57 protein-coding genes and 1 tRNA gene (2 of these 58 cut by a window edge) are annotated in these 56354 nt (G+C 65.4%); 11 read left to right on the top strand and 47 right to left on the bottom strand.

Annotated elements, in window-relative coordinates; genetic code table 11:
* The 37 genes from urtE to AC3WLE_RS13365 all read right to left on the bottom strand — a co-directional run.
* Positions 1-45, bottom strand: the start of a protein-coding gene (urtE, locus tag AC3WLE_RS13545; RefSeq protein WP_013956039.1) for an urea ABC transporter ATP-binding subunit UrtE. It extends 648 nt beyond the left edge of the window; only the first 45 of its 693 coding nucleotides appear in the window; the start codon lies at positions 43-45; the stop codon falls past the left edge of the window.
* Positions 46-47: 2 nt separating this feature from the next.
* Entirely contained in the window at positions 48-896 is an 849-nt protein-coding gene (gene urtD, locus AC3WLE_RS13540; protein WP_010809104.1) for an urea ABC transporter ATP-binding protein UrtD, read from the bottom strand.
* On the bottom strand, positions 893-2098 hold the full coding sequence (gene urtC, locus AC3WLE_RS13535) for an urea ABC transporter permease subunit UrtC (RefSeq protein WP_492352054.1): 1206 nt from the start codon (positions 2096-2098) through the stop codon (positions 893-895). The genes urtD and urtC overlap by 4 nt, the downstream gene beginning before the upstream one ends.
* Positions 2098-3741, bottom strand: coding sequence for an urea ABC transporter permease subunit UrtB (urtB, locus tag AC3WLE_RS13530; RefSeq protein ID WP_492321681.1), 1644 nt, complete (start codon positions 3739-3741; stop codon positions 2098-2100). Before urtB ends, urtC begins: the two co-directional genes overlap by 1 nt.
* 155 nt (positions 3742-3896) lie before the next feature.
* Positions 3897-5153 carry an urea ABC transporter substrate-binding protein gene (gene urtA, locus AC3WLE_RS13525; protein WP_010809107.1) on the bottom strand — a complete coding sequence of 419 codons (1257 nt, stop codon included), beginning with the start codon at positions 5151-5153 and terminating at the stop codon, positions 3897-3899.
* A 357-nt stretch (positions 5154-5510) separates the two neighbouring features.
* Positions 5511-5879 (bottom strand): cytochrome o ubiquinol oxidase subunit IV, encoded by a 369-nt coding sequence (gene cyoD, locus AC3WLE_RS13520; protein WP_492320904.1) that lies wholly within the window; start codon positions 5877-5879, stop codon positions 5511-5513.
* Positions 5879-6523, bottom strand: a complete 645-nt coding sequence (gene cyoC, locus AC3WLE_RS13515; RefSeq protein WP_058698665.1) for a cytochrome o ubiquinol oxidase subunit III — start codon at positions 6521-6523, stop codon at positions 5879-5881. Before cyoC ends, cyoD begins: the two co-directional genes overlap by 1 nt.
* Positions 6524-6528: 5 nt before the next feature.
* Positions 6529-8502 carry a cytochrome o ubiquinol oxidase subunit I gene (cyoB, locus tag AC3WLE_RS13510; RefSeq protein ID WP_010809110.1) on the bottom strand — a complete coding sequence of 658 codons (1974 nt, stop codon included), beginning with the start codon at positions 8500-8502 and terminating at the stop codon, positions 6529-6531.
* Between the two features lie 14 nt (positions 8503-8516).
* Positions 8517-9476: a ubiquinol oxidase subunit II gene (gene cyoA, locus AC3WLE_RS13505; RefSeq protein ID WP_492357022.1), complete on the bottom strand. Its 960-nt coding sequence runs from the start codon at positions 9474-9476 to the stop codon at positions 8517-8519.
* A gap of 601 nt (positions 9477-10077) precedes the next feature.
* Positions 10078-10554 carry a MaoC family dehydratase gene (locus AC3WLE_RS13500; protein WP_492320906.1) on the bottom strand — a complete coding sequence of 159 codons (477 nt, stop codon included), beginning with the start codon at positions 10552-10554 and terminating at the stop codon, positions 10078-10080.
* 32 nt (positions 10555-10586) lie between these two features.
* Complete coding sequence (locus AC3WLE_RS13495; protein WP_035819974.1) at positions 10587-11030, bottom strand: MaoC family dehydratase; 444 nt, start codon at positions 11028-11030, stop codon at positions 10587-10589.
* A gap of 169 nt (positions 11031-11199) precedes the next feature.
* The gene (locus AC3WLE_RS13490; protein WP_492357023.1) at positions 11200-12318 is read right to left on the bottom strand and encodes an acyl-CoA dehydrogenase family protein; all 1119 of its coding nucleotides are present in this window, start codon (positions 12316-12318) and stop codon (positions 11200-11202) included.
* Positions 12319-12331: 13 nt separating this feature from the next.
* Positions 12332-13534, bottom strand: a complete 1203-nt coding sequence (locus AC3WLE_RS13485; RefSeq protein ID WP_492320909.1) for an acyl-CoA dehydrogenase family protein — start codon at positions 13532-13534, stop codon at positions 12332-12334.
* A gap of 95 nt (positions 13535-13629) precedes the next feature.
* Positions 13630-14076: a DUF1178 family protein gene (locus AC3WLE_RS13480; RefSeq protein WP_492320910.1), complete on the bottom strand. Its 447-nt coding sequence runs from the start codon at positions 14074-14076 to the stop codon at positions 13630-13632.
* A gap of 128 nt (positions 14077-14204) precedes the next feature.
* Positions 14205-14840 (bottom strand): NUDIX domain-containing protein, encoded by a 636-nt coding sequence (locus AC3WLE_RS13475; protein WP_492320911.1) that lies wholly within the window; start codon positions 14838-14840, stop codon positions 14205-14207.
* A 44-nt stretch (positions 14841-14884) separates the two neighbouring features.
* Complete coding sequence (locus tag AC3WLE_RS13470) at positions 14885-15193, bottom strand: DUF2818 family protein (protein WP_010809118.1); 309 nt, start codon at positions 15191-15193, stop codon at positions 14885-14887.
* A gap of 13 nt (positions 15194-15206) precedes the next feature.
* Entirely contained in the window at positions 15207-16682 is a 1476-nt protein-coding gene (gene nuoN / locus AC3WLE_RS13465) for an NADH-quinone oxidoreductase subunit NuoN (RefSeq protein WP_492320912.1), read from the bottom strand.
* A gap of 18 nt (positions 16683-16700) precedes the next feature.
* Positions 16701-18167 (bottom strand): NADH-quinone oxidoreductase subunit M, encoded by a 1467-nt coding sequence (locus AC3WLE_RS13460; protein ID WP_492320913.1) that lies wholly within the window; start codon positions 18165-18167, stop codon positions 16701-16703.
* Positions 18168-18194: 27 nt separating this feature from the next.
* Entirely contained in the window at positions 18195-20282 is a 2088-nt protein-coding gene (gene nuoL / locus AC3WLE_RS13455; protein ID WP_492320914.1) for an NADH-quinone oxidoreductase subunit L, read from the bottom strand.
* A 58-nt stretch (positions 20283-20340) separates the two neighbouring features.
* Positions 20341-20646, bottom strand: coding sequence for an NADH-quinone oxidoreductase subunit NuoK (nuoK, locus tag AC3WLE_RS13450; protein WP_492357024.1), 306 nt, complete (start codon positions 20644-20646; stop codon positions 20341-20343).
* A gap of 17 nt (positions 20647-20663) precedes the next feature.
* Positions 20664-21308: an NADH-quinone oxidoreductase subunit J gene (locus AC3WLE_RS13445; protein ID WP_492357025.1), complete on the bottom strand. Its 645-nt coding sequence runs from the start codon at positions 21306-21308 to the stop codon at positions 20664-20666.
* A 184-nt stretch (positions 21309-21492) separates the two neighbouring features.
* Entirely contained in the window at positions 21493-21984 is a 492-nt protein-coding gene (gene nuoI, locus AC3WLE_RS13440; protein ID WP_010809124.1) for an NADH-quinone oxidoreductase subunit NuoI, read from the bottom strand.
* A gap of 58 nt (positions 21985-22042) precedes the next feature.
* Positions 22043-23107, bottom strand: a complete 1065-nt coding sequence (gene nuoH, locus AC3WLE_RS13435; RefSeq protein WP_340528739.1) for an NADH-quinone oxidoreductase subunit NuoH — start codon at positions 23105-23107, stop codon at positions 22043-22045.
* Positions 23108-23128: 21 nt separating this feature from the next.
* The gene (gene nuoG, locus AC3WLE_RS13430; RefSeq protein WP_492357026.1) at positions 23129-25495 is read right to left on the bottom strand and encodes an NADH-quinone oxidoreductase subunit NuoG; all 2367 of its coding nucleotides are present in this window, start codon (positions 25493-25495) and stop codon (positions 23129-23131) included.
* 12 nt (positions 25496-25507) lie between these two features.
* Positions 25508-26803 (bottom strand): NADH-quinone oxidoreductase subunit NuoF, encoded by a 1296-nt coding sequence (gene nuoF / locus AC3WLE_RS13425; protein WP_340528743.1) that lies wholly within the window; start codon positions 26801-26803, stop codon positions 25508-25510.
* 1 nt (position 26804) lies between these two features.
* Positions 26805-27302, bottom strand: a complete 498-nt coding sequence (gene nuoE / locus AC3WLE_RS13420) for an NADH-quinone oxidoreductase subunit NuoE (RefSeq protein WP_029044768.1) — start codon at positions 27300-27302, stop codon at positions 26805-26807.
* A 187-nt stretch (positions 27303-27489) separates the two neighbouring features.
* Entirely contained in the window at positions 27490-28743 is a 1254-nt protein-coding gene (locus AC3WLE_RS13415) for an NADH-quinone oxidoreductase subunit D (RefSeq protein ID WP_492320917.1), read from the bottom strand.
* Between the two features lie 9 nt (positions 28744-28752).
* Positions 28753-29349, bottom strand: coding sequence for an NADH-quinone oxidoreductase subunit C (locus AC3WLE_RS13410; RefSeq protein ID WP_010809130.1), 597 nt, complete (start codon positions 29347-29349; stop codon positions 28753-28755).
* A 1-nt stretch (position 29350) separates the two neighbouring features.
* A complete protein-coding gene (locus AC3WLE_RS13405; RefSeq protein ID WP_008643342.1) occupies positions 29351-29833 on the bottom strand; it encodes a NuoB/complex I 20 kDa subunit family protein in 483 nt (160 codons plus the stop codon).
* Between the two features lie 6 nt (positions 29834-29839).
* On the bottom strand, positions 29840-30199 hold the full coding sequence (locus tag AC3WLE_RS13400) for an NADH-quinone oxidoreductase subunit A (protein WP_010809131.1): 360 nt from the start codon (positions 30197-30199) through the stop codon (positions 29840-29842).
* Between the two features lie 166 nt (positions 30200-30365).
* Positions 30366-30450 (bottom strand) — tRNA-Leu (locus tag AC3WLE_RS13395).
* A gap of 187 nt (positions 30451-30637) precedes the next feature.
* The gene (gene secG / locus AC3WLE_RS13390) at positions 30638-31012 is read right to left on the bottom strand and encodes a preprotein translocase subunit SecG (RefSeq protein WP_010809132.1); all 375 of its coding nucleotides are present in this window, start codon (positions 31010-31012) and stop codon (positions 30638-30640) included.
* 63 nt (positions 31013-31075) lie between these two features.
* Positions 31076-31813 carry a triose-phosphate isomerase gene (gene tpiA / locus AC3WLE_RS13385; RefSeq protein WP_492320918.1) on the bottom strand — a complete coding sequence of 246 codons (738 nt, stop codon included), beginning with the start codon at positions 31811-31813 and terminating at the stop codon, positions 31076-31078.
* A 114-nt stretch (positions 31814-31927) separates the two neighbouring features.
* Positions 31928-32932, bottom strand: coding sequence for an NAD(P)H-quinone oxidoreductase (locus AC3WLE_RS13380; protein WP_492352033.1), 1005 nt, complete (start codon positions 32930-32932; stop codon positions 31928-31930).
* Between the two features lie 184 nt (positions 32933-33116).
* Positions 33117-35288 (bottom strand): polyribonucleotide nucleotidyltransferase, encoded by a 2172-nt coding sequence (gene pnp, locus AC3WLE_RS13375; RefSeq protein WP_492320920.1) that lies wholly within the window; start codon positions 35286-35288, stop codon positions 33117-33119.
* 451 nt (positions 35289-35739) lie between these two features.
* The gene (rpsO, locus tag AC3WLE_RS13370; RefSeq protein WP_010809136.1) at positions 35740-36009 is read right to left on the bottom strand and encodes a 30S ribosomal protein S15; all 270 of its coding nucleotides are present in this window, start codon (positions 36007-36009) and stop codon (positions 35740-35742) included.
* Between the two features lie 173 nt (positions 36010-36182).
* Entirely contained in the window at positions 36183-37439 is a 1257-nt protein-coding gene (locus tag AC3WLE_RS13365) for a branched-chain amino acid ABC transporter substrate-binding protein (protein ID WP_492357027.1), read from the bottom strand.
* 202 nt (positions 37440-37641) lie between these two features.
* On the opposite strand from AC3WLE_RS13365, the gene AC3WLE_RS13360 reads away from it, so the two are divergent.
* A complete protein-coding gene (locus tag AC3WLE_RS13360) occupies positions 37642-38169 on the top strand; it encodes a hypothetical protein (protein ID WP_492357028.1) in 528 nt (175 codons plus the stop codon).
* 98 nt (positions 38170-38267) lie between these two features.
* Here the strand turns inward: AC3WLE_RS13360 and AC3WLE_RS13355 are convergent, their stop codons facing one another.
* The 7 genes from AC3WLE_RS13355 to AC3WLE_RS13325 all read right to left on the bottom strand — a co-directional run bounded on the left by AC3WLE_RS13355 (position 38268) and on the right by AC3WLE_RS13325 (position 45989).
* Entirely contained in the window at positions 38268-39809 is a 1542-nt protein-coding gene (locus tag AC3WLE_RS13355) for a 2-isopropylmalate synthase (RefSeq protein WP_010809139.1), read from the bottom strand.
* 335 nt (positions 39810-40144) lie between these two features.
* Positions 40145-40648 (bottom strand): peptidoglycan-binding protein LysM, encoded by a 504-nt coding sequence (gene lysM / locus AC3WLE_RS13350; RefSeq protein WP_010809140.1) that lies wholly within the window; start codon positions 40646-40648, stop codon positions 40145-40147.
* A gap of 124 nt (positions 40649-40772) precedes the next feature.
* Positions 40773-41672, bottom strand: a complete 900-nt coding sequence (pssA, locus tag AC3WLE_RS13345; protein WP_492320924.1) for a CDP-diacylglycerol--serine O-phosphatidyltransferase — start codon at positions 41670-41672, stop codon at positions 40773-40775.
* A 25-nt stretch (positions 41673-41697) separates the two neighbouring features.
* Positions 41698-42348 carry a phosphatidylserine decarboxylase gene (locus AC3WLE_RS13340; protein ID WP_492320925.1) on the bottom strand — a complete coding sequence of 217 codons (651 nt, stop codon included), beginning with the start codon at positions 42346-42348 and terminating at the stop codon, positions 41698-41700.
* A gap of 246 nt (positions 42349-42594) precedes the next feature.
* Positions 42595-43611 carry a ketol-acid reductoisomerase gene (gene ilvC, locus AC3WLE_RS13335; RefSeq protein ID WP_010809143.1) on the bottom strand — a complete coding sequence of 339 codons (1017 nt, stop codon included), beginning with the start codon at positions 43609-43611 and terminating at the stop codon, positions 42595-42597.
* 123 nt (positions 43612-43734) lie between these two features.
* A complete protein-coding gene (gene ilvN, locus AC3WLE_RS13330) occupies positions 43735-44226 on the bottom strand; it encodes an acetolactate synthase small subunit (RefSeq protein WP_010809144.1) in 492 nt (163 codons plus the stop codon).
* Positions 44226-45989: an acetolactate synthase 3 catalytic subunit gene (locus tag AC3WLE_RS13325; protein WP_492357029.1), complete on the bottom strand. Its 1764-nt coding sequence runs from the start codon at positions 45987-45989 to the stop codon at positions 44226-44228. The genes ilvN and AC3WLE_RS13325 overlap by 1 nt, the downstream gene beginning before the upstream one ends.
* A gap of 378 nt (positions 45990-46367) precedes the next feature.
* Here AC3WLE_RS13325 and AC3WLE_RS13320 point away from each other — a divergent pair, with 378 nt between their 5' ends.
* The 10 genes from AC3WLE_RS13320 to AC3WLE_RS13275 all read left to right on the top strand — a co-directional run bounded on the left by AC3WLE_RS13320 (position 46368) and on the right by AC3WLE_RS13275 (position 53839).
* The gene (locus tag AC3WLE_RS13320; RefSeq protein WP_492320927.1) at positions 46368-46934 is read left to right on the top strand and encodes an RNA polymerase sigma factor; all 567 of its coding nucleotides are present in this window, start codon (positions 46368-46370) and stop codon (positions 46932-46934) included.
* A complete protein-coding gene (locus AC3WLE_RS13315) occupies positions 46931-47362 on the top strand; it encodes a DUF3619 family protein (protein ID WP_492320928.1) in 432 nt (143 codons plus the stop codon). Before AC3WLE_RS13320 ends, AC3WLE_RS13315 begins: the two co-directional genes overlap by 4 nt.
* A gap of 1 nt (position 47363) precedes the next feature.
* Positions 47364-48143, top strand: a complete 780-nt coding sequence (locus AC3WLE_RS13310) for a DUF3106 domain-containing protein (protein WP_492320929.1) — start codon at positions 47364-47366, stop codon at positions 48141-48143.
* A 120-nt stretch (positions 48144-48263) separates the two neighbouring features.
* Positions 48264-48800, top strand: coding sequence for an RDD family protein (locus AC3WLE_RS13305; RefSeq protein ID WP_492320930.1), 537 nt, complete (start codon positions 48264-48266; stop codon positions 48798-48800).
* A complete protein-coding gene (locus AC3WLE_RS13300; protein WP_492320931.1) occupies positions 48797-49777 on the top strand; it encodes an esterase/lipase family protein in 981 nt (326 codons plus the stop codon). The genes AC3WLE_RS13305 and AC3WLE_RS13300 overlap by 4 nt, the downstream gene beginning before the upstream one ends.
* Positions 49778-49896: 119 nt before the next feature.
* Positions 49897-50871, top strand: a complete 975-nt coding sequence (locus AC3WLE_RS13295; RefSeq protein WP_492320932.1) for a UDP-2,3-diacylglucosamine diphosphatase — start codon at positions 49897-49899, stop codon at positions 50869-50871.
* Between the two features lie 61 nt (positions 50872-50932).
* Complete coding sequence (locus AC3WLE_RS13290) at positions 50933-52042, top strand: glycosyltransferase family 4 protein (protein ID WP_492357431.1); 1110 nt, start codon at positions 50933-50935, stop codon at positions 52040-52042.
* On the top strand, positions 51969-52454 hold the full coding sequence (locus tag AC3WLE_RS13285) for a diacylglycerol kinase (RefSeq protein ID WP_492320934.1): 486 nt from the start codon (positions 51969-51971) through the stop codon (positions 52452-52454). The genes AC3WLE_RS13290 and AC3WLE_RS13285 overlap by 74 nt, the downstream gene beginning before the upstream one ends.
* A gap of 102 nt (positions 52455-52556) precedes the next feature.
* Positions 52557-53258, top strand: coding sequence for a TetR/AcrR family transcriptional regulator (locus tag AC3WLE_RS13280; RefSeq protein WP_492320935.1), 702 nt, complete (start codon positions 52557-52559; stop codon positions 53256-53258).
* Complete coding sequence (locus AC3WLE_RS13275) at positions 53255-53839, top strand: LOG family protein (protein WP_492320936.1); 585 nt, start codon at positions 53255-53257, stop codon at positions 53837-53839. Before AC3WLE_RS13280 ends, AC3WLE_RS13275 begins: the two co-directional genes overlap by 4 nt.
* Before the next feature lie 24 nt (positions 53840-53863).
* Here AC3WLE_RS13275 and AC3WLE_RS13270 read toward each other — a convergent pair whose 3' ends face one another.
* The 3 genes in view from AC3WLE_RS13270 to AC3WLE_RS13260 are tightly spaced (at most 43 nt apart) and all read right to left on the bottom strand, a layout consistent with a single transcriptional unit that may run on beyond the window.
* Entirely contained in the window at positions 53864-54460 is a 597-nt protein-coding gene (locus tag AC3WLE_RS13270; RefSeq protein WP_492320937.1) for a DUF924 family protein, read from the bottom strand.
* A 43-nt stretch (positions 54461-54503) separates the two neighbouring features.
* A complete protein-coding gene (locus AC3WLE_RS13265) occupies positions 54504-54920 on the bottom strand; it encodes a group II truncated hemoglobin (RefSeq protein ID WP_492357430.1) in 417 nt (138 codons plus the stop codon).
* Between the two features lie 26 nt (positions 54921-54946).
* Positions 54947-56354, bottom strand: the 3' portion of a protein-coding gene (locus tag AC3WLE_RS13260; RefSeq protein ID WP_492353089.1) for an ABC transporter permease. Its footprint extends 1199 nt past the window's final position; 1408 of the gene's 2607 nt are visible here — the last part of the coding sequence; the start codon falls outside the window, past its right edge; the stop codon is at positions 54947-54949.

Raw genomic sequence — 56354 nt, 5'->3', positions numbered from 1 at the left:
ATGGCTACCGCCGTAGAACTGGTTCAGTGCATTGACCTGCAGCATGCTTATCTTCCCAGGTAGGATTCGATCACGCGCTCATCGCGCTTGACGCTGTCGAGCGTGCCTTCGGCCAGCACGCTGCCCTCGGCCAGCACCGTGACCTGGCCGGCATCGCCCGCGAGCGCTGCGACGAACTCCATGTCGTGCTCGACCACCATCATCGAGCAGCTGCCGCGCAGGCCATTGAGCAGCGCCGCCAGCTGCATGGTCTCTTCATCGGTCATGCCGGCCACCGGCTCGTCCAGCAACAGCAGCTGCGGCTGCTGCATCAGCAGCATGCCGATCTCCAGGCGCTGCTTCTGCCCGTGCGACAGCAGCCCGGCGGGCCGGTAGGCCTCGGCCTCCAGTCCGGTCAGCGCCAGCGTTTCCTCGATGCGGCGATGCCCCTCGGCCGTCAGCCGCGCGCGCAGCGACGACCACCAGCGCTTGTCGGCCTTCATCGCCAGTTCCAGGTTCTCCCACACCGCGTGCTGCTCGAACACCGTCGGCTTCTGGAACTTGCGGCCGATGCCGACCTGCGCGATGCGCGGCTCGGTCATCCGCATCAGGTCGATGGTCTGGCCCAGGAACACGCGCCCGCTGACATTGGCATTGCGCGGCCCGGTCTTGCCGGTGATGACATCCATCATCGTGGTCTTGCCGGCCCCGTTGGGGCCGATCACGCAGCGCAGCTCGCCATGGTCGATCGACAAGGTCAGCTTGTTCAGCGCGCGGAAGCCGTCGAACTGCACCGTCAGGTCTTCCAGGTACAGGATCGGCCCGTGCGAGACGTCGATGGTGCCGGGTTCGACGATGCGGCCCAGGCCGGTGGCGTCGCCGCTTTCGGCCTGGCCGTGCTGGAGTGCGGCATTCATGCTTCACCTCCGGTGCGTCCTGCCACGGCGGGCGCGGAAACAGGGTCTGCAGCGGCTGGTGGTATGGCCGCGCGCCGCTCGCGCAGCCGGTTCCACAGCCCGGTCACGCCATCGGGCAGGTACAAGGTCACCAGCACGAACATCGCGCCCAGCAGGAACAGCCAGTATTCGGCAAAGTGGGCGGTGAACAGGGTCTTGGCACCATTGACCAGGAACGCGCCGATCACCGGCCCGATCAGCGTGCCGCGCCCGCCCACGGCGACCCACACCGCCATCTCGATCGAATTGCCGGGCGACATCTCGCCGGGGTTGATGATGCCCACCTGCGGCACGTACAGCGCCCCCGCGATGCCGCACAGCACCGCCGAGAAGGTCCACACGAAGAGCTTGTAGCCCAGCGGGTTGTAGCCGGAGAACATCACCCGCATCTCGGCATCGCGCACCGCGGTGACCACGCGCCCGAGCTTGGACGTGACGATGTAGCGGCAGGCGATGAAGCCCGCCAGCAGCGCCAGGAAGGTCAGCACGAACAGCGCCGTGCGCGTCTGCGGCGCCGCAATCGCAAAGCCGGCAATGCGCTTGAAGTCCGTGAAGCCGTTGTTGCCGCCGAAGCCGGTCTCGTTGCGGAAGAACAGCAGCATCGCCGCATACGTCATCGCCTGCGTGATGATCGACAGGTACACGCCCTTGATGCGCGAGCGGAACGCGAAGAAGCCGAACAGCCAGGCCAGCACGCCCGGCACCAGCACCACCAGCAGCAGCGCATAGCCGAGGTGCTCGGTGCCGTGCCAGAACCACGGCAGCTCCTTCCAGTCGAGGAACACCATGAAGTCCGGCAGTTCGCTCTTGTACACGCCCTCGCGCCCGATCGATCGCATCAGGTACATGCCCATGGCGTAGCCGCCCAGCGCGAAGAACAGCCCGTGGCCCAGGCTCAGGATGCCGCAGTAGCCCCACACCAGGTCCAGCGCGATCGCCGCCAGCGCAAAGCACATGATCTTGCCGACCAGCGTCAGCGCATAAGCCGACAGGTGCAGCGGATGCCCCTCCGGCAACACCAGCGCACACACCGGCACGCCGATGCCGACGATCACCACCAGCGCCGCAAGCACCAGCCAGCCGCGCGGCGAGAACAGCGCCTGCCGCTCCGGCACCGCTAGCCGGAACGCGGTGGCGGAAGAATTCGATTGGACTCGCTGCATCATGCCTCCGCGCTGCGCCCCTTGAGCGCGAAAAGTCCCTGCGGCCGCTTCTGGATGAACAGCACGATCAGCACCAGGACAAAGATCTTGGCCAGCACCGCGCCGTAGAAGGGCTCGATGAACTTGTTGATGATGCCCAGCCCGAAGGCGCCGACGATGGTGCCGGCCAGCTGCCCGACGCCGCCCAGCACCACCACCATGAACGAATCGATGATGTAGGCCTGGCCCAGGTCGGGGCCGACATTGCCGATCTGCGACAGCGCGCAGCCGCCCAGCCCGGCAATGCCGGCGCCGAAGGCAAAGGCGTAGCTGTCGACCTTCCAGGTGCGCACGCCGACGCAGGCCGCCATGGTGCGGTTCTGCGTGGTGGCGCGCACGAACAGCCCCAGCCGCGTGCGGTTCAGCACCGCCCACGCCACCGCCACCACCGCCAGCGCGAACAGGATGATGACAATGCGGTTGTACGGGATCACCAGGCCCGGCATCCATTCGATGCCGCCGCTCATCCACGCCGGGTTGGCCACTTCCACGTTCTGCGCGCCGAACAGCGTGCGCACCGCCTGCATCAGCAGCAGGCTCACGCCGAAGGTGGCCAGCAGCGTTTCCAGCGGGCGGCCGTACAGGTGGCGCAGCACCAGCCGCTCCAGCACGAAGCCCACCAGCGCGGCGGCCAGGAACGAGGCCGGCAGCGCCGCCGGCAGGTACCAGTCGAACGCACCCGGCGCGTAGGCGCGGAACAGCGACTGCACCACATAGGTGGCATAGGCGCCGATCATCAGGAATTCACCGTGCGCCATGTTGATGACGCCGATCAGGCCATAAGTGATGGCCAGCCCGAGCGCGGCCAGCAGCAGCACGCTGCCCAGGCTCAGGCCGGCGAACAGGTTGCCGATCAGCTCGGCGCGGCGCTGGTCGCTGCGCAGCGTGTCCAGCGCCTGCTGCGCGGCCAGGCGCACGTCGGCATCGGGCTCGCGGTAGTTGCCGGCGCTGTCGCGCTCCACCAGCGGCGCCAGCTTCTGGCGGCTCTGCGGGTTGCTGTCGCTGCCGAGGATGCGGATGGCTTCAAGCCGCGCGTCATGCGCTGCGGGGTCGGCCGGCTCGGCCAGCACCAGGTTGGCCCAGATCACGTCCAGGCTGGTGCGCAGGCCGGCATCGGCCTCGTTCTTGCGCGCGGCTTCGACCGCGGCGCGCGAGGCGCTCTCGGGCTGGTCGCGCAGCGTGGCGATGGCCTGCGCGCGCACCGCGATATCGGGCGACTGCAGCAGCAGGCTGCTGGCGGCGCTGTCGACCAGCGCGCGCAGGCTGTTGTTCAGGGTCAGGGATTCGAGCTCGTCGGCTTTCACCGCGACCGGCTTGCCGGTAATGGCATCGACGGTCTTGCCGCCATCCTGGCGCACCATGCCGACCGACGGCGCATATTGCAGCGCGTCGTCCTGCAAGGCCTTCAGGATCGGACCGGCCTGTTCCGGCGAGGCCTTGGCCAGCGCGGTCAGCGCCGCGGTCTTGGCATCGAAGTCGTCTTCGGCCAGCGGCTTCAGCTCGGCCTGCGTCAGCGCCGCGGCCCACGGCGCAGCCGCCAGCAGCAGCGCCGCCAGCAGGGCGTGCAGCCATGGCAGGATGGAAACGGATAAGGGATTGCGCATAGGTGCTGGCGAGTTGCGGAATGAGTGTTTGGGGAGAAGGCAGGTGTCCATGACGAAGCGAGTGCCATCTGGCTGGCAAGCGCCTGCCCTCTCCCCCAGCCCCTCTCCCGCAAGCGGGAGAGGGGAGCCAACCGGCAGCGGGTGGCCCGGCTTACTTACATCACCTTGTCCGGCTTGCCTTCGTTACCCGCGATGAACGGGCTCCACGGCTGCGCGCGCACCGCCTTCGGCGTCTTCCACACCACCGAGAACTGGCCGTCGCCCTTCACTTCGCCGATCATCACCGGCTTGTACAGGTGGTGGTTCTCGCCCATGGTCAGCGTGAAGCCGTCCGGTGCCTTGAAGGTCTGGCCGTACATGGCGGCGCGCACCTTGTTGGTGTCGGTGGTGCCGGCCTTCTTCACGGCCTGCGCCCACATATGGATGCCCACGTAGGTGGCTTCCATCGGGTCGTTGGTCACACGCTTGTCGCCGCCGGGCAGGTTGTTGGCCTTGACCCATGCCGCCCACTGCTTGCGAAAGGCGTCGTTCTCGGGGTTCTTGACCGACATGAAGTAATTCCATGCGGCCAGGTGGCCCACCAGCGGCTTGGTATCGATGCCGCGCAGTTCCTCCTCACCCACCGAGAACGCCACCACCGGCACGTCCTTGGCCTTCAGCCCGGCGTTGCCAAGCTCCTTGTAGAACGGCACGTTGGAGTCGCCGTTGATGGTGGAGATCACCGCGGTCTTGCCGCCCTGCGAGAACTTCTTGATATTGGCGACGATGGTCTGGTAGTCGCTGTGGCCAAACGGGGTGTAGACCTCTTCGATGTCCTTGTCGGCCACGCCCTTGCTCTTCAGGAAGGCGCGCAGGATCTTGTTGGTGGTGCGCGGGTAGACGTAGTCCGTGCCCAGCAGGAAGAAGCGCTTGGCGCCGCCGCCTTCCTTGCTCATCAGGTATTCCACCGCCGGAATGGCCTGCTGGTTGGGCGCTGCACCGGTGTAGAAGACGTTCTTCGACATCTCTTCGCCTTCATACTGCACCGGGTAGAACAGCAGCGAGTTCAGCTCTTCGTAGACCGGCAGCACGGATTTGCGCGACACCGAGGTCCAGCAGCCGAAGGTCACCGCGACCTTGTCCTTGGTGATCAGCTGGCGCGCCTTTTCCGCGAACAGCGGCCAGTTCGAGGCGGGATCCACCACCACCGGCTCCAGCTTGCGCCCCAGCACGCCGCCGCTCTTGTTGATCTCGTCGATGGTCATCAGGGCCACGTCCTTCAGCGATGTCTCCGAAATGGCCATGGTGCCGGACAGCGAGTGCAGGATACCGACCTTGATCGGTTCCTTGGACTGCGCCATGGCCAGCGGGCTGGTACCGATCATTGCCGCGGCGGCTATCGCCGACAGCTTCAGCATGTCACGTCGTTGCATTTGCAGCTCCCGTTTATGGTGTTAGTCAGGGACTACGCTCCCCGGGTGATGCTTCTGCAACTAGCGTGCCATGGAGGCAGGCCGCCTGATACCCACCGCACCCCCGGCAGATGGCGTGCTGGCGCGGCGCGCAGGCGCTGCCGCCGCCCGCGATCGCGCATCCGCACCAGAGCAGTGCAGGCGGCGCACGCACCACTCCCGTGCATCTGCGCAATTCCGTGCGGGCGGCATGCGCAAGGCACCAGGCGCTGCGCGTCCCCGCACCAAGGCCGGGCGTCATGCCCCAAGGCAGGCGACGGGCAAAAAAAAAACGGGGCCCCTTGCAGGGCCCCGCTCTCGATGCCAGGACGTTGGTCCTTACATCACCATCATGTTGGCATTCAGGTTGTGCATGATCCACAGCGAACCCGCCACCACGATCACCAGGATCAGCGCCGTGAACAGCAGCGCGATCACGTTGCTGCGCTGCTCGGACGACGTGTCCAGGTGCAGGAAGTACTTCAGGTGGACCAGGATCTGGACCGCGGCCATGCCGAGGATGATCCAGAGGATGGTGCCCTTGTCCATGCTGCCGTCCATCACGAGCTTGAACGGGACCACGGTCAGGATCACGGCCAGGATGAAGCCGATTGCGTACGACTTGAAGCTGGCGTGGGTGTCATGACCCGCGTGCGAGTCGTGCGAATCGTGGGCGCCGTGCGCCGCCGGTGCGTTGTGTTGTGCCATCACAGATGTCCCATCAGGTAGACCACGGTAAACACGCCGATCCAGACCACGTCCAGGAAGTGCCAGAACAGCGACAGGCACATCAGGCGCTTGCTCAAGGTCGGGGTGATGCCCTTCTTCGACAGTTGCCACATCAGCACGATCATCCACAGCATGCCGCTGGCGACGTGCAGGCCGTGGGTGCCGACCAGCGTGAAGAACGACGACAGGAACGCGCTGCGGCCCGGGCCGGCGCCTTCGGCGATCAGGTGATGGAATTCGTTGATTTCCATCGCCATGAATGCCGCGCCCAGCAGGAACGTGATGCCGAGCCACACCTGCACGCGGCTCAGGCTGCGGTTCTGCAGCGAGATCATCGCCATGCCGTACGTGATCGAGGAGAACAGCAGGATGAAGGTCTCCACCAGCACGTAGTTGAGCTCGAACAGCTCCTTCGCCGACGGGCCGCCTGCCAGTTCGCCGCGCAGCACGGCGAAGGCCGCGAACAGTCCGGCGAAGATGATGCAGTCGCTCATCAGGTAGATCCAGAAGCCATACACCGTATTGGCACTGGTATCGTGGTGCGCATGGTCATGGCCATGCGCGTCGGCTTTGGCCGGTGCGCCGGCCTGCGCGGGGATGCGGTCTAGGACTTGAGTCGACATGGTTCTCAGGCTTGCGAAGCAATGCGCTGCAGATGGCGCGTTTCGATCTGCTCGACCTCGGTGGCCGGCACGTAGTAGTCGATATGGTCGTCGTTGCTGCGGTGGATGAACGCCCACACCATGCCCACCAGGCCAACGATGGCCATCCACCAGATATGCCAGGTCAGGGCAAAGCCGAACACCAGGCTGAAGGCGCCGATGATGAAGCCCGCGCCCGTGTTCTTGGGCATGTGGATCTTCTCGTAGCCTTCGGTCGGCAGCGTCTCGCCACGGGCCTTCATGTCGGAGAACGCGTCCAGGTCACGCACCACCGGGGTGTGCGCGAAGTTGTAGAACGGCGGCGGCGACGAGGTGGCCCACTCCAGGGTGCGGCCGCCCCACGGGTCGCCGGTCACGTCGGCCAGCTTCTTGCGGTCGCGGATCGACACCACGATCTGCAGCACCTGGAAGAAGATGCCCAGCGCCACGAACACCACGCCGACCACGGCCAGGTACAGCCACGGCGTCCAGGCCGGGTTGTCGGTGTGGTTCAGGCGGCGGGTCATGCCCATCAGGCCCAGCACGTACAGCGGCATGAAGGCGAAGTAGAAGCCGACCAGCCAGCACCAGAAGGCGCACTTGCCCAGCCGCTCGTTCAGCGTGAAGCCGAACGCCTTCGGCCACCAGTAGGTGATGCCGGCCAGGTAGCCGAACAGCACGCCGCCGATGATCACGTTGTGGAAGTGGGCGATCAGGAACAGGCTGTTGTGCAGCACGAAGTCAGCGGCCGGCACGGCCATCAGCACGCCGGTCATGCCGCCGATCACGAAGGTGATCATGAAGCCCAGCGTCCACAGCACCGGCGAGGTCATCTGGACCCGGCCGCGGTACATGGTGAACAGCCAGTTGAAGATCTTCACCCCGGTCGGGATGGAGATGATCATGGTGGTGATGCCGAAGAACGCGTTGACGTTGGCGCCCGAGCCCATCGTGAAGAAGTGGTGCAGCCACACGATGAACGACAGCACCATGATCGCGGCGGTCGCGTACACCATGCCCTTGTAGCCGAACAGCTTCTTGCCCGAGAACGTGGCGATCACTTCAGAGAAGATGCCGAACGCCGGCAGGATCAGGATGTACACCTCGGGGTGGCCCCAGATCCAGATCAGGTTCACGTACATCATGGCGTTGCCGCCACCGTCGTTCGTGAAGAAGTGGGTACCGACGTAGCGGTCCAGGCCCAGCAGCGCCAGGGTCACGGTCAGCACCGGGAAGGCAGCCACGATCAGCACGTTGGTGCACAGCGCGGTCCAGGTGAACACCGGCATGCGCATCAGCGTCATGCCCGGGGCGCGCATGCGCAGGATCGTCACCAGGAAGTTCACGCCGGTCAGCAAGGTGCCCAGGCCCGAGATCTGCAAGCTCCAGAGGTAGTAGTCCACCCCCACGCCCGGGCTGAAGTCCAGGCCCGACAGCGGCGGGTAGGCCAGCCAGCCGGTCTTGGCGAATTCACCGACGCCCAGCGAGACATTGACCAGCATGGCGCCCGACACGAACAGCCAGAACGACAGCGTGTTCAGGAACGGGAAGGCCACGTCGCGCGCGCCGATCTGCAGCGGCACGACCAGGTTCATCAGGCCGGTCATCAGCGGCATGGCCACGAAGAAGATCATGATCACGCCGTGGGCGGTGAAGATCTGGTCGTAGTGCTCGGGCGGCAGCACGCCGGTCGCGCCATTGGTGGCGAGCGCCAGCTGGGTGCGCATCATGACCGCGTCGGCGAAGCCGCGCAGCAGCATGATCAGCGCGACCAGGCAGTACATCACGCCGATCTTCTTGTGGTCGACCGAGGTGAACCACTCGTTCCAGAGGTAGCCCCACTTCTTGAAATAGGTGATCGCGCCTAGCAGCGCGGCACCGCCCAGGGCGACGCCGGCCAGAACGACCATGATGATCGGCTCATGAAACGGAATCGCCGACAAACTCAACTTGCCAAACATCATTGCTCCCAGGATTACGCGCCCGCCGGCTTGGCCGGCGTGTTCATCGACAGCTGCTCTTCGCCGAGGGTGTTGCGCGACGTGCAGATCGGGCCGCCCTTGAACCCGTCGGCGGCGAGCGCCGTGCCGCTGTGGTCCATGTACTTGTGCAGGATGTTGTGGAAGAGCTTGTCTTCCACCTTGCCGTAGTACGTGACCGGCTCCTTCTCGCTGGGTTGTGCCAGCGTCTTGTAGCCTTCAACGCCCAGTTCGGTGGACGAGGCGCGAACCTTGGCGACCCACTGGTCGAACTCATAGTTCGACATGGCGACCGCCTTGAACTTCATGCCCGAGAAGCCGCCGCCGCTGTAGTTGGCGGACACGCCGTCGTAAGAGCCGGCTTCGTTGGCGATCAGGTGGAGCTTGGTCTCCATCCCTGCCATGGCGTATACCTGGCTGCCCAGTTGCGGGATGAAGAACGAATTCATGATCGAATCCGAGGTGATCTTGAAGTTCACCGGGGTGTCGACCGGGAAGGCGATCTGGTTGACCGTGGCGATCTTCAGTTCCGGATAGATGAACAGCCACTTCCAGTTCAGCGCCACCACCTCGACGGTGACCGGCTTCTTGCTGGATTCGAGCGGCTTGTACGGGTCCAGGTCGTGCGAGGACTTCCAGGTGATGATGCCCAGCGCAATGATGATCAGGCAGGGGATCAGCCACACCACCACTTCGATCGCGGTGGAGTGCGACCAGTCCGGCTCATAGCGCGCCGAGGTATTGGACGCGCGGTACTTCCAGGCGAACACCAGCGTGAGCACGATCACCGGCACCACCACCAGCAGCATGAGCCAGGTCGCGATCAGGATGATGTTCTTGATGTCGACGCCGACCTGCCCTTTCGGGTCGAGCAGCGTCATGTTGCAGCCGGCGAGCAGGAGCAGGCCAAGGCAAGGCAGGAACCGCGTCCAACGCGGCAGTATGGGTTTCTTCATGTCACGACTGGTTTGGTTACACCGCGCTTCGGGCAAAAGCGTGGCTAAACCGCCTGATGCTCGCGCAAGAGGCGTGGGGCTGAGGGAAAACCGGAAGGACGTGTCCTTAGCTGGCGTTGCGGTCGGGCGGCGGATCGAACGCCGGGGGACCATGCGGCCTTGCAACGCCATGAACACGGAAGGACAACTGACTGCGTGCGCTGCAGGCCCTGTAGGACCTTGCCGGCGCTGCGGCACCTGGCCGAAACCGCGAACGGTCCCGGCTCAGCACAGCGGCCGGGTAGCGTTGGAATACGAGGTTTTTGCACTTCCCGACGGACTTGCCTTCATGGCAAGCGCGGTTTTCGGCCGGGGAGCGCAACACGTAAAACATCGTGGGCGCGACTGTACCGCAACGCAACATTAGGGGTAAACCCAACGGCACAGAACACACTGTTCAGCAGAACGGACAATCGACGCACAAATCCGCGAAGCAGCATTTGACCGGCATCAACGTCACAAATCGGTTCCTAAAAATGCAGAAAGCCGCGCATTAGGCGGCCTCCGGGGTGCGACATGCCTGTGTGGCATATTGTCGCACCGCGTCAAAACTGCGTATCCGTCACCCGTAGCGGCGCGTGATCGACTCGGCGACGCAGACCGGACGGTCGCTGCCCTCGCGCTCCACCGTCACTTCCCAGGTGGACTGTGCCCCCACCAGTTCGGGCGACTTCGGCAGCGGATCGAGACGCTCGACCTTCAGCAGCTTGATGCGCGCGCGCAGCTTGCTGCCCACCGGCACGGGTGCCGTGAAGCGCACGCGGTTCAGGCCGTAGTTGACGCCGATCTTCGACGGCATATGCAGCGCGTTGTGCATGAACTTTGGCAGCAGCGACAGCGTCAGGAAGCCGTGGGCGATCGGGCCGCCATAGGGCGACTCTTTCTTCGCGCGCTCCACGTCGATGTGGATCCACTGGTGGTCGCCGGTGGCATCGGCAAACTGGTTGACCTGCTGCTGGGTCACCTCGATCCAGTCGCTTACCGCGACTTCCTGGCCCTGCAGGCCTTCCAGTTCTTCCAGCGTTGCGATGGTGCGCATGTCGATAGTCTCCTCGTGACGATAAAGTGTTCTTAAGCGGGGCGGCGGCCGTACATGCCCATGCCCTTGACGGTGCAGACCAGTTCGCCGCGCTGGTTGGTGGCTTCCCACTGGGTGTGGACCACGCCGCGGTCCGGCTTGGACTGCGACGGCCGGGTATCGAGCACATTCAGCACGACGGTGAGCGTGTCGCCGGCGTAGACGGGCTTGAGCCAGCGGATCTCGTCCACGCCGGGAGAGCCCATGCTGGCCGACTTGCCGGTGGTGCTCAGCACCAGCAGCCGCATCATGATCGAGCACGTCATCCAGCCGCTCGAGATCACGCCGCCATAGATGCTCTTGGCCGCGGCTTCCTTGTCGATATGGAACGGCTGCGGATCGTACTGGCGGGCAAAGGCCAGGATCTCTTCCTCGGTGACGAGGTACGAACCCAGTTCGCGGCGGCTGCCGACTTCAAAGTCCTCGAAATACAGCATCGGTTGTCTCTCTGTAGTGATTGGCGCCAGGGCGCTAAGTTTGCTCAGGCGATGATCGCATGGCCGCCGGGGGCCGGCGTCCGTATTTGCCGAACCCGCCCCTAACGGTCCCCAAAGAAAAAAAAAACCGCGCCTGGACTACAGCGCGGTTTTGCTTGGACTGGCAGGATCAGGCAGCTTCCTGGAACCCCGGCTGGGCGGCGAACCTGCCCAGGTGGTGATCCACGTCGCCGAAGGTGGTGTTGATCAGCGTCAGCCGCTTGAACATGTGCGCGGCCGGCAGTTCGTTGGTCACGCCCATGCCGCCGTGGATCTGCACTGCCTCCTGGCCGACCGTGCGCGCTGCCTGCCCCACGCGCGCCTTGGCGGCGGAGACATAGCGGCGGCGCTCTTCCGGCATTACTTCTTCGAAGCGTGCCGCGGCCAGCAGCGTGATCGAACGCGACTGCTCGGCGTGGATGAACATCTCCACCATGCGGTGCTGCAGCGCCTGGAAGCGCGCGATCGGCACGCCGAACTGCTGGCGCGTCTTGGCATATTCCAGCGTGGCGGCATTGAGCGTATCCATCACGCCCACGGCCTCGGCGCACAGCAGCACGGCAGCGTAGTCGGCCGCTTGCTCGATCACCGGGAAGGCCTTGCCGGCTTCGCCCAGCAGTTGCGCGGGGGCATCCTGGAAGGTGATGTCGGCCGCGCGCAGGTTGTCGATGGTGCGGTAGTCCTTGATGCTGACGCCGGCGCCCGTGGCATCCACCAGGAACAGCGAGATGCCGTCCGGGTCGGCTTCGGCACCGCTGCTGCGGGCCGACACGATCAGCTTGTCGGCCTGGCCGCCGTGCAGCACCACGGTCTTGCGGCCGTTGAGCTTGCCGTCGCGGGCGGTGACGCGCACGTCGTTCAGTTCATAGCGCGCCTGCGGCTCGTTGAAGGCCACGGCCAGCTTCAGTTCGCCGCCGGCGACCTGTTCCAGCAGCGCATCCTGGCCACCGGCCAGGCCCAGGGCGTAGGCGCCCACCACCGTGGCCAGGTACGGCTCCACGATCAGGCCGCGGCCCAGCTCCTGCTGCACCACCATCATGTCCAGGGCCTTGCCCGCGAAACCGCCCTGCGCTTCCGGCACCGGCAGCGCGGTCAGGCCAAGCTCGACCAGCGAGCCCCAGGCGGCGTCGCCATAACCGGCGGCGCTTTCGTAGTTCTGCTTGCGGGACTCGAAGCCGTAGTCCTTGTCGATGAAACGGCGGACGGCGTCGGCCAGCTGCTTCTGTTCGTCGCTGAGATTGAAGTTCATGTTGCGTGTCTCCTCACAGCCCCAGAATCATCTGGCTGATGATGTTCTTCTGAATTTCGTTGGACCCGCCATAGATGGAGGTCTTGCGATAGTTGAAGTAGTACGCGGCCAGCGGCGCGGCGTCGTCGTAGCCGGTCACGGCGTGCTCGGTCTCGCACTCCAGGTAGGCGGTGTCGAACGGCTGCGCGTACGGGCCGACGGCCTCGACCATCAGCTCGGTCAGCAGCTGCTGGATCTCGGTGCCCTTGATCTTGAGCATCGAGGCCTCGGGGCCGGGGCCCTTGCCTGCCGCTTCGCTCGAGACCACACGCAGCACGGTGATTTCCAGCGCCATCAGTTCGATTTCCAGCGCGGCCACCTTGGCGCCGAACACCGGGTCTTCCAGCAGCGGCTTGCCGTTCTTCTGCTGCTGGCGCGCCACGCGCTTGAGGAAGCCGAGCTCGCGCTTGGAGTTGCCCACGCGGGCGATGCCGGTGCGCTCGTGGCCCAGCAGGTACTTGGCGTAGGTCCAGCCCTTGTTCTCTTCGCCGACGCGGTTCTCGACCGGCACCTTGACATTGTCGAAGAAGACTTCGTTCACCTCATGCTCTTCGTCGAGCATGATGATCGGGCGCACGGTGATGCCCGGGGTCTTCATGTCGATCAGCAGGAACGAGATGCCCTCCTGCTTCTTGGCCTCGGGGTCGGTGCGCACCAGGCAGAAGATCATGTCGGCGTGCTGGCCGAGCGTGGTCCAGGTCTTCTGGCCGTTGACGATATAGTGCTTGCCGTCCGAAGTCAGCTCGGCACGGGTCTTCAGCGAGGCCAGGTCCGAGCCCGAGCCCGGCTCCGAATAGCCCTGGCACCACCAGTCGGTGCAGTCCAGGATGCGCGGCAGGTAGTACGACTTTTGCTCTTCGCTGCCGTACTTCATGATCACCGGCGCGACCATCGCCACGCCGAACGGCAGCACGCCGGGCGCGCCGACGCGGGCATTCTCTTCATCCCAGATATGGCGCTGGGTGGCGTTCCAGCCGGTGCCGCCGTACTGGACCGGCCAGTGCGGTGCCGACCAGCCCTTACCGGCCAGGGTCTTGTGCCAGCGCACCAGGTCGTCGCGGTTCGGACGGCGGTGGTTGAGAATCTTGCTGCGGATGTCCGCCGGCAAGTTGGCTTCGAGCCAGCTACGCACTTCCTCGCGGAAGGCGTTGTCGGACGCCGAGTAGTTGAGATCCATGCCCGTCTCCAGTGGTGCCGGCTTGGCGTGGGGCCGCCGGCGGTTTGTTCTGCCTGCACGTCAAGCGCCGACAGCAAACGGGCACAAGACGCAATTCAGTGAGCCGTCTGCTTCAGCGCATCCGGCACCACGAGCGGGAAAGTCTCGATGCCCTCTTCGGCCAGCGCCTGCACCTCCTCCGCCGAGGCCGAACCGCGAATGCCGCGTTCCGGCGCCTCGTCATAGTGCATGCGCCTCGCCTCTTCGGCAAAGCGATCGCCAACGTCCTCGGTCTGTGCCAGCACCTGCTTCACTGCATTCATATAGAGCGCTTGCAGTGTCACCGGTGCGGCGGCCGGCTGCGCCGGCCTGGCGCTGCCTTCGCGCGCGGTCGCGCCCGACAGGTTCAGGCGCGGCGCGCTGGGCAGCCGCGTCACGGCGTGGTCGCCACAGACCGGGCATTGGACGAGGTCACGCGAGATTTGCGACTGCGCATCTTCTTCCGAGGCAAACCAGCCCTCGAAACCATGGTCATGCGCGCAGCGCAGGTCGAGCACCTTCATGATCTTTCCAGCCCGTCAAAAGCTATATTATCCGCGAATCGAAATTTTGTGAACGGTCGTGCTAAATTTTTTAGAACGACCGTTCGGGAACAACCGCATGGCGCAGAATCCACGCGGCTCACTACTCACTATACGGCGTAATGCGGCAGCGGCTGTTCGCCCGGTTGCCAGGCACCCGAGATCACTTTTTCCAGCCAGAATGCGCCGATGATGGTCTTTACGTCGGTGATGCGGCCGCTGCGGACCCAATCGATCACCTGCCCCACCGGCGTGATGAAGGTCTCGATGAACTCGCCGTCGTCGAGCTGCGCCTCGCCATGCGTCAGGTCGCGCGCCAGGAAGATGTCGATGAACTCGGTGGAATACGAGATAACCGGGTGGATGCGCGTCAGGTAGTCCCAGCGCGCCGCGCTGTAGCCGGTCTCCTCCAGCAGTTCGCGTTCGCCGCAGCGCTGCGCGCCCTCTTCCGGATCAAGCTTGCCGGCGGGGAATTCCAGCATCACTTCGCCGATCGGATAGCGGAACTGGCGCTCCATCAGCACGGTGCCGTCGCTGAACAGCGGGATCATCATCACCGCGCCCGGATGGACCACGTACTCGCGCCCGGTCTGCTTGCCGTCCGGCAGCCTGACGATATCTTGCTTGAGGGTGAGGAACTTGCCGCGATGGACCGTGGCCGAGGCGACGCACACTTCCTTCAGTGCGTCGTCGTTCCCGGCGGGTTCAGCGGTAGACGGGGTGCCGCGTTGGATCTTGTCGGTCATGGACGCTCCGGATCAGGCAGGGCCCGGCGCCGACAAGACCGGCTTCAGGCCGTGCGGTGTTTGACGAGGTATTGCCAGGTGAAGCCCGGGAAGGCAAACACCAGCATCATGCACGCGGTGATGGCGTAAAACTGCCAGCCCTGCGGGAAGGCGTTTCCAAGGCTGGCCTCCACCGCAAAGCCGGCGGCGCCCGCCACCGCGAACCATACGATCAGTTCCAGCAGGCGCAGCCACAGCGGCTTGCGCGCCCGCCGCAGCGGGATCAGCACGAACAGGCGCTGGTTCACAAACGGCAGGTTCGCACTGATCAGTGCCAGCAGGATGACAAACCAGCCGCTTGCGGATGCGCTCATGGCGTGTGGCGGATCAGGAACCCAGGGTCGAGCGGATGGCCTGGTAGCACAGGTTCATCAGCGCGGCCGGGAAAATACCCAGCAGGATCACCGCGGCGCCGTTCACGCTCAGCATCGAGCGCAGGCCAAAGGTTGCTTCCAGCTCTTCTTCAGCAGCGGGCGCATCGAAGTACATCAGCTTGACGATACGCAGGTAATAGAACGCGCCGATCAGCGAGAACAGCACGGCCACCACGGCCAGCCAGGTCATGCCCGACTTGACCACCGCATCCAGCACGGCCAGCTTGGCATAGAAGCCCACGGTCGGCGGAATGCCGGCCAGCGAGAACATCATCACCAGCATCAGGAACGCGAACCACGGGTTGCGGCGCGACATGCCCCTCAGGTCTTCCAGGGTCTCGGCCTCGAAACCCTTGTTCGTGCGCAGCAGGATGATGCCGAAGGTGCCCAGCGTGGTCAGCAGGTAGGTCACCGAGTAGAACATCGCCGAGCTGTACGCATCGGCGGCGCCGTCAGCCTTGTTGGCGACCACGCCCGACAGCAGGCCCAGCAGCACGAAGCCCATGTGCGAGATGGTCGAGTACGCCAGCATCCGCTTCAGGTTGCTCTGCACGATGGCGGTCAGGTTGCCGATGGCCAGCGAAATGATCGACAGCACCACCAGCATCATCTGCCAGTCGCTGGCCAGGGGCAGCAGGCCTTCCACCAGCACGCGGATGAACAGCGCAAAAGCTGCCACCTTGGGGCCGCCGGCGATCAGCAGCGTCACCGCGGTCGGCGAACCCTGGTAGATGTCCGGGATCCACATGTGGAACGGCGCGGCACCCAGCTTGAACGACAGGCCGGCGACGATAAAGACCACGCCAAAGGCCAGCATGGTGGTGTTGACGCGGCCCGACTCGACCACGCGGAACACTTCGCCCAGGTTCAGCGAACCGGTGGCGCCGTACATCATCGAGATGCCGTACAGCAGGAAGCCCGAAGCCAGCGCGCCCAGCACGAAGTACTTCATCGCCGATTCCGAGGTCACGCGCGATTCGCGGCGCAGTGCCACCAGCGCGTACGACGACAGCGACAGCAGTTCCAGGCCCAGGTACAGGGTCAGGAAGTTGTTGCCGGTGATCATCACGATCTGGCCGCCCAGCGTGAACAGGGCCAGCATGTAGAACTCGCCGGCGAACATGTCGCGCTCAGCCAGGTAGCGGCGCGTGTACACCAGCGTGACAAACAGGCCCGCCGCGCAGAACGCCGACAGCACGTTGGCCATCGGGTCGATCACCACCAGGTTGGAAAACGCGTAGTGGGTCTCGCCGGCGGCGGCGTTCAGGCCGAACCACACCGTCAGCACCAGGGTGGTCAGCAGCGACAGCGGATAGGCAACGCTTTGCTTGCCCTTGCCGCGCGCAAGGTCGATCCAGTTGATCGCGGCGATGGCGATCGCCAGGAAGATGATCGGCGCCACAGGGCCGAGTGTCGAGGACGGTTGCATGTTGATTTCTCTCCCCGATTACAGCTTGGACTGCGCCGCGTGGGACAGCAGGTTCACCACGGACGCGTGCATCACGTCGGTAAAGGGCTTCGGGTGCAGGCCCATGTACAGCGTCATGATGGCCAGCAGGCCGAGCATGACGAACTCACGCTTGTTCAGGTCGACCAGCTCGCGCACGTGCTGGTGGACGATATCGCCGAAGATCACGCGCTTGACCATCCACAGCGAGTAGGCGGCGCCGAAGATCAGTGCGGTGGCGGCCAGCAGGCCGATCCAGAAGTCGAACTTGACCGCGCCCAGGATCACCATGAATTCGCCGACGAAGCCCGAGGTGGCCGGCAGGCCGCAGTTGGCCATCGCGAAGAACACTGCCAGCGCGGCGAACTTGGGCATGGTGTTGACCACGCCGCCGTAGTCGGCGATCTGGCGCGAGTGCACGCGGTCGTACAGCACGCCGATGCAAAGGAACATCGCGCCGGAGATAAAGCCGTGCGAGATCATCTGCACGATGCCGCCTTCAACGCCGATGTCGCTGAAGATGAAGAAGCCCAGCGTGACGAAGCCCATGTGGGCGATCGACGAGTACGCCACCAGCTTCTTCATGTCGGCCTGCACCAGGGCGACCAGGCCGATGTAGATCACCGCGATCAGCGAGATGGTGATGATGAACGGGGCCAGGTAGTGGCTGGCGTCAGGCGCGATCGGCAGCGAGAACCGCAGGAAACCGTAGGCGCCCAGCTTCAGCATGATGGCAGCCAGCACCACCGAACCGCCGGTCGGCGCTTCCACGTGGGCGTCCGGCAGCCAGGTGTGCACCGGCCACATCGGCACCTTGACCGCGAAGGCGACGAAGAAGGCAATGAACAGCGCGATCTGCTCGTTCATCGACAGCTTGGCCTGGTGCCATTGCAGGATTTCGAAGGTACCGGTCTTGTTGTACAGGTACAGCAGCGCGATCAGCGTCAGCAGCGAGCCCGCCAGCGTGTACAGGAAGAACTTGAACGCGGCATAGACGCGGTTCGGGCCGCCCCAGACACCGATGATGATGTACATCGGGATCAGCGTGGCCTCGAAGAACACGTAGAACAGCATGCCGTCCAGCGTGCAGAACACGCCGACCATCAGGCCCGACAGGATCAGGAACGAGGCCATGTACTCGGCCACACGCTCGGTGATCACTTCCCAGGCCGAGATCACCACGATCACCGTGATGAAGGCGGTCAGCACCACGAACCACATCGAGATGCCGTCAACACCCAACAGGTAGTTGATATTGAAGCGTTCGATCCAGCTCGCCTTTTCGACGAACTGCATGGCCGCGCTGGCGCGGTCGAAGTGGAATACCAGCGGCAGCGTGACGACAAAGCTGGCGATCGAGCCGAACAGCGACATCCACCGGACAAAGCCCGGGCTGCGGTCCGAGCCGAAGGCCAGGATCAGCAGGCCGAAAAAGACAGGCAGCCAGATTGAGAAAGACAGAACCATTTCTATGTTTTCCTTACTTGGTGCCTATCACTTGGTGCCGATCACGCCCGTGACCGTTAGCGTCAGCAGCACCAGCATGCCGACGATCATCGCGAACGCGTAGTGGTAGATATAGCCCGACTGCAGGTAGCGGCTTGCCGAAGCAAACGAAGCCACCAGGCGCGCCGCGCCGTTAACGAACAGGCCGTCGATCAGGCTCTGGTCGCCGCCCTTCCACAGGCCGGTACCGAGCAGGCGTGCGCCGCGGGCGAACACGGCCTGGTTGATGGCGTCCATGTAGTACTTGTTGTCCAGCAGCTTGTAGAGACCCGAGAAGCGGTTCGCGATGGCTTCAGGGATATCCGGGCGCTTCATATAGAAGAACCAGGACAGCACCACACCGGCGACGGCCAGCCACAGCACGGGCGTGGTCAGCGAGTGGATCGCCATTGCCACCCAGCCGTGGAATGCTTCCTTGAGCTCGGCCATGGCGTGGTGGTTCTCGCCAACGAAGATCACGTCCTTGAACGCGATGCCGTTCTTGAAGAAATTACCAAACAGCATCGGCTCGATCGCGATCGCACCGACGATCACCGACGGGATCGCCAGCAGCACCAGCGGCAGCGTCACCACCCACGGCGACTCGTGCGGCTTCTCGCCGGCGGCCAGGCCATGGTGGTGGTCGTGCGAGACCTCTTCGTCCTCATGGTCGCCCTCATGATGCTGGTGGGCATGGTTCTGGCCCCAGCGCTCCTTGCCGTGGAAGACCAGGAAGTACATGCGGAACGAGTAGAACGCGGTGACGAACACGCCCGCCAGCACGGCGAAGTAGGCAAAGCCCGAACCCGCGATATGCGACTCGGCCACGGCCTCGATGATCGAGTCCTTGGAGTAGAAGCCCGCGAAGAACGGCGTGCCGATCAGCGCCAGCGAACCCACCAGCGAGGTGATCCAGGTGATCGGCATGTACTTGCGCAGGCCGCCCATGTTGCGGATGTCCTGGTCGTGGTGCATGCCGATGATGACCGAGCCCGCACCCAGGAACAGCAGTGCCTTGAAGAACGCGTGCGTCATCAGGTGGAACACGGCCACCGAGTATGCCGAAGCGCCCAGCGCCACGGTCATGTAGCCCAGCTGCGACAAGGTCGAGTAAGCGACCACGCGCTTGATGTCGTTCTGGATGATGCCCAGGAAGCCCATGAACAGCGCCGTGATGGCACCGATCACCAGCACGAAGGACAGCGCCGTATCCGACAGCTCGAACAGCGGCGACATGCGCGCCACCATGAAGATGCCGGCGGTCACCATCGTTGCCGCGTGGATCAGCGCCGAGATCGGGGTCGGGCCTTCCATCGAGTCAGGCAGCCAGACGTGCAGCGGGAACTGCGCCGACTTGCCCATCGCGCCGATGAACAGGCAGATGCAGGCCACGGTGATCATCAGCCAGTCGGTGCCCGGGAAGATCACGGTCGCCAGCTGGTCGCGCGCGGCGAACACTTCGGTGTAGTTCATGCTGCCGGCGTAGGCCAGCAGCAGGCCGATGCCGAGGATAAAGCCGAAGTCGCCGACGCGGTTGACCAGGAACGCCTTCATGTTGGCGAAGATCGCCGTCGGGCGGGTGTACCAGAAGCCGATCAGCAGGTACGACACCAGGCCCACCGCTTCCCAGCCGAAGAACAGCTGCAGGAAGTTGTTGCTCATCACCAGCATCAGCATCGAGAAGGTGAACAGCGAGATGTAGGCGAAGAAGCGGTTGTAGCCGGGGTCCCCGTCCATGTAGCCGACGGTGTAGATGTGCACCATCAGCGAGACGAAGGTCACCACCACCATCATCATCGCGGTCAGCGAGTCGACCAGGAAGCCGACCTCCATCTTCAGGCTGCCGATGGCCATCCACTCGTAGACGGTGCCGTTGTAGCCGGCGCCGTTCATCACGTCGAGCAGCACCATCACCGACAGCACGCAGGCAATGGCCACGCCCAGAATCGTCGAGGTGTGGGCCACCATCCGGCCGCCGCGCGACTCCGAGGAAAACAGGTCAAAGAACTTGGTACCGAACAGGCCGGCGATCGCGGAGCCGACTAGCGGCGCCAGCGGGATCGCAAGCAGCAGGTTGGGGTTGAGCGTGGTTGCCATAGGACGCTTAGTGGTGTGCGGTCGGTGAGTCTTGGGTATCTGCGTAGTGCGCCACGGATCAGCCCTTGAGGGTATCCATGTCGTCCACGTTGATCGTATCCAGGTTGCGGAACAGCACAACCAGGATGGCGAGACCGATTGCCGACTCGGCGGCGGCCACCGTGAGGATGAAGAAAACGAAAACCTGACCAGCCAGGTCGCTCAGGTAATGCGAGAAGGCGACGAAGTTGATGTTCACCGCAAGCAGCATCAGTTCGATCGCCATCAGCAGCACGATCACGTTCTTGCGGTTCAGGAAGATGCCGACGATGCTGATCGCAAACAGGATCGCACCGAGCACGAGGAAATGAGCGAGAGAGAGCACAGCGATTTCTCCGGGCTTTAGTTCTTATTGGCGGCAGCCGCGGCTTCCGTCTGCTGGGTCTGGCCTTCGGACTGCATCGGCACCAGGCGCACGCGCTCGTCGCGGCGGGTGCGCAGCTGCGCCGACACGTCCTGGGCCTTGACGTCCTTGCGGCGGCGCAGGGTCAGCGCCACGGCGGCGATGATCGCCACCAGCAGGATGATGCCGGCCACTTCGAAGGCGTAGATATAGTCGGTGTAGATCAGCTTGCCGAGCGCGGCGGTGTTCGAGTAGCCCGGCTCCTGCGAACCGTTGGTGGCCACCGGCGTGGTGGTGCCGATAAAGTTGCGCACCAGCACGATCGCCATTTCGGCGATGATCAGCGCGCCCACCACCGAGGCCATCGGCACATAGGTCCAGAAGTCCCGCCGCAGGTGCTCGATGTCGATATCGATCATCATCACCACGAACAGGAACAGCACCATCACCGCGCCGACATAGACCAGCACCAGCAGGATGGCGAGGAATTCCGCCTTGAGCAGCATCCAGATCGCCGCGGCCGTGAAAAACGACAGCACGAGGAACAGTGCGGAATGCACCGGGTTCTTCGCAGTGATGACTTTCAGTGCGGAGAGCACCAGCACCAGCGCAAAGACGTAGAAGATGGTGGTCGTGAGTTCCATGGTCCCTATCGGATCCTCTCTGGGCCGTCCGGCACAAGCCACCCCTCGGGTGGCCCGCTCCTGCGGCATCCTTGCATTGGCCCCTTGCATTGCAGGGGCCGCATTCAAATTCGGTGGCGGCGGCTGCCAGGTCTGCTGCTTGCGGCAGCCGCGAACCGGTCGTTACTACTGTCGCTGCTTCGGCTTAGCGATACTTTGCGTCGGCAGCCTTGGCTGCGGCGATCTGCGGCTCGTAGCGGTCGCCCACTGCCAGCAGCATGTCCTTGGTGAAGTACAGGTCGCCGCGCTTCTCGCCGTGGTACTCCAGGATCTGCGTTTCCACGATGGCGTCGACCGGGCAGGCCTCTTCGCAGAAACCGCAGAAGATGCACTTGGTCAGGTCGATGTCATAGCGGGTCGTGCGGCGCGTGCCGTCGGCGCGCGCGTCGGACTCGATCGTGATGGCCAGCGCCGGGCACACCGCCTCGCACAGCTTGCAGGCGATGCAGCGCTCTTCCCCGTTGGGGTAGCGGCGCAGCGCGTGCAGGCCGCGGAAGCGCGGCGAGATCGGCGTTTTCTCTTCCGGGAACTGGACGGTGATCTTGCGCGCGAAGAGATAGCGGCCGGTCAGGGCCATGCCCTTGAAGAGTTCCTTCAGGAGCAGGCTGTTGAAGAAGTCCTTGATGGCGAGCAGCATGATGCTTCCTAGTATTTCCACACGGTGCGCGCCACGGCGCGCACCGTCGTTTGGCCGTTCAGTGCCAGATGTTCCAGGGCGACTTGATCCAGATCGCCACGATGATCAGCCACGCCACCGTCAGCGGGATGAACACCTTCCAGCCCAGGCGCATGATCTGGTCATAGCGGTAGCGCGGGAACGAGGCACGGATCCAGATGAAGACGGACAGCAGCAGGAATACCTTGATCACCAGCCAGAAGAAGCCCGGGATCGCATTGGTCAGCACGCTATCGACCGGGGGCGCCCAGCCGCCCAGGAACATCAGCGCGGTCATCGTCGAGATGATGATCATGTTGATGTACTCGGCCAGGAAGAACAGCGCGAAGCCCATGCCCGAGTATTCGATCATGTGGCCGGCCACGATTTCCGACTCGCCTTCCACCACGTCGAACGGGTGGCGGTTGGTTTCGGCCACGCCCGAGATAAAGTAGACGCCGAACATCGGCAGCAGCGGCAGCCAGTTCCACGACAGGATGTTGATGCCCATGTCGGCAAAGTAACCGGTGTTCTGGCCGTTGACGATGGCCGACAGGTTCAGGCTGCCGGCAACCATCAGCACCGTCACCAGCGCAAAGCCCATGGCGATTTCATACGACACCATCTGGGCCGCGGCGCGCATGGCGCCGATGAAGGCGTACTTGGAGTTCGAGGCCCAGCCGGCCAGGATCACGCCGTACACGCCCACCGAGCTGATCGCCATCACGTACAGCAGGCCGGCGTTGACGTCCGCCAGCACCACTTCAGCCTGGAACGGAATCACGGCCCAGACCGCCACGGCGGGCATCAGCACCATCAGCGGGGCAATCAGGTACATGCCCCGGCTGACCTGCGTGGGCATCATGACTTCCTTGAGCAGCAGCTTCAGCACGTCGGCGATCGGCTGCAGCAGGCCCAGCGGACCCACGCGGTTCGGACCGATACGGACGTGCATCCAGCCGATCAGCTTGCGCTCCCACAGGATCAGGTAAGCCACGCACAGCAGCAGCGGCACCACGATGATCACGGCGCGAATCAGGATCCACAGCGGTGTCCAGTAGGCACCCAGCAGGCCCTGTCCTTGCGAGGTAATCCAGTCAATCATGTCTTGTTCTCGCTCTTGTTCTTACGCCGTGGCCACGGTGCCGGTGGCCGGCGCCAGGTCAATGGCCTTCTCTACGGTGACCGTGCCGTACATCGCGCCCAGGCTCATGGCCGCCGGCGTTGCCGCCGGCACGCGCACGGTGTTGGCCGGGAGAGTGGCTTCGAGCACGGCCGGCAGCACCACGCTGCCCTGCCCTTGCGTGACCCGCACCGGATCGCCGGACTGGATGCCAAGGCTGGCGAACAGGTCGGCCGGCAGCGAGATCTGCATGGCGCGGCGCGCGGCAGCGCTCAGCTGCAGCGATTCGGCGCGGCGCACGATCGGGTCGGCGTGGTAGATGGGCACATCGGCGATGCGTTCGATGCCGTTGGCCGCAGCGGCGGCAACGCGGATCGGCGCGTCGGTGGCGTTGTCCAGCTGCGCGTCGACCGGGGCCGACAGCACTTCGGCACGCACCGACTCGGCGGTTTCGTAGTCGAAGCCGGCCACGTCCAGCAGGTTGCCCAGCACGCGCAGCACCTTCCAGCCCGGACGCGATTCGCCCAGCGCGCGGACCACGCCGTTGAAGCTCTGCGGCTTGCCTTCGCAGTTGACGAAGGTGCCGGCGGTTTCCGTGAACGGCGTCACCGGCAGGATCACGTCGGCGTACTGCATGGCCGCTTCCGAGCGGAACGGCGACAGCACCACCACCGTGCCGGCCTGGGCCAGCGCGGCCAGCGCCTTGCGCGGGTCGGCGGCGTCGAACTCGGGTTCGGTGTTCAGCAGGATGTAGGCCTTGCGCGGCGTGTCCAGCATCGCCTGCGCATTGGCGCCACCCTGCCTGGGCAGCGCGCCGGCGACATAGCCGCCGACGGTGTTGGCGGCTTCGGTCAGGAAGCCCAGCGTCGCACCGGTTTCAGTGGCGATCCACTGTGCCAGCGCGTGCAGCGCCGAGAACTGCGGATGGCGCACGGCCTCGTTGCCGAGGAACACCGCGCGGCGCTCGCCCGACAGCAGCGCTTCGGCCGTCTTGGCGGCAACATCGCCACCGTCGAAACCTTCGGTGCCGGCCGGGGCGGCCACGCCCTTGGCAGCAGCCACGGCACGGGCCACGCCGGCGAGGGCCGCGGTCCAGCCCGACGGCGCCACGTCGATGCGGGCGGCCACGGGCATCAGCAGGTCTTCACCGCCGGCGCCCAGCACGGCCACGCGGGCGCCCTTCTTGGTAGCCTGGCGCAGGCGCGAGGCCAGCAGCGGATGATCCTTGCGCAGCGACGAGCCGATCACCAGCACGCGTTGCAGCGTGGTCACGTCGGCCACCGGCATGCCGAGCCACGGCGCGCCCTTGAGCGCGGCCGAGAAGTCGGACTGGCGCAGGCGGAAGTCGACGTTGTCGCTGCCCAGGCCGCGCACCAGCTTGCCCAGCAGGAACAATTCTTCGAGCGTGCTGTGCGGGCTGGCGAGCGCGGCGATCTGGTCGGCGCCGTGCTCGCGCTTGATGCCGGCCAGGCCGTTGGCCACGTATTCGAGTGCGGTCTGCCAGTCGGTTTCCATCCATTCGCCGCCCTGCTTCAGCAGCGGGCGGGTCAGGCGGTCGGCGCTGTTCAGGCCTTCATACGAGAAGCGGTCCTTGTCGGAGATCCAGCACTCGTTGATGTCTTCGTTTTCCAGCGGCAGCACGCGCATCACGCGCTGGTTCTTGGTCTGCACCACCAGATTCGCGCCCAGGCCGTCGTGCGGCGACACCGACTTGCGGCGGGCCAGTTCCCAGGTGCGGGCCGAGTAGCGGAACGGCTTGCTGGTCAGCGCGCCGACCGGGCACAGGTCGATCATGTTGCCCGACAGTTCCGAATCGACGGTCTTGCCGACGAAGGTGGTGATCTCGGAATGCTCGCCGCGGCCCAGCATGCCCAGCTCCATCACGCCGGCCACTTCCTGGCCGAAACGCACGCAGCGGGTGCAGTGGATGCAGCGGGTCATCTCCTCCATGGAGATCAGCGGGCCCACGTTCTTGTGGAACACCACGCGCTTCTCTTCCTTGTAGCGCGACTCCGAGGCACCGTAGCCCACGGCCAGATCCTGCAGCTGGCATTCGCCGCCCTGATCGCAGATCGGGCAGTCGAGCGGGTGGTTGATCAGCAGGAATTCCATCACGGACTTCTGCGCCTTGACCGCCTTCTCCGAATTGGTGAAGACCTTCATGCCGGGGGTCACCGGCGTGGCGCAGGCAGGCAGCGCCTTCGGGGCCTTTTCGACCTCGACCAGGCACATGCGGCAGTTGGCCGCGATGGACAGTTTGCGGTGGTAGCAGAAGTGCGGGATATAGGTGCCCAGCTTGCGGGCTGCTTCCATCACCAGGCTGCCTTCAGCAACCTCAACCTTCTTGCCGTCGATCTCTAGTTCAACCATGTTCTGCCACGCTTAGATGTAGGCCGGAACCATGCACTGCTTGTGTTCGACGTGATATTCGAACTCTTTCCAGTAGTGCTTGAGCATGCCGCGGACCGGCATCGCCGCGGCATCGCCGAGCGCGCAGATGGTGCGGCCCATGATGTTTTCCGCGACGTTATTGAGCAGGTCCAGGTCTTCCTGGCGCCCCTCTCCGTGTTCGATGCGATTGACCATGCGGTAGAGCCAGCCGGTGCCTTCGCGGCAGGGCGTGCACTGGCCGCACGATTCCTCAAAATAGAAGTACGACAGGCGCAGCAGCGAGCGGACCATGCAGCGCGTCTCGTCCATCACGATCACCGCGCCCGAGCCCAGCATCGAGCCGGCCTTGGCGATCGAGTCATAGTCCATGTCGGACGCCATCATCAGGTCGCCCGGCACCACCGGCGCGGACGAACCGCCCGGGATCACCGCCTTGATGCGCTTGCCGCCGCGCATGCCGCCGGCGAGCTCCAGCAGCTTGGCGAACGGCGTGCCCAGCGGGATCTCGTAGTTGCCGGGACGCTCGACGTCGCCCGAGATCGAGAAGATCTTGGTGCCGCCGTTGTTCGGCTTGCCCAGCTTCAGGTAGTTCTCGGGGCCGACGGCCAGCAGGAACGGCACCGCGGCGAAGGTCTCGGTGTTGTTGATGGTGGTCGGCTTGCCGTACAGGCCAAAGCTGGCCGGGAACGGCGGCTTGAAACGCGGCTGGCCCTTCTTGCCTTCCAGCGATTCGAGCAGCGCGGTTTCCTCGCCGCAGATATAGGCGCCGTAGCCGTGGTGCGCGTGCAGCTGGAAATCGAAGCCCGAGCCCAGGATGTTGTCACCCAGGAAGCCGGCCGCGCGCGCCTCTTCGAGGGCTTCCTCGAAGATCTTGTACTCGTTCCAGATTTCGCCGTGGATGTAGTTGTAGCCCACGGTGATGCCCATCGCATACGCGCCGATGGCCATGCCTTCGATCAGCGAGTGCGGGTTGTAGCGGATGATGTCGCGGTCCTTGAACGTGCCGGGCTCGCCTTCATCGGTGTTGCAGACCAGGTATTTCTGACCCGGGAAGGTGCGCGGCATGAAGCTCCACTTCAGCCCGGTCGGGAAACCCGCACCGCCGCGGCCACGCAGGCCCGATGTCTTGACATCGGCGATCACCTGCTCGGGCGGGATCTTCTCGGTCAGGATGCGCTTCAGTTGCTGGTAGCCGCCACGCTTGACGTAGTCTTCCAGGTGCCAATTCTTGCCGTCCAGGCCGGCCAGGATCAGCGGCTGGATATGGCGGTCGTGCAGACTGGTCATATTACTTGCCCCCCTTGGCGGCTTCGCTCTTGAGCTCGTCGACAAGCGCGTCGAGCTTGTCGTCGCTCATGAAGCTGCACATGCGGGTGTTGTTGACGATCATCACCGGCGCGTCGCCGCAAGCGCCCATGCACTCGCCCTCTTTCAGGGTGAAGCAGCCGTCAGCGGTGGTCTCGTTGTAGTCGATCCCGAGCTTGCGCTTCAGGTACTCGCCAGCCCGCTCGCCGCCCGACAGGGCGCACGGCAGGTTGGTGCAGACGGCGAGCTTGAATTTGCCCACCGGCTTGGTGTCATACATGTTGTAGAAGGTCGCCACCTCTTCCACCCACACGGGCGGCATCTCGAGGTAGTTGGCGACGAACTGCATGACTTCGGGGGAAACCCAGCCCACCTCGCCCTGCGCCACGGCAAGCGCCGCCATCACGGCCGACTGCTTCTGGTCGGCCGGATACTTCGCGATCGCGCGATCGATTTCCTTGAGAGCTTCTGCTGATAGCATGGTCATTGCAGTAAAACGGCGTCAGGCAGCGCCACCGGGCGTTCCCTTCCGCAGGTTTGCAGCCGTCGCTGCCCGTTCCGCCGGCAGGCCTGAGGCCGTACCGGTCCGCCGCGGGTCTTCCGCCCGCTCCCCCTTGGGGAGCGCCGCGGAAAGCGCCCGGATCGTCGTCCGGGCCGGCGGTCCGTGATTAGCGGTCGATCTCGCCGAAGACGATGTCTTGCGTGCCGATGATCGTTACCGCGTCAGCAATCATGTGTCCCTTGGCCATTTCGTCGAGCGCGGCCAGGTGGGGGAAACCAGGTGCACGGATCTTCAGGCGGTACGGCTTGTTGGCCCCGTCCGAGATCGCGTAGATGCCAAATTCGCCCTTCGGATGCTCCACCGCTGCATACGCTTCGCCTTCCGGCACGTGCATGCCTTCGGTGAACAGCTTGAAGTGGTGGATCAGTTCTTCCATGTTGGACTTCATGTCCACGCGCGAGGGCGGCGCCACCTTGTGGTTGTCGGTGATCACCGGGCCCGGGTTACGGCGCAGCCATTCCACGCACTGCTTGATGATGCGGTTGGACTGGCGCATCTCTTCCACGCGCACCAGGTAGCGCGCGTAGCAGTCGCCGCCCACGCCCACCGGCACGTCGAAGTCCAGCTTGTCGTACACCTCGTACGGCTGCTTCTTGCGCAGGTCCCACTCGATGCCGGAGCCACGCAGCATCGGGCCGGTAAAGCCCATCTGCAGCGCACGTTCCGGGCTGACCACGCCGATATCCACCAGGCGCTGCTTCCAGATCCGGTTGTCGGTCAGCAGCGTCTCGTATTCGTCGACGTACTTCGGGAACCGGTTGGTGAAGTCCTCGATGAAGTCCAGCAGCGAGCCCGAACGCGCCTCGTTCATGGCCTTGATCGCGCGCTCGTTGTGTACCTTGGAGGCACGATATTGCGGCATCGTGTCAGGCAGGTCGCGGTAGACGCCGCCCGGACGGTAGTAGGCCGCGTGCATGCGCGCGCCCGACACCGCCTCGTACATGTCGAACATGTCCTCGCGCTCGCGGAAGGCGTACAGGAACACCGCCATCGCGCCCACGTCCAGCGCGTGCGAGCCGATCCACATCAGGTGGTTCAGCAGGCGGGTGATCTCGTCGAACATCACGCGGATGTACTGCGCGCGCACCGGCACTTCCAGGCCCAGCAGGCGCTCGATCGCCATCACGTAGGCGTGCTCGTTGACCATCATCGACACATAGTCGAGTCGGTCCATGTACGGCACGCTCTGAATCCAGGTCTTCTGCTCGGCCAGCTTCTCGGTGGCACGGTGCAGCAGGCCGATATGGGGGTCGGCGCGCTGGATGACTTCGCCGTCCAGCTCCAGCACCAGGCGCAGCACGCCGTGCGCTGCCGGGTGTTGCGGGCCGAAGTTCAGGGTGTAGTTCTTGATATCTGCCATGGCGCGTTATCAGTGCAAGCCGCCGTAGTTGTCCTCGCGGATCACGCGCGGGGTGATTTCGCGCGGCTCGATCGTGACCGGCTGGTAGATGACCCGCTTCTGCTCCGGGTCGTAGCGCATCTCGACGAAGCCCGAAACCGGGAAATCCTTGCGGAACGGATGGCCGACGAAACCGTAGTCGGTCAGGATGCGGCGCAGGTCCGGATGGCCGTCGAACACGATGCCGTAGAAATCGAAGGCTTCACGCTCGAACCAGTTGACGCCGTTCCACACGTCGATCAGCGACGGCAGCACCGGGAAATCATCGTCCGGGGCGAACACGCGCACGCGCAGGCGCCAGTTGTGGGTGATCGACAGCAGCTGCGAAACCGCGGCAAAGCGCAGGCCGTCCCAGGCACCGTCGCCGTACTCGGAATAGTCCACGCCGCACAGGTCGATCAGCTGCTCGAAGCGCAGCGACGGATCGTCGCGCAGGATGCGGGCAACTTCGAGGTAGTCGTCGGCCTTGACGATCAGCGTCAGTTCGCCGGTCGCCTCGATCAGGTTCTGCACGCGCTTGCCGAGAGCTTTCTCGAGCGCGGCCTTCAGGATGTCAAGCTTCGCCATTTCAGCCCTTGCGCGCGATGGTGTTGGTGCGCTTGATCTTGTTCTGCAGCTGGATCACGCCGTAGATCAGCGCCTCGGCCGTCGGCGGGCAGCCCGGCACGTAGATATCCACCGGCACGATGCGGTCGCAGCCACGCACCACCGAGTACGAGTAGTGGTAGTAGCCGCCGCCATTGGCGCACGAGCCCATCGAGATCACCCAGCGCGGTTCTGCCATCTGGTCGTAGACCTTGCGCAGCGCGGGGGCCATCTTGTTGCACAGCGTGCCGGCCACGATCATCACGTCCGACTGGCGCGGCGACGGGCGGAAAATCACGCCGAAGCGGTCCATGTCGTAGCGCGCGGCGCCGGCATGCATCATTTCCACGGCACAGCAGGCCAGGCCGAAGGTCATCGGCCACAGCGACCCGGTGCGGGTCCAGTTGATCAGCTTGTCAGCGGTTGTCGTGACAAAGCCTTCGTTGAGAACGCCTTCGATTGCCATTTCACATCACTCCCAATCGAGCGCGCCCTTTTTCCAGATGTAGACGAAGCCCACGATGAATTCCAGCAGAAACACGCCCATGGCGATGAAACCCGGCCAGCCGATATCGCGCAGGGCGACACCCCACGGAAACAGGAAGGCGGTTTCGAGGTCGAACAGGATAAACAGGATGGCGATGAGGTAGTAGCGCACATCGAACTTCATGCGCGCGTCCTCGAACGCTTCGAAGCCGCACTCGTACGGCGACAGCTTCGCGGGATCGGGCTTGTTCGGACCGAGGATCCGACCGATCGACATCAGCGCCACGCCAAGCACGACACCGAAGATGATGAAGATGAGAACGGGGAAGTAGGCTTCGAGATTCAAGGTACGGCCAGCCTTATCTGGAATGTTGTCAACAGCACCAGCTGAAGCGGCGTCCTGTTGCCCACCCCAGGCGCTAAGCCATGAGCCTCATGGCGCGCCGCCTTGCGGACTGCCGGAGCCCCACGCTCGGGTGCATTGCCCGGCCAGGGACTCCGATCAAGTTGTTTGGTGCCGACGGCGAGACTCGAACTCGCACAGCTTTCGCCACTACCCCCTCAAGATAGCGTGTCTACCAATTTCACCACGTCGGCTGGGGGAGAAACAATATTGCCTGGCGCCGGGTTTTCAGGCCCTTCAGGTCCGTTGCAGAGGCTTACGTCTTTGCTCGGAACCCATCGCTGGGGAATCGTTTCAAGCCTTGCATTCTAACCTAGATTTCTTGCTTTGTTCAACGCACAACTGCAAAAAAACTCAGGAATCCGCCGCAAGGCTTACGGATTATTTCGGTACAGCGGGAGCTGCCGGCGCCGATGCATCAGCGGCCGCTGCCGGGGCTGCAGCGGGAGCCGAAGCACCTGCCACTGCGGGCGCCGAAGCCGGCGCCGCGCCCATCACGCCCAGCGATGCAGCCGGCTTGTAGTTGCCCAGCAGCGTTAGCGCCAGCGTGCAGACGAAGAACAGCGTGGCCAGCACGGCGGTGGTGCGCGACAGGAAGTTTGCCGAGCCGGTGGCACCGAACAGGCTGCCCGAGGCGCCCGAACCGAATGCCGCGCCGACATCGGCGCCCTTGCCATGCTGGATCAGCACCAGGCCAATCACGCCCAGCGCCGACAACACCTGCAGCACCACCAACAAAGTCTTGAAGATTGCCATTTGATTTAGATAAGCCTTACTGGCTGGTTACTTGCCTGATCGGTCGATCGGAACGGCCGGCATTCAGGCGTTGCCGATCGCGAGAAAATCTTCCGACTTCAGCGAGGCGCCGCCAATCAGGCCCCCGTCGATATCGGTCATGGAAAACAGTTCGGCCGCATTGTCCGGCTTGACGCTGCCGCCGTACAGGATGGCCATGCGCTCGGCCACACCCGCGTCGCGCGCGGCAACCTGGCCACGCAGGAACGCGTGCACCGCCTGCGCCTGCTCGCTGGTGGCGGTCTTGCCAGTGCCGATCGCCCAGACCGGCTCATAGGCCAGCACCACGCGGCTCAGCTGCTCCACCGTCAGCGCGTCCAGCACGGCCTGCAGCTGCCTGCCGACCACCGCTTCGGTTTCGCCCGCGTCGCGCTGGGCCAGGGTTTCACCCACGCAGACTACCGGGACGATGCCGAATTCCAGCGCGCGCAGCGCCTTCGCCGCCACGGTCTGGTCGGTTTCGCCATGATAGATGCGGCGCTCCGAGTGGCCGACCAGCACATAAGTGCAGCCAAACTCACCCACCATCGATGCCGCGACTTCACCGGTGAAGGCGCCGCGCGCCTCTGCCGACACATCTTGTGCACCCCAGGCCACTTGCGAGCCATTCAGCAACGCCTGGCATTGTGCAAGATAGGGAAACGGCGCGCAGACCGCCAGCGTCGCCTTGGCCGCGCCAGCCTTGATGCCCTCCAGCAGCGCCGCGTTTGCAGCCAGACTGCCATGCATCTTCCAATTGCCGATGACGAGCTTTTGTCTCACGAAGTGCCCCTCCCAAATCAAACCCGCTATTGTAGCTTGTGGCGGGGGCACGGCGCTACCGCCGCCCGATGGCGGCGGGCGGCAGCATTGGCCACATGCAACGGTCGATGTGCCTTACCAGGTCAGCACGATCTTGCCGATATGCTCGCTTGACTCCATCAGGCGATGCGCATCGGCCGCCTGCGCGGCCGGGAACACCTCGTGGATCACCGGCTTGATCTTGCCGGCGGCCAGCAGCGGCCACACCTGCTCGTGCAGTGCCGCGGCAATCTTGCCCTTGAACGATGCCGGGCGCGGACGCAGCGTGGAGCCGGTCACGGTGATGCGCCGGCGCAGGATATCGCCCAGCGGGATCTCGGCCTTGGCGCCGCCCAGCAGCGCAATGATGACGATGCGGCCATCGTCGGCGATGCACTTCAGCTCGCGCGCCAGGTACGGGCCGGCAACCATGTCGAGGATCACGTCGACACCGTTGCCGCCGGTCAGCGCCGACACCTCGGCGACGAAGTCCTGCGTCTTGTAGTTGATCGCGCGGTCGGCGCCCAGGTCTTCGCAGGCCTTGCATTTCTCATCGGTGCCGGCGGTGACGAACACCTTGTAGCCCAGCGCCTTGGCGATCTGGATCGCGGTCGTGCCGATGCCGCTGGAGCCGCCCTGGATCAGCAGGGTCTCATCCTTGCCGCGCGGGCCCTGGCCCAGGCAGCCGCGGTCGAACACATTGCTCCAGACGGTGAAGAAGGTCTCGGGCAGCGCCGCGGCCTCGATATCGCTCAGGCCTTGCGGCGCGGGCAGGACCTGCGCCAGCGGCGCCGTGCACAGCTGTGCGTAGCCGCCGCCCTGCACCAGCGCGCAGACGCGGTCGCCCACCTTCAGGCCGAAGCGGTTGTCGGCATGCGACAGGTCGCCGCCCACCACCACGCCCGCCACTTCCAGGCCGGGCAGGTCCGAAGCACCCGGCGGCACCGGGTAGTTGCCGGTGCGCTGGAATACGTCCGGACGGTTGACACCGGCGGCAGCCACGCGGATCAGGACCTCGCCCGCACCCGCAACCGGGTCGGGACGCTCGGTCAGCTGGAGGACTTCGGGGGCACCGTATTCGCGGATTTCGATGGCTTGCATGCTGCTCTGCTCCTTGTACTTGTCTTGGCGCGGGTCGACGATGCATCGCGCCAGGGTCGGTGTGAGCCTTGGCTCGATAGGGTTGCCGGCAGTGTAAACAAAAAAACGACTGGACATCGTCCAGCCGTTTTTTTGGCGGCGCCACCTTGCGGCGGCACCTGCGGGCAATCCTGCCCCGCTGGCTTTACTGCTGTTCCGAGCCTTCGGCCGGAGCCGCCGGCGCGGCGGCTTCGCCGGCGTTGATCGGGCTGATGCTGCCGCCCTCTTCGGCCAGCGCGGCCTTCAGCGACAGGCGCAGGCGGCCCTTCTCGTCAGCCTGGATCAGCTTGACGCGGACTTGCTGGCCTTCCTTCAGCCAGTCCTTGATGTCCTTGACACGCTCGTTGACGATTTCCGAGATGTGCAGCAGGCCATCCTTGCCCGGCAGGATGTTGACGATGGCGCCGAAGTCCAGCAGCTTCAGCACGGTGCCGGCGTAGATCTTGCCCACTTCGGCTTCCGCGGTGATGCCCTCGATGCGGCGCTTGGCTTCGGCCATGCCGTCGGTCGAGGTCGACGCGATCGTGATCGTGCCGTCTTCCTGGATGTCGATGGTGGTGCCGGTTTCCTTGGTCAGCGCCTGGATGGTCGAGCCGCCCTTGCCGATCACTTCGCGGATCTTGTCCGGATGGATCTTCATGGTGATCATGCGCGGAGCGTGCGCCGACAGTTCGGTGCGGGCGTGGCCCATCGCTTCCTGCATCTTGTGCAGGATGTGCAGGCGGCCTTCACGGGCCTGCGCCAGCGCGACCTGCATGATCTCCTTGGTGATGCCCTGGACCTTGATGTCCATCTGCAGCGCGGTGATGCCGTTGTCGGTACCCGCCACCTTGAAGTCCATGTCGCCCAGGTGATCTTCATCGCCCAGGATGTCGGTCAGCACGGCAAACTTGTTGCCTTCCAGGATCAGGCCCATGGCCACGCCGGCCACGTGCGCCTTGACCGGAACGCCGGCGTCCATCAGCGCCAGGCAGCCGCCGCAGACCGAAGCCATCGACGACGAGCCGTTGGATTCGGTGATTTCCGAAACCAGGCGGATGGTGTAGGCGAATTCATCGTCCTTCGGCAGCACCGGGATCAGCGCGCGCTTGGCCAGGCGGCCGTGGCCGATTTCACGGCGCTTCGGGCTGCCCACGCGGCCGGTTTCACCGGTGGCGAACGGGGGCATGTTGTAGTGGAGCATGAAGCGGTCGCGGTATTCGCCGGCCAGTGCGTCGATGATCTGCTCGTCGCTCTTGGTGCCGAGCGTGGCCACCACCAGCGCCTGCGTTTCACCACGGGTGAACAGCGCCGAGCCGTGCGCGCGCGGCAGCACCGACGAGCGGATCTCGATCGGGCGCACCGTGCGGGTGTCGCGCCCGTCGATACGCGGCTCGCCGGCCAGCACCTGGCCGCGCACGATCTTGGCTTCCAGGTCGAACATGATGTTGCCGACTTCCACCTTGTCGGCTTCCACGCCGGCGGCTGCCAGCGCGGCCGCCACATTGGCGTTTACTTCCTTCAGCTTCTGGCTGCGGGCCGACTTCTGGCGCAACTGGTAGGCTTCCTGCAGCAGCGGCAGTGCAACTTCGGTGACCTTGGCGATCAGCGGCTCGTTCTTGGCGGCCGGGGCCCAGTCCCACTCGGGCTTGCCGCCTTCGCGCACCAGCTCATGGATGGCGTTGATCGCGATCTGCATTTGCTCGTGGCCATAGACCACGGCGCCCAGCATGACGTCTTCCGACAGCTGGTTGGCTTCCGATTCCACCATCAGCACGGCGCGCTCGGTACCGGCGACCACCAGGTCCAGGTCCGAGGTGGCGAGCTGCGAGCGGGTCGGGTTGAGCAGGTACTGGCCATCCTTGTAGCCCACGCGCGCGGCGCCAACCGGGCCGTTGAACGGGATGCCCGACACGGCCAGCGCGGCCGACGCGCCGATCAGCGCGGGAATGTCAGCGGGCACTTCCGGGTTCAGCGACACCACGTGGATCACCACCTGGACGTCATTGTAGAAGCCTTCCGGGAACAGCGGGCGCAGCGGACGGTCGATCAGGCGCGAGGTCAGGGTCTCGTTTTCCGACGGACGGCCTTCACGCTTGAAGAAGCCGCCGGGGATCTTGCCGGCTGCGTAGGTCTTCTCGATGTAGTCGACGGTCAGCGGGAAGAAGTCCTGGCCCGGCTTCGGGCTCTTGGCGGCGACCACGGTCGCCAGCACCACGGTGTCTTCCACATCGACCAGCACGGCACCGCCGGCCTGGCGGGCGATTTCGCCGGTTTCCATGCGGACCGTGTGCTGGCCCCACTGGAATTCCTTGACGATCTTGTTGAACATGGACATGTGCATTCCTTGGCTTGCGTGCAGGCCGCGCAATCACGCAATAACACGCGCACGGCCTGCGACGCCTGCGTTCTCAGCCGCAGGCAAACTGCCGGGTCGCCGGTCGCAGTCGCAGGGAAGTGCTATGCCATTCCAGCGCGGCACCGGCGTTGCCGATGCCGTGCTGGAATGACACAAAGCCCTGTTTCTTTGGCCGGTCCGGGGTATTGAAAACAGAAAAAAGAACAACTTACTCCGTTGCGCAGCTTGCTGCAACGGGCGCCCGGTGAATCAGAATGTCCGCCGGGCGGCGTGAAGCGAAAATCACTCCATCATCTGCCTGCATCGCTGGACAAGGCGGATTCACCCCGCCAGAAATGCAAAATGCCTGCCCCAGCATTGCTGAAGCAGGCATCGAGGCCTCACGCGAAACCGTGCAAACCCTGGAATCGCGCTGCCATCGGGCGCAACCTTACTTGCGCAGGCCCAGCTTTTCGATCAGGGCGCGGTAACGGTCGGCGTCGTTGGACTTGAGGTAGTCCAGCAGGCGGCGACGGCGGCTCACCATGCGCAGCAGACCGCGGCGGCTGTGGTGATCCTTCATGTTGGCCTTGAAGTGCGGGGTCAGTTCGTTGATGCGGGTGGTCAGCAGGGCCACTTGCACTTCGGGGCTGCCAGTGTCGTTGGCGCCACGTGCGAACTGCTTGATGACTTCGGACTTGTTGATATCGGCAACTGCCATGATGATTTCCTTTCACTTGCGAACGCTACAGCGCGGGATGCGCCGCATGCGTCGTGCCATGTTTTGACTGGCTACCGCCGCCACCGGGCCAACGGCCAGGCAACGACAGCCGCGGATTATAGCCGAAAAGCCGCGGCAGGAATACCGGGCGGCCCGCGCAGGCGCGCTGGCGCTCAGGGGCGCTCCATCCGGCACGTGGTCGGCAGCGTGGTCTGCGCGGCCTTGAGCTTGCGCACGGTACGGAAGCCATAACCCGAGCCCTCGTTGTCGAAGCCCACTGCCCCGCCCTGGCGCTCCATCACGGACACGTACAGCGGCTGCAGCACCTGGTGGTCGTCGGCGCGCACGGTGGCCTCGTGGAACTGGTTGACGTAGCGCATGTTCTCGAGCGCGCGCGCCACCTTGACCGCATCGGTGGAACCGGCCTGCTCGATCGCGCGCGCCAGCATTTCCACCATCATCTGCATGCGCAGGTGCACGTAGTCGTCCTTCGGCTCCGGATAGCGCGCGCGGAACTGCTGGTAGAACGCGTCCGACGCCGCCCCGCCCACGTTCGGGTGCCACTCGGCCACCGCCAGCACGCGGCCCACGCCGGCATCGCCCATCGCCGCGGGCGCGCCCAGGCCATTGCCGTAGAAGGTGTAGAACTTGGCCTGCAGGCCGCCTTCGCGCGCGGCCTTGACCATCAGCGTCAGGTCGTTGCCCCAGTTGCCGGTGATGACCGCGTCCGCCCCGCTCGCCTTGATCTTGGCGATATAGGGCGCAAAGTCCTTGATCTTGCCGATCGGGTGGAACTCGTCGCCCACGATCTGGATGTCCGGCCGGCGCGCCGCCAGCATCTCGCGCGCCGAGCGCGACACCTGGTGGCCGAAGCTGTAGTCCTGGTCGATCAGGTAGACGCGGCGCACGGCCTGGTCCTGGCGGATCACCTCGGTCAGCGCCTGCATGCGCATATCGGCGCTGGCGTCGAAACGGAAGTGCCAGAAGCTGCAGTTCTCGTTGGTCAGGCTGGGATCGACCGCCGAGTAATTCAGGAACAGCGCGCGCGCGTCGGGCTGGCGCGCATTGTGGCGGTTGATGGCCGACACCAGCGCGCCGGCCACGGCCGAGCTGTTGCCCTGCAGGACAAAGGGAATGCGCTTGTCGGTCAGGGCCCGCAACTGGATCAGGCTCTCGTCGACATTGCCCTTGCTGTCAAAGGTGACCAGCTCCATGGGCCGCGCACCCTCTGCGGTCTTCACGCCGCCGCGCGCATTGATGCGCTCGATCGCCAGGCGCAGGTTGCGCGTCACGGCTTCGCCTGCGTTGGCAAACGGGCCGGACAACCCGTCGATCATGCCCAGCCGGATCGGCTCTTGAGCTGACGCGCCCGCCGCGGCCGCCAGCAACAACCCGCCCAGCCATCCACGCCACCGTCCCGCAACCTTCATGTTCTCTCCCGGAAAGCGCAGGATAGTACGGCAGCGACCGGTTGCGGGCAAATGCCACCGGGCCCGATCATTGGTGCCGTTTCCGCGAGGAAAGCGCCAGGTTGCGCGAAGATCCACCGAAAAGCAGCGCCCGGCGCACACAAGCGCGGAGGCCGCACTACACTTGCGGTATTCACCATCCACGCATTGACCGAGGTTCGCCATGAATTCTGTCATCGCCAACGGCGCGCGCCGGCTCATGCTGGCGCTGGGCGCCGCCATGCTGTCTGCCTGCACCACGCTGATGCCGGTACCGGAAGGCACCAAGCTGGTGGGCCAGCCGCAGGCCGCAGTACAGGCCGCGTTCGGGCCGCCCACCGATGTGTTCCAGCTGCGCGACGGTACCTCGCGCTGGATCTACACCAAGCAGCCGCTAGGCCAGTACGCCTATGGCGCCGACTTCGACCGCAACGGCAACCTGACCCGCTTCAGCAATGTGCTGTCCACGCTGGAACTGTACAAGGCGCAGGTCGGCACCTGGACCAGGCAGGATGTGGCCGAGCATTTCGGCATGACGCGCCTGCCGGTCGAGTACTACCCACTGATGCGGCGCGAGGTCTGGTCCTACCGCTTCCGCCATGAAGACGTGTGGCCGTCGCTGTACCACTTCTATTTCGACGACGCCGGCATCCTGCGCCAGACCCAGATCACGCCCGACCCGATGTACGACCCCGACGAGCGCCGCCGCTGAGCCATGAAAAAAGCCCGCCATCCCCGGGTCGGGAATGGCGGGCCTGGTCCGGACGCTCAGGCCGGGTAAGCCTTCCGCCGTCTACGCAGGGGCCTCGGTCAGATCTGCGGATTGATCTTTTGCACAGCCTTGTCGTGCAGCTTGTTCAGCGCGGCCAGGTAGGCTTTGGCCGAGGCGGCGACGATATCCGGGTCGGTGCCCACGCCGTTGACGATGCGGCCGGCCTTGGACAGGCGCACGGTGACTTCGCCCTGGGCCTCGGTGCCGCCGGTGATGGCATTCACCGAATAGAGCACCATCTCTGCGCCGCTGGACACGCGTGATTCAATCGCATGCAGGGTGGCGTCGACCGGGCCGTTGCCCTCGCCCTCGCCGCTCTGCTCCTGGCCGTCCATGCTGAACACCACGCGCGCATGCGGGCGCTCACCGGTCTCGGAGCGCTGCGACAGCGAGATAAAGCGGAAGTGCTCGTTGGCATCGTGCTGGGCCTCGTTCGAGACGATGGCGACGATGTCCTCGTCGAAGATCTCGGCCTTCTGGTCGGCCAATTCCTTGAAGCGGGTGAAGGCGGCGTTGACTTCGGTCTCGCTCTCGAGCTCGATGCCCAGTTCCTGCAGGCGCTGCTTGAAGGCGTTGCGGCCCGACAGCTTGCCCAGCACGATCTTGTTGGCGCTCCAGCCCACATCCTCCGCGCGCATGATCTCGTAGGTGTCGCGCGCCTTGAGCACGCCATCCTGGTGGATGCCCGAGGCATGCGCGAAGGCATTGGCGCCCACCACGGCCTTGTTCGGCTGCACCACGAAACCGGTGATCTGCGACACCAGCTTCGAGGCCGGCACGATCTGCGTGGTATCCACGCCGATATCGAGGTCGAAATAGTCGCGGCGGGTCTTCACCGCCATCACCACTTCTTCCAGGCTGGTGTTGCCGGCGCGCTCGCCCAGGCCGTTGATGGTGCATTCGATCTGGCGCGCGCCGGCCATCTTGACGGCGGCCAGCGAGTTGGCCACGGCCATGCCCAGGTCGTTGTGGCAGTGCACCGACCAGATCGCCTTGTCCGAGTTGGGAATGCGCTCGCGCACCGAGCGGATCAGCTCGGCGTAGCCTTCCGGCACGGCATAGCCCACGGTATCCGGCAGGTTGATGGTGGTCGCCCCCTCGGCGATCACGCCTTCCAGCACGCGGCACAGGAAGTCCATGTCCGAGCGGCTGCCGTCTTCCGGCGAGAACTCGATATCGTCGGTGAACTGGCGCGCAAAGCGCACCGCCAGGCGGGCCTGCTGGTACACCTCGTCCGGCGTCATGCGCAGCTTCTTCTCCATGTGCAGCGCGGAGGTGGCGATGAAGGTGTGGATGCGGAACGAGTTGGCCGGCTTGAGCGCCTCGGCGGCGCGGGCAATGTCCTTGTCGTTGGCTCGGGCCAGCGAGCAGATGGTCGAGTCCTTGACCACCTGCGCGATCGAGCGGATGGCCTCGAAGTCGCCGTTGGAGCTCGCCGCGAAACCGGCCTCGATCACATCGACCTTCAGGCGTTCCAGCTGGCGTGCGATGCGGATCTTTTCCTCGCGGGTCATCGAGGCGCCGGGCGACTGCTCGCCGTCACGCAAGGTGGTGTCGAAAATGATGAGTTTGTCAGACATTTTGTGGAGCTCCTGATTGCTTGTCGTGTGCTGTCCCCGGCATGCTGCGTCCGGGGCCTACCGCCTGTTCCGCGCTCCACGGCTGTGGAATGCAAAACGCCCCGGCGTGCATGGAGCAGGCCGGGGCGTTGGAAAAATTCCTTGCGGATGTCGCGCTAAGGGGTAAGTCCGTCCTTAGCGCGCGCGCGTCCCGACCTGATGGCCTAGTAGGCCACCTAGGGTGGTGCGGGCGATTAGGACTTGGCGCGAAATCATGCCAGCGACTATAGCCGAGTTGGCGCGCCCGTGCAATACAGGGTTTAGCCCATATTGCCCGGACGCGCCAGCGGCACGGATCAGCCCTTGGGCGGAATGCGCAGCTTCTGGCCCGGGTAGATCTTGTCCGGGTGGCTCAGCATCGGCTTGTTGGCCTCGAAGATCTTGTTGTACTCGGCACCGTTGCCGTAAGCAGCCTGGGAGATCGCCCACAGCGTGTCGCCCTTGACCACGGTATGCCAGCTCGATTCCGCGGATTCGACGTTGACCGACATCTTGTCCTCGACCTTGTCCACGCCCTCGACGTTGCCGGCGCACAGGATGATCTTCTCGCGCGTGGCCTGGTCCGGTGCCACGCCGAACACCGTGACCAGCCCCTGCGAGCCGTCCACCTGCACCATCAGCCCGGTGGCATCCAGGCCCATCTTCCGGATGTAGCCCTCGATCGCATCGCCCGCGGCGCGATTGGCGGCATCGACCTTCTCCGCCGACGCATCCGCCGCGGCGGCCTCTTGCGCGGCCTTGGCCTCGCCCGTGCCGAACAGCTTTTCTCCCGCTTCCTTGATGAAGTCGAACATGCCCATGACATCCTCCTGACGGTGAGTGGAAAACACTGCAGAGTGCCACGCCTCGATGGCCGCGGCATGAAAACAATTGTGAACCCGGAAATGCATGAAGGGCGCCTGAGCGCCCTTCTGCCTGAAGCGTCTATGAAGCCTTGGCGCCGTTCTCGCGCTGCTTCTTCTCGATGGCCGGCTTGCCGTGCATCGCCCGCCAGGCCCATAGCACATAGCCCGAGATCGCATAGGCCACGAACAGGCCGAACAGCGCCACCGGCGGATCGGTGGACACCACCACGAACAGCACCAGGACCAGCACCATCATGCCGAACGGCACGCGGTAGCGAACGTCAAGCGCCTTGCCGCTGTAGAACGGCGCGTTGGACACCATCGACAGGCCGGCGTACAGCGTGATGCCGAACGCCACCCACGGCATCCACAGCTCCTTGACCGGCAGCTTGTTGTCGATCACCAGCCAGACGAAGCCCGCGACCAGCGCGGCGGCGGCCGGGCTGGGCAGGCCTTGGAAGAAGCGCTTGTCTACCACGCCGATGTTGGCGTTGAAGCGCGCCAGGCGCAGCGCCGCGCAGGTGCAGTAGACAAAGGCTGCGATCCACCCCCACTTGCCCAGGTCATGCAGGATCCACTCATACATCACCAGCGCCGGCGCAACCCCGAAAGAGGTCATGTCCGACAGCGAGTCATACTGCTCGCCAAACGCACTCTGCGTATTGGTGATGCGCGCCACGCGCCCGTCCATGCCGTCCAGCACCATCGCCGCGAAGATGGCAATGGCCGCCGCATCGAAGCGCATGTTCATGGCCTGGACGATGGCGAAGAAACCCGCGAACAGCGCCGCGGTGGTGAACGCGTTGGGCAGCAGGTAGATGCCGCGCCGGCGCGGACGCTGGTAGACGATGTCGTGGTCGTCGGCGGTTTCGTCGTCGAAGTCATCGTCGGCGCCGCGCAGCTGGTTATGGCGGAACGGCCGCAGGTGGGTCACGTTGCCGCTGCTGCTGCGCTTGTTACGTCGATGGAAGGCAACCATCACAGTCCTCCGGTCAGGCTGTCGCTCACTTCACGTCGAGTTCGGCGAGGATGGTCGACGAGGCCGATACCTTCTCGCCGATGGTCACGCGCGGGCGTGCATCGAGCGGCAGGTAGACGTCCACGCGCGAGCCGAAGCGGATAAAGCCGTAGCGCTGGCCGCGCGCGAGGTTGTCGCCCACCTTGGTGTAGCACAGGATGCGGCGGGCCACCAGGCCGGCCACCTGCACCAGCGTCACCAGCTGGCCGTCCGCAGCGCGCCGGATCAGCACGGCATTGCGCTCGTTCTCGACCGAGGCCTTGTCCATGTCGGCGTTGACGAACTTGCCGGGGAAATATTCGACCTTCTCGACCGCGCCGTCGACCGAGACCCGGTTCGAGTGCACGTTGAAGACGTTCATGAAGACGCTGATCTTCAGCGCCTCGCGGCCGGCGTACGGGTCCTGGGTCTTTTCGACCACGACGATGCGGCCGTCCGCTGGGGCCAGCACGGCGTTGGGTTGCGACGGGATCGGGCGCGGCGGATCGCGGAAGAACTGAAGCACGAATACCGTGATGATCCACAACGGCAACGCCCACCAGAAGCCCGCGCTGGCGTGCACCAGCAGCGAGATGACAAAGGCGCCGGCCAGGAACGGCCAGCCTTCACGGGCGATCAGCGGATGAGGGTAGTTCATGCAGTACAGGTGTCGGTGGATACAAGACCATGGCAAGGCGGCGCGGCGGCGGCGATAGCCACCATCGGGCGGCGCCCCCGTGGTCGCGGAGCAGGATAATGCACGCCTTGCCCAAAGTCTGACAAGCATAACAAAAAGCCGTTCAGGTCCCGCGACTCCCCTCTGATAATAGAAGGGCGTGGCACGGAACGCTGAACGGCTTCGGCCCGCCGCCGTGCGGCGCGGGCCATCAGACAGCGATGCAGCTTAGTTCTTCGACTGGTCGACCATCTTGTTCTTGGCGATCCACGGCATCATCGCGCGCAGCTTGGCACCCACTTCCTCGATCTGGTGCTCGGCCGTCAGGCGGCGGCGCGAGATCAGCGTCGGGGCGCCGGCCTTGTTCTCCAGCAGGAAGCTCTTGGCGTACTCGCCGGTCTGGATGTCGGTCAGGCACTGCTTCATCGCCTTCTTGGTCTCTTCGGTCACCACGCGCGGGCCAGTGACGTACTCACCATATTCCGCGTTGTTGGAGATCGAGTAGTTCATGTTGGCGATGCCGCCTTCGTAGATCAGGTCGACGATCAGCTTCAGTTCGTGCAGGCACTCGAAGTAGGCCATTTCCGGCGCGTAGCCGGCTTCCACCAGGGTTTCGAAGCCAGCCTTGATCAGCTCGACGGTACCGCCGCACAGCACGGCCTGCTCGCCGAACAGGTCGGTTTCGGTTTCTTCGCGGAAGTTGGTCTCGATGATGCCGGCACGGCCGCCACCGTTGGCGGTGGCGTACGACAGCGCGATGTCACGGGCGGCGCCGGACTTGTTCTGGTGCACGGCGATCAGGTGCGGCACGCCGCCACCTTGCGTGTACGTGGCGCGCACGGTGTGGCCCGGGGCCTTCGGCGCGATCATGATCACGTCCAGGTCGGCGCGCGGGATCACGGCACCGTAGTGCACGTTGAAGCCGTGGGCGAAGGCCAGCGCCGCGCCTTCCTTGATGTTGTCGTGCACTTCGTTCTTGTACACGTCGGCGATCTGCTCGTCCGGCAGCAGGATCATGACCACGTCGGCACCCTTGACGGCCTCGGCCACTTCCTTCACTTGCAGGCCGGCGTTGGCAGCCTTGTTCCACGACGCGCCGCTCTTGCGCAGGCCGACCGTCACATTGACGCCCGAATCCTTCAGGTTCAGCGCGTGGGCATGGCCCTGCGAGCCATAGCCGATGATGGTGACGTTCTTGCCCTTGATCAGGGAGAGGTCGGCGTCCTTGTCGTAAAACACTTTCATGATGATTCCTTCAATCTCTGTCTTTTGTATGAGGGGGGCGGCATCCTCGGACGCATCGTGTGCGTCCGGATCGCGCCGCCCCGGGGATGCTGCGTGAAGCCGTATGGGTGAGCCGGGGCCCGGTCAGACCTTCAGGATGCGCTCGCCGCGGCCGATGCCCGAGCCGCCGGTACGGACGGTCTCGAGGATGGCGGTGCGGTCGATGGCGTCCAGGAACGCATCGAGCTTGACGCCGTTGCCGGTCAGCTCGATGGTGTAGGTCTTCTCGGTGACATCGATGATGCGGCCGCGGAAGATGTCGGCGGTGCGCTTCATTTCCTCGCGCTCCTTGCCCACCGCGCGCACCTTGACGAGCATCAGCTCGCGTTCGATGTGCGCGCCTTCGGTCAGGTCGACCACCTTGACCACTTCCACCAGGCGGTTCAGGTGCTTGGTGATCTGCTCGATCACGTCATCCGAGCCGGAGGTGACAATGGTCATGCGCGACAGCGAGGCATCCTCGGTGGGTGCCACGGTCAGCGTCTCGATGTTATAGCCGCGGGCCGAGAACAGGCCCACCACGCGCGACAGCGCGCCCGGTTCGTTTTCCAGCAGGACCGAAATGATGTGACGCATTACAGGTCCTCCGCGCCGAGCAGCATTTCGGAAATGCCCTTGCCCGCCTGGACCATCGGCCAGACGTTTTCGGTGGGATCGGTCTGGAAGTCCAGGAACACGGTACGGTCCTTCAGGCGGAACGCCTCGCGCAGCGCCGGCTCGACGTCCGACGTCTTCTCGACGCGCATGCCGACGTGCCCGTAGGCCTCGGCCAGCTTGACGAAATCGGGCAGCGCGTCCATGTAGGAGTGCGAGTAGCGATTGTCGTACTCGATTTCCTGCCACTGGCGCACCATGCCCAGGTAGCCATTGTTGAGCGAGCAGATCTTCACCGGGGTGTCGTACTGCAGGCAGGTCGACAGTTCCTGGATGCACATCTGGATCGAGCCTTCACCGGTGATGGTGACGACTTCCTTCTCCGGGAACGCCTTCTTGATGCCCATCGCGTACGGCAGGCCCACGCCCATCGTGCCCAGGCCGCCGGAATTGATCCAGCGGCGCGGCTCGTCGAACTTGTAGAACTGCGCGGCCCACATCTGGTGCTGGCCGACGTCGGAGCAGATGAAGGCATCGCCCTTGGTCAGTTCCCAGATCTTTTCCACCACGTACTGCGGCTTGATGATCTCGGAGCTGCGGTCGTACTTCAGGCAGTCCACCGAACGCCATTGCTCGATCTGCTCCCACCATTTGGCGAGCGCTTCGCGCTTGGGCTTGATGTCGCTGGCCTTGAGCTGGGCGATCAGTTCCTGCAGCACGTCCTTGACGTTGCCGACGATGGGGATGTCGACCTTGACGCGCTTGGAGATCGACGACGGATCGATGTCGATATGGATGATCTTGCGCGCCTGCGAGGTGAAGTGCGCCGGGTTGCCGATCACGCGGTCGTCGAAGCGGGCACCGATGGCGATCAGCACGTCGCAGTTCTGCATGGCCATGTTGGCTTCATACGTGCCGTGCATGCCGAGCATGCCGACGAACTGCTTGCTGGTGCCGGGGAACGCGCCCAGGCCCATCAGCGTGTTGGTCACCGGGTGGCCGGTCAGCGCCGCCAGCTGGCGCAGCTCGTCGCTGGCATTGGCCAGCACCACGCCGCCGCCGGTGTAGATATACGGACGCTCGGCACCTTGCAGCAGGGCCACGGCCTTGCGGATCTGGCCCGAGTGGCCCTTGTTCACCGGGTTGTACGAGCGCATGTCGATCGACTTGGGGTACTCGTACTTGCAGGCATTGCGCGAGACATCCTTGGGGATGTCCACCACCACCGGGCCCGGACGGCCGGTCGCGGCAATGAAGAACGCCTTCTTGATGGTCGCGGCGAGGTCGCGCACGTCCTTCACCAGGAAGTTGTGCTTGACGATCGGGCGGGTAATGCCGACGGTGTCGCACTCCTGGAAGGCGTCCTGGCCAATGGCGTGGGTCGGCACGTTGCCGGTGATCACCACCATCGGGATCGAGTCGAGGTACGCGGTGGCAATGCCGGTGACGGCATTGGTCACGCCGGGACCGGAGGTCACCAGTGCCACGCCCACCTTGCCGGTTGCCCGTGCATAGCCGTCTGCGGCATGGACCGCGGCCTGCTCGTGGCGCACCAGGATGTGCTCGAACTTGGTTTGCTTGTGGAGCTCGTCGTAGATATACAGCACTGCGCCGCCGGGGTAGCCCCAGACGTACTCGACGCCTTCTTCGGCAAGTGCGTGAACGAGAATTTCCGCCCCGATCATTTCGGGTGCGGCAGATGAATTGCTGTCTGCGTGGGAGAATTCCGCGCTGGGCATGTTCATTTCAGTCCTTTGCAATTTTCGGCAAAAAATTGTTTGGATGCTCTCTGCCGGGCTTGTGGCTCGGGTTCAAGCGGTGCGCGTCTGCATGGAAGACCGCCTCATAAGCGGCCGGATGAGACAACCACTGATGTCGTGTGAACCGACGATGATACTGCAATGCACCAGCGCGGTCTACGGTTGTTTTTGCCCTGCGCATGAGGGATTTTCCCGAGTGCGGCGGATCTTTTGCGCGCCGCAATGTATTTGCAGCAATACAAAGTGGTACAGGGGGTCGTTTTTTTGCTAGCATCGCAGCACCTCGAATGTGCCACGGGCCGTACGCAGCACATTCACCAGAACCGGGCATTTGTCCCGCAGCAACGAGCCGCAACCGCCTGAATGGCCACCGACCAGGAACTGTCCGATTTTCTTGCCAGCGTCGAGCGCCGCGCCTTCAAGCAGGCCGTATTTGCGGTCCGCGACGACGACGCCGCGCTGGACATTGTCCAGGACGCCATGATCAAGCTGGCCGAGAAGTACGGAGACAAAGACGCCGCCGAGCTGGCGCCGCTGTTCCAGCGCATCCTGCAGAACACCATCCACGACTGGTTCCGCCGCCAGAAGGTGCGCAACACCTGGGTCTCGCTGTTTTCCAGCCTGCGCGACGACCGCGAAGGCGACGACAATGACCTGCTTGAGACGCTGGAGGCACAGGCTGGCTCTGCATCGGCCGAAAGCAGCGCCGACAAGGTCGAGCGCGCCCAGGTCATGCACATCATCGAGCAGGAAATCCAGCGCCTGCCGACGCGTCAACGCGAGGCATTCCTGATGCGTTACTGGGAAGATATGGACGTCGCCGAAACCGCCGCCGTAATGGGGTGCTCCGAAGGCAGCGTCAAGACGCACTGTTCCCGTGCCACGCATACACTTGCGCAGGCCCTGCGCGCACGGGGGGTCCGACTATGAGCAGAAACGAAAAAGAAATCCGCGAACGCCGGTTTGCCCAAGAGATTCGGGCGGCACTCGATGCCGGCACCGACGACCTGCCGGCCGACATCACCGAACGGCTCGCCGCTGCGCGCCGGATGGCGGTCGCCCGCAAGAAGGCCGCGGCACCCGTGCTGGTCCCGCAACTGGCCATGCCCGGCGCGCACGTCCCGCTGTTTGATGAAGACAGCTCCCCGCTGCACCGCGCCGGCGCCTGGCTGCGCCGCCTTGGCCTGATCTGGACGCTGGTGGCGCTGGCCGCCGGCCTGATCGGCATCTATCACTGGCAGGAGCAGAAGCGCATCGAGGAACTGGCCGATATCGACGCCGCCATGCTGCTCGACGATCTGCCGCCCACGGCCTACGCCGACGAGGGCTTCCACGTATTCCTGAAGCGCGGGCAATAGCATGGCGCGCGCAATATTCCACCCCGACGCCTTGCGCCGCCGGCTGGCCGCGCTGCTGGCCGGTGCCGGCGCAGCCGCCTGCTGGGGCCTGCTGCCGCCCGCGGCGCATGCCCAGGGGGCTTCGGCGGTGACAGCGCCTGCGGCCGCGCAGGCAACCAATGCCCGGCCGGCCTGGGCCGATCTGAGCCCGGTCAACCAGCGCATCCTGGCCCCGCTGCAGCCGCTGTGGGACAGCCTGCCGGAACTGAACCGCCACAAATGGCTGCGCATCGCCGAGCGCTACCCCAAGTTCTCCCCGGCCGAGCAGGCCCGGCTGCAGGCTCGCATGGCGGAATGGGTCAAGATGACCCCGCAGCAACGCCGGCTGGCGCGCGAGAACTACCAGATCACCCGCTCGCTGCCGGCCGAGAAAAAGGCCGAGGCCTGGGACAAGTACCAGCAGCTGCCTGAAGAGCAGAAAAAGAAGCTGGCCGCCACCGACCATGTGCCGCGCCGCCCCGGCGCTGTCAGCGCGCTGCCCAGCGGCAAGCGCCTGCCCAGCGACACCAGCCGCCAGTTCCACCGCGAGCCGAAAGCGGCCAGCGCCGCAGCGGGTCGCAGTGGCCACGCTGCCGGCATGCCCGCCAGCGAAGCCCAGGCGCAACCGGCCTCCGCGCCCGCGGCCGTGACCGCCGCCGCGGCGCCGGCTGCTTCGGCACCGGCAGCGCTCGCCGCACCGGCATCCGCAGCCGAGGCCGCCACCGAAGCGGCCGCGGCTTCCGACGCCACCGTGCGCCAGTAATCCCCACGTCATTTGGCATAATGGCCGTCTCACGCCGGCCAGCGCAGCAAGGCCGGCCCCGACTGACCCGCGCCGGCACCGCCATGCCCCCGTGCGCCAGCCCAGCCTTCTTCGCCTTCCATGCCCGCTGCCACCCTCGATCCCAACCCCGCCGCAGCCGCCCGCCCCGCCGCCCCGCCCTTGCGCCGACGCATCGCCTGCATGCTCTATGAGGGCGTGCTGCTGTTCGGCGTGCTGAGCGCCTCGACCGCTGCCTACCTGCTGGTGCAACCGCTGCTGCAGAAGCTTGGCGTGGACGGGCCGCTCGTGATCCAGGTGTGGAGCTTCCTGGTGATGGGCCTGTATTTCACCTGGTTCTGGCAACGCAACGGCCAGACCCTGGCCATGCAGACCTGGCGCATGCGCGTCGAGAACGCCGCCGGCGTGCCGCCGCGCTGGCCGCAAGCGGCGCTGCGCTACGTGCTGGCATGGCTGTGGCTGCCGCCATCGGCGGCAGTCGGCCATATGCTGGGGCTGGTCAAGGGGCCGTTCGTAGCGGTGCTGTGCGCCGGCCTGCTGGTCTGGGTCCTGCTGGCGTGGCTGGATCCGCGCCGCCAGTTCCTGCATGATCGCCTGGCCGGCACGCGGCTGACCGACCTGCGCCCGCCCAAGCCATGAGCCTGTCGGCTGCCGGCATCCGCCGCCTTGCGGTGACCTTGCAGGCGGCCGCCGCGCTGGGCATCGCCGCCGGGCTGGTGCAACTGGCCGGCTGGCCATGGCCCGGCGCGGTCGCCGCCGGCGTCGCGGCCATCCTCGGCAGCTTCGCCAGCGGCATTGCCTTCGCCTTCGCCCTGAGCGGGCGCGGCCTGTGGGTCGGGCGCGGCAATCACCCGCCCGCACCACCGCTTGAACTCGCCGCCACGCGCCGGCCGCTGCGCCTGCCTGAGGCGTTGCGCTGCTTTGCGGCCGAGTGCGTGGCCGTGCTGCGCATGTTCGACTGGCTGCAGCCGTTCCGCGCGCACGCTCCTTATGCCGCACCGCTTGACGCCCTGCCTGGCCGCGACGCCCCGCCGGTGCTGCTGGTGCACGGCTACGCCTGCGGGCAGGCCATCTGGCTCGACATGCAGCCGGCACTGGCCGCCGCCGGCTACCGCTGCGAGGGGATCGAGCTCAAGCCGGTGTTCGGCGACATCGACGACTACGCCCGCACGCTGCTGGCCGCCATGCGGCGCATCACAGCCGAGGCCGGACGCCCGCCGCTGCTGGTCTGCCACAGCATGGGCGGGCTGGCCGCGCGCGCCGCGCTGCAGCTGGCGGGCGACGAAGACGTCTGCGCCGGCGTGGTGACGCTGGGCAGCCCCCACCACGGCAGCGCGCTGGCGCGCTTTGGCGGCGGCCCCAATGCGCGCCAGATGCGTTGCGGCAGCCCCTGGCTGCGCGCGCTCGCCGCCGCGGAAACCCCGCGCCGCCGCGCGCGCATGATCTCGATCTTCAGCTGGCATGACTCGATCGCCGGGCCGCCTTGCACCGGCTGGCTCGACGGCGCCGGGCATATTGCGCTGGCCGGCATCGGTCATGTCACGCTGCTGCGCCATCCCGCCGCGGTGCGTGCGGTGCTGGACGCACTGGCCGAGCTGTCCGCCCGCGGGCACTGACACCTGCGCCAGCCAGGACTGTTCCACTTCCGCCACGATTCATATGTCAGTCATGTTTCCGTCACGGCACCGTCATCGCGGGCTGGCTGAATGCAGCCATCGCCGCAACCGGGACAGCCATGGTGCAAGCAATCCGATCTGCCCGCGGGTATTTGTCGAAGACCGCGCAACTGACGCAATGGCTGCGCCGCAGCCCTGACAGCGACAGCGCCGCGCCGCTGACCGCCTTCATGGCGCCGGCCCTGGATGCCGCGCTGGCGCCCCAGCGCGAACAGCAGCAGACCTACCCGCCCGAGCCGCACCCGATCCAGCGCTACCGCGCCATCTGGCTGTCGGACATCCACCTGGGCACGCCCGGCTGCCAGGCCAACTACCTGCTGGACTTCCTCAAGCACAACGAGTCCGACCAGCTCTACCTGGTCGGCGACATCATCGACGGCTGGCAGCTGCGCCGCGGCTGGTACTGGCCGCAAAGCCACAACGACGTGGTGCAGAAGCTGCTGCGCAAGGCGCGCAAGGGCACTGAAGTGATCTACGTTCCCGGCAACCACGACGAGGCCGCGCGCCAGTTCGACGGGATGGCCTTTGGCGACATCACCGTGCGCGAAGAAGCCGTGCACGTCACCGCCACCGGGCGCCGGCTGTGGGTGGTGCACGGCGACCTGTTCGACGGCGTGGTGCAGCACGCGCGCTGGCTGGCCTACCTCGGCGATTCGCTGTACACGGTGATCCTGGCGCTGAACCGCCACTTCAACCGGCTGCGCGCGCGCCTGGGCTTCCCCTACTGGTCGCTGTCGCAGTTCCTCAAGCACCAGGTCAAGAACGCGGTCAACTACATCGGCGCGTTCGAGAGCGCGATGGTCGATGAAGCGCGCCGCCGCGGCTGCGACGGCGTGGTCTGCGGCCATATCCACAAGGCCGAGATCCGCGAGGTCAACGGCCAGCTCTACTGCAACGACGGCGACTGGGTCGAAAGCCTGTCGGCACTGGTCGAGACCATGGAAGGCGAGCTGAAGATCGTCTACTGGACCACGCTGCTGGACGCGCCGGCCCCGGCCACGCGCCGCCGTCGCCGCGCCGCCGTGGCGGGCTGATCCCGGCCTGCCACCGTTTGCCCCAACCGCATTGCCCTTCCACCGCGCCCGAGGAGGCTGCATGAAGATCCTGATCGTCACCGATGCCTGGGAACCGCAGGTCAACGGCGTGGTGCGCACGCTCAAGTCCACGCGCCGCGAACTCGAGGCCATGGGCCACACGGTCGACATGATCACGCCGCTGGAATTCCGCACCGTGCCGTGCCCGACCTACCCCGAGATCCGCCTGTCGCTGTTCCCGGCGGCGCGCGTGCAGCGCCGCATCGAGGCCTTCGCTCCGGATGCCCTGCATATCGCCACCGAAGGGCCGCTGGGCCTGGCCGCGCGGCGCCACGCGCTCCGCCGCCGGCTGCCCTTCACCACGGCCTATCACACGCGCTTTCCGGAATACGTGCAGGCACGCTTCGGCATCCCGCTGGCGTGGACGTACCGCTTCCTGCGCTGGTTCCACGGCCCGGCCCAGGCGGTGATGGCGCCCACCCCGGTGGTGCTTGACGACCTGCGGCACTATGGCATCACCAACGCCGTGCTGTGGACGCGCGGCGTGGACCTGGACGTGTTCACGCTGCAGCGCCCCAACGTGCTCAACACCGCCCACCCGATCTTCCTGTACGTGGGCCGCGTGGCGGTGGAAAAGAACGTCGAGGCCTTCCTGGCGCTGGACCTGCCCGGCTCCAAGTGGGTGGTCGGCGACGGCCCGGCGCTGCCGGCGCTGCGCGCGCGCTATCCGGGCGCCAACTACCTGGGCGTGCTGAGCCAGCCCGAGCTGGCCCGGGTGTATGCTTCGGCTGATGTGTTCGTGTTCCCGAGCCGCACCGACACCTTCGGGCTGGTGCTGCTGGAAGCGCTGGCCAGCGGGCTGCCCGTGGCCGCCTATCCGGTCACCGGCCCGATCGATGTGCTGGGCGACAGCCCCGCCGGCGCGATGCACGAAGACCTGCGCGAAGCCTGCCTGGAAGCGCTGCGCATCGACCGCGCCACGGCCCGTGCCCACGCCGAGCGGTTCTCGTGGCGCGCCGCCTCCGAGCAGTTCCTGGCCCATCTTCGGCCGTTCGCTGCCGGCAAGCCAGGCCGCGACCAACCCGCCCCGCAAAACCATGTCCAAACCCCATCCGGAACTGCCGTCCGACCCGCCTCTGCAGAGGCCGCCGCAGGCAATCCAGAGCGCTGACTATTCGATCGAGCAGAACCCCCACAAGGGCAACCGCGGCCTGACGCGCGCCTGGCATGCGGCCATCAATTCGCTGTCGGGGCTGCGCTATGCGGTGCTCGAGGAAAGCGCGTTCCGCCAGGAGCTGACGCTGGTGGTGATCCTGGCGCCGTGGGCATTCCTGCTGCCGGTGGACGTGGTCGAGCGCATCCTGCTGCTGGGCACGCTGCTGGTGGTGCTGATCGTCGAGTTGCTCAATTCCAGCGTCGAGGCGGCGATCGACCGCATTTCGCTGGAGCGGCACAGCCTGTCCAAGCGCGCCAAGGATTTCGGCAGCGCCGCGGTAATGCTGGCGCTGGTGCTGTGCGGCGGCACCTGGGTCGCCATCGCCGGGCCGCACGTGGTGCGCTGGGTGCGGGCGCTGGCGGGCTGATCCGTCACTCGCCGGGGATGCCGGATGGGGTGGCCGGGCCGATTGCTTATAATCGCTAGCCTGCCCCCCGATTTACCGATCGCACCGATCGCCCGGACGCCCATGGAACCGAAACCGCAAACCGGCCCCCGCCGCACCAGGGACCGCATCCTCGACGTCTCGCTGCGCCTGTTCAACGAAGTCGGCGAACCCAACGTCACCACCACGACGATTGCGGAAGCCATGGAGATCAGCCCCGGCAATCTCTACTACCACTTCCGCAACAAGGACGACATCATCAACTCCATCTTCGTGCGCTTCGAGCAGGAGATGGAGCGGCGCCTGAAGATGCCGGACGACCACAAGGCCACGCTGAACGAAAGCTGGGGCTACCTGCAGTACATGTCCGAGTTCCTGTGGAACTACCGCTTCCTGTACCGCGACATCAACGACCTGCTGGCGCGCAACCGGATGCTGGAGACCAACTTCAAGCGCATCGTCGAGCAGAAGAAGCGCTTTGCGCACGAGATCTGCCGCCAGTTCATCGACGACGGCGAAATGGAAGCCACGCCCGAGCAGGTCGAGGCCATCTGCACCAACATGGTGGTGATCGCCACCTACTGGCTGTCGTTCCAGTTCGTGCAGCATCCGCGCCAGTACAATGACCCCGAGCAGATCCGCGGCTACCTGCACGGATCGAGCTACCACATCTTCTCGATCCTGGCGCCCTACCTGCGCGGCCGGGCCCGGGACGCATTCGACCAGCTGGCGCGCGACTACGCGGCAGCCAAGGCCGCAGCCGACGCGGCAAAGGAAGCAAAGTGAAATCGGTCTGCGTGTATTGCGGCTCCAGCCCCGGCAACCGTCCTGAATACGCCGAAGGCGCGCGCCTGCTCGGCCGCACCCTGGCCGAAAGCGGCCTGGCGCTGGTGTACGGCGGCGGCAAGGTGGGCCTGATGGGCATCGTCGCCGACGCCGTGATGGAACATGGCGGCAACGCCATCGGCATCATCCCCGACGCGCTGATGCAGAAGGAAGTCGGCCACCGCGGCCTGACCGAGCTGCACGTGGTGCGCAACATGCACGAGCGCAAGCAGATGATGGCGGATCGTGCCGACGCCTTTATCGCCATGCCGGGCGGCGTGGGTACCTTCGAAGAACTGTTCGAGACCTTCACCTGGCTGCAGCTGGGCTACCACGACAAGCCGGTGGGCCTGCTGAATGTCGGCGGGTTCTACGACGGCCTGCTGGGTTTCCTTGCGCACGCGGTGCAGGAAGGCTTCATGAAGCAGGTGCATGCCGACCTGCTGCATGTGGCAGACACGCCCGCCGGCCTGCTGGGCCAGCTGGCGGCCGCGCCGCGCGTGCGCGTCGACAAGTGGCAACAGGCGCGCGACAAGACCTGAGCGCGCCCCTGCTGCCGGCCTGGTTCAGAACGACGAGCCCGGCTGCCGCAGGAACGCCAGTTCCTGCTCGGTGCTCTGCCTGCCCAACACCGCATTGCGGTGCGGGAAGCGGCCGAAGCGCGCGATGATCGCGCGGTGCTTCCCGGCCCACTCCACCACATCCACCACCCCGCCGCTGGCCTCGCGCAGCTGCGTCATCAGGCGCACCGCCTCGTCCTGGTCCTCCAGCGCCTCGGAATGCTCGAACGGCATGTAGCAGAACATGCGGTGGTAGTCCGTCGGCAGCTTGCGGTCCATGCCGGTGGCGACGATGCGCCTGGCCAGTGCCAGCGCCAGCGCATCGCTGCCGAAGCTGCGCGGATCGTTGCGGAACATGTTGCGCGGGAACTGGTCCAGCAGCACCACGCGCGCGCAGGCGCCCTCTGGCGTGACCGACCAGTCGTCCGGTGCCCCGTCGCAGGCGACCTGCCAGTCGGACAGGAAGTTGGTGCGGATCTGCGCATCGAAGGCGTCCGACTTGGTGAACCATTGCGGGCGCTCGGTATTCCAGGCGGCCGACCCGGGCTGGCCGAACCAGAAATCGAGCAGACGCAGGGCGTCTTCAGGCAGTTGGTCTGTCATGGGCTGGGAAACCTTTCGGTTGAAAGAAGGGAGCAGCGGCGCCTCAGCGCGCCACGTTGCGCATCCAGTCGGCGGTCTGGAAGAAGGCCTGCATCAGGCGCAACTGCAGGTCTTCGGACAGGCCGATGTCCTGCATTGCCAGCGCCATGCAGCGCATCCACTGGTCGCGCTCGCTCACGCCGATCTGGAACGGCATATGGCGCGCGCGCAGGCGCGGATGGCCGAAGCGCTCGATAAAGTGGTTGGGGCCGCCCAGCCAGCCGCACAGGAACCAGAACAGCTTGTCGCGCGAGCCCTCCAGCGAGGGCGGGTGCAGCGCACGCAGTCCGGCGAACTGGGTCTCCAGGTCCATCAGGTCGTAGAAGCGGTCGACCAGCTCGCGCACGCGCGCTTCGCCGCCCACCAGTTCAAATGCGGTCACCTCGGCCGTGCCGGGCTTGTCGTTGGATTCAGTACTCATCACACACTCAGTCTGCGCAGGCTGCCTCAGGCATCACGCAAGGTCGCCAGCGCGGGCTGGCGCAGCACTTCGCGCAGGCCCAGCCAGCCGCCGGCAAAAGCGCACAGCATGCCAGAAACCACGCCCACCGGCACGATCCAGGCATTGAAGCGGTACGGGAAATCGAAGACGAACTGCGACAGGCCCCAGCCCACCGCGATCGCGCCAAGGCTGGCCAGGAATCCGGCCAGGCCGCCCACCACCAGGAACTCGGCGTACTGGGTCTGGCGCACCAGCGCGGCCGAGGCGCCCAGCGCCTTGAGCAGGCCGGCGTCGCGCATGCGCTCGTCGCGCGCGCCGGACAGCGCCGCGTACAGCACGGTGACGCCCGCGGCCAGCGTAAATACAAAGAGGAACTCCACCGCCGCGATCACCTGGTCCAGGATGTCCTGGATCTGGCGCAGGATCAGGTCGGTATTGACCACGGTGATGTTGGGGAAGGCCGCGATCAGCCGGTTGCCCAGCGCCGTGCTGGCGGGCGGCAGGTGGAACGACGTGATGTAGGTCTCGGGCAGCCCCTGCATCGCCTGCGGCGGCAGGATCACGAAGAAATTGACGCGCATCGAGCCCCAGTCCAGCTTGCGCAGCGAGGTCACGCGGGCCTGCACCGCCTGGCCGGCCACGTCAAAGCGCAGCGTGTCGCCCAGCCGGATGCCCAGCGTCTTGGCGATGCCCTCTTCCACCGAGGCGCCGGCGTCCGGGCCGTTGGACCAGCGCCCGGCAATCACGCGGTTGCCTTCGGGCAGCGCATCGGTATAGGACAGGTTGAATTCGCGCTCGACCAGGTTGCGCGCGCGCCCGTCCTCGAAGCTGTCGCCGCGGATGGCGCGCTCGCCGATATGGGTCAGGCGCCCGCGCACCATCGGGTAGAGCAGGTCGTTGATGCCGGCGCCGGCCAGCATCTGGCGCAGCGGCTCGCGCTGGTCCGGCTGGATATTGATGATGAAGCGGTTGGGCGCGTCGGCCGGCGTGGCCTGGCGCCAGGAATCGACCAGGTCGTTGCGGGTCATGCCGAGCAGCAGCAGCGCCATCAGCCCCACCGCCAGCGCCACGGTCTGCAGCACCGTGACCGCGCGGCGGCGTTCCAGCACCGCCAGCGCAAAGCGCCAGCCCATCGCCGCGCGCCCGCGCAGGCGCCCCCGCAGCAGGCGCGACAGCAGCGTCAGCAGCGCCAGCGCCAGCACCGCGAAGACCACGCCCGCGGCGACAAAGCCGCCCGCCGTGGTCAGCCCCAGCCGCAGGTCGCGCGCCGCCACCAGCAGCAGCGCGACAAAGGCGCCCAGGCCCAGCGCATAGGCCACCCAGGCCGACACCGGCGGCAGCCCGATATCGCGGCGCAGCACCCGCAGCGGCGCCACCCGTGTCAGCGCCAGCAGCGGCGGCAGCGCGAACCCG

The organism is Cupriavidus sp. FW306-1B-F12B, assembly GCF_058781795.1.
The sequence above is the reverse complement of the archived record's forward strand: the minus strand, read 5'-3'. Positions and strand labels throughout refer to the sequence as shown.

Coding starts and splice junctions, on each gene's coding strand:
- AC3WLE_RS13265 (WP_492357430.1), bottom strand. CDS start 54,920: ATGAGTACTGAATCCAACGACAAGCCCGGCACGGCCGAGGTGACCGCA.
- AC3WLE_RS13380 (WP_492352033.1), bottom strand. CDS start 32,932: ATGCAAGCCATCGAAATCCGCGAATACGGTGCCCCCGAAGTCCTCCAG.
- ilvN (WP_010809144.1), bottom strand. CDS start 44,226: ATGCGTCACATCATTTCGGTCCTGCTGGAAAACGAACCGGGCGCGCTG.
- AC3WLE_RS13415 (WP_492320917.1), bottom strand. CDS start 28,743: ATGGCAGATATCAAGAACTACACCCTGAACTTCGGCCCGCAACACCCG.
- AC3WLE_RS13325 (WP_492357029.1), bottom strand. CDS start 45,989: ATGAACATGCCCAGCGCGGAATTCTCCCACGCAGACAGCAATTCATCT.
- pssA (WP_492320924.1), bottom strand. CDS start 41,672: ATGGTTGCCTTCCATCGACGTAACAAGCGCAGCAGCAGCGGCAACGTG.
- AC3WLE_RS13280 (WP_492320935.1), top strand. CDS start 52,557: ATGGAACCGAAACCGCAAACCGGCCCCCGCCGCACCAGGGACCGCATC.
- AC3WLE_RS13480 (WP_492320910.1), bottom strand. CDS start 14,076: ATGAAGGTGCTCGACCTGCGCTGCGCGCATGACCATGGTTTCGAGGGC.
- nuoH (WP_340528739.1), bottom strand. CDS start 23,107: ATGATTGACTGGATTACCTCGCAAGGACAGGGCCTGCTGGGTGCCTAC.
- nuoI (WP_010809124.1), bottom strand. CDS start 21,984: ATGCTGCTCGCCATCAAGGACTTCTTCAACAGCCTGCTCCTGAAGGAA.
- rpsO (WP_010809136.1), bottom strand. CDS start 36,009: ATGGCAGTTGCCGATATCAACAAGTCCGAAGTCATCAAGCAGTTCGCA.
- ilvC (WP_010809143.1), bottom strand. CDS start 43,611: ATGAAAGTGTTTTACGACAAGGACGCCGACCTCTCCCTGATCAAGGGC.
- AC3WLE_RS13360 (WP_492357028.1), top strand. CDS start 37,642: ATGAATTCTGTCATCGCCAACGGCGCGCGCCGGCTCATGCTGGCGCTG.
- AC3WLE_RS13320 (WP_492320927.1), top strand. CDS start 46,368: ATGGCCACCGACCAGGAACTGTCCGATTTTCTTGCCAGCGTCGAGCGC.
- AC3WLE_RS13300 (WP_492320931.1), top strand. CDS start 48,797: ATGAGCCTGTCGGCTGCCGGCATCCGCCGCCTTGCGGTGACCTTGCAG.
- urtA (WP_010809107.1), bottom strand. CDS start 5,153: ATGCAACGACGTGACATGCTGAAGCTGTCGGCGATAGCCGCCGCGGCA.
- AC3WLE_RS13500 (WP_492320906.1), bottom strand. CDS start 10,554: ATGCGCACCATCGCAACGCTGGAAGAACTGGAAGGCCTGCAGGGCCAG.
- nuoG (WP_492357026.1), bottom strand. CDS start 25,495: ATGGTTGAACTAGAGATCGACGGCAAGAAGGTTGAGGTTGCTGAAGGC.
- AC3WLE_RS13485 (WP_492320909.1), bottom strand. CDS start 13,534: ATGGATCTCAACTACTCGGCGTCCGACAACGCCTTCCGCGAGGAAGTG.
- nuoE (WP_029044768.1), bottom strand. CDS start 27,302: ATGCTATCAGCAGAAGCTCTCAAGGAAATCGATCGCGCGATCGCGAAG.
- AC3WLE_RS13495 (WP_035819974.1), bottom strand. CDS start 11,030: ATGCTGTATTTCGAGGACTTTGAAGTCGGCAGCCGCCGCGAACTGGGT.
- AC3WLE_RS13290 (WP_492357431.1), top strand. CDS start 50,933: ATGAAGATCCTGATCGTCACCGATGCCTGGGAACCGCAGGTCAACGGC.
- AC3WLE_RS13405 (WP_008643342.1), bottom strand. CDS start 29,833: ATGGCAATCGAAGGCGTTCTCAACGAAGGCTTTGTCACGACAACCGCT.
- AC3WLE_RS13410 (WP_010809130.1), bottom strand. CDS start 29,349: ATGGCGAAGCTTGACATCCTGAAGGCCGCGCTCGAGAAAGCTCTCGGC.
- nuoN (WP_492320912.1), bottom strand. CDS start 16,682: ATGCAACCGTCCTCGACACTCGGCCCTGTGGCGCCGATCATCTTCCTG.
- secG (WP_010809132.1), bottom strand. CDS start 31,012: ATGGCAATCTTCAAGACTTTGTTGGTGGTGCTGCAGGTGTTGTCGGCG.
- AC3WLE_RS13475 (WP_492320911.1), bottom strand. CDS start 14,840: ATGACCGACAAGATCCAACGCGGCACCCCGTCTACCGCTGAACCCGCC.
- AC3WLE_RS13470 (WP_010809118.1), bottom strand. CDS start 15,193: ATGAGCGCATCCGCAAGCGGCTGGTTTGTCATCCTGCTGGCACTGATC.
- AC3WLE_RS13305 (WP_492320930.1), top strand. CDS start 48,264: ATGCCCGCTGCCACCCTCGATCCCAACCCCGCCGCAGCCGCCCGCCCC.
- cyoD (WP_492320904.1), bottom strand. CDS start 5,879: ATGGCACAACACAACGCACCGGCGGCGCACGGCGCCCACGATTCGCAC.
- cyoA (WP_492357022.1), bottom strand. CDS start 9,476: ATGAAGAAACCCATACTGCCGCGTTGGACGCGGTTCCTGCCTTGCCTT.
- urtC (WP_492352054.1), bottom strand. CDS start 2,098: ATGCAGCGAGTCCAATCGAATTCTTCCGCCACCGCGTTCCGGCTAGCG.
- AC3WLE_RS13270 (WP_492320937.1), bottom strand. CDS start 54,460: ATGACAGACCAACTGCCTGAAGACGCCCTGCGTCTGCTCGATTTCTGG.
- AC3WLE_RS13285 (WP_492320934.1), top strand. CDS start 51,969: ATGTCCAAACCCCATCCGGAACTGCCGTCCGACCCGCCTCTGCAGAGG.
- AC3WLE_RS13490 (WP_492357023.1), bottom strand. CDS start 12,318: ATGAACTTCAATCTCAGCGACGAACAGAAGCAGCTGGCCGACGCCGTC.
- AC3WLE_RS13460 (WP_492320913.1), bottom strand. CDS start 18,167: ATGGTTCTGTCTTTCTCAATCTGGCTGCCTGTCTTTTTCGGCCTGCTG.
- cyoB (WP_010809110.1), bottom strand. CDS start 8,502: ATGTTTGGCAAGTTGAGTTTGTCGGCGATTCCGTTTCATGAGCCGATC.
- AC3WLE_RS13365 (WP_492357027.1), bottom strand. CDS start 37,439: ATGAAGGTTGCGGGACGGTGGCGTGGATGGCTGGGCGGGTTGTTGCTG.
- urtB (WP_492321681.1), bottom strand. CDS start 3,741: ATGCGCAATCCCTTATCCGTTTCCATCCTGCCATGGCTGCACGCCCTG.
- AC3WLE_RS13445 (WP_492357025.1), bottom strand. CDS start 21,308: ATGGAACTCACGACCACCATCTTCTACGTCTTTGCGCTGGTGCTGGTG.
- pnp (WP_492320920.1), bottom strand. CDS start 35,288: ATGTCCATGTTCAACAAGATCGTCAAGGAATTCCAGTGGGGCCAGCAC.
- nuoF (WP_340528743.1), bottom strand. CDS start 26,803: ATGACCAGTCTGCACGACCGCCATATCCAGCCGCTGATCCTGGCCGGC.
- AC3WLE_RS13340 (WP_492320925.1), bottom strand. CDS start 42,348: ATGAACTACCCTCATCCGCTGATCGCCCGTGAAGGCTGGCCGTTCCTG.
- lysM (WP_010809140.1), bottom strand. CDS start 40,648: ATGGGCATGTTCGACTTCATCAAGGAAGCGGGAGAAAAGCTGTTCGGC.
- urtD (WP_010809104.1), bottom strand. CDS start 896: ATGAATGCCGCACTCCAGCACGGCCAGGCCGAAAGCGGCGACGCCACC.
- cyoC (WP_058698665.1), bottom strand. CDS start 6,523: ATGTCGACTCAAGTCCTAGACCGCATCCCCGCGCAGGCCGGCGCACCG.
- AC3WLE_RS13310 (WP_492320929.1), top strand. CDS start 47,364: ATGGCGCGCGCAATATTCCACCCCGACGCCTTGCGCCGCCGGCTGGCC.
- AC3WLE_RS13315 (WP_492320928.1), top strand. CDS start 46,931: ATGAGCAGAAACGAAAAAGAAATCCGCGAACGCCGGTTTGCCCAAGAG.
- AC3WLE_RS13355 (WP_010809139.1), bottom strand. CDS start 39,809: ATGTCTGACAAACTCATCATTTTCGACACCACCTTGCGTGACGGCGAG.
- AC3WLE_RS13295 (WP_492320932.1), top strand. CDS start 49,897: ATGGTGCAAGCAATCCGATCTGCCCGCGGGTATTTGTCGAAGACCGCG.
- nuoL (WP_492320914.1), bottom strand. CDS start 20,282: ATGGCAACCACGCTCAACCCCAACCTGCTGCTTGCGATCCCGCTGGCG.